Annotated in this window: 62 protein-coding genes and 1 pseudogene (2 of these 63 only partly in view); 51 read left to right on the plus strand and 12 right to left on the minus strand. The window is 68.0% G+C overall.

Annotated features, from left to right (window positions below; genetic code table 11):
- The 13 genes from rplN to map all read left to right on the plus strand — a co-directional run.
- Positions 1–348, plus strand: partial view of a 50S ribosomal protein L14 gene (gene rplN, locus ACFU5V_RS21230; RefSeq protein WP_005239639.1) — the 3' portion only. It extends 21 nt beyond the left edge of the window; the window shows 348 of its 369 coding nt (coding positions 22–369); its start codon lies off the left edge, out of view; its stop codon occupies positions 346–348.
- Positions 348–665, plus strand: a complete 318-nt coding sequence (gene rplX, locus ACFU5V_RS21235; RefSeq protein ID WP_005239640.1) for a 50S ribosomal protein L24 — start codon at positions 348–350, stop codon at positions 663–665. Before rplN ends, rplX begins: the two co-directional genes overlap by 1 nt.
- Position 666: 1 nt before the next feature.
- On the plus strand, positions 667–1,233 hold the full coding sequence (gene rplE, locus ACFU5V_RS21240) for a 50S ribosomal protein L5 (RefSeq protein WP_005239642.1): 567 nt from the start codon (positions 667–669) through the stop codon (positions 1,231–1,233).
- A 4-nt stretch (positions 1,234–1,237) separates the two neighbouring features.
- Complete coding sequence (locus ACFU5V_RS21245) at positions 1,238–1,423, plus strand: type Z 30S ribosomal protein S14 (RefSeq protein ID WP_005239644.1); 186 nt, start codon at positions 1,238–1,240, stop codon at positions 1,421–1,423.
- 152 nt (positions 1,424–1,575) lie between these two features.
- On the plus strand, positions 1,576–1,974 hold the full coding sequence (gene rpsH / locus ACFU5V_RS21250; protein WP_005239657.1) for a 30S ribosomal protein S8: 399 nt from the start codon (positions 1,576–1,578) through the stop codon (positions 1,972–1,974).
- 14 nt (positions 1,975–1,988) lie between these two features.
- Positions 1,989–2,528, plus strand: a complete 540-nt coding sequence (gene rplF, locus ACFU5V_RS21255) for a 50S ribosomal protein L6 (protein WP_276135822.1) — start codon at positions 1,989–1,991, stop codon at positions 2,526–2,528.
- 1 nt (position 2,529) lies between these two features.
- Entirely contained in the window at positions 2,530–2,937 is a 408-nt protein-coding gene (rplR, locus tag ACFU5V_RS21260) for a 50S ribosomal protein L18 (protein ID WP_015889921.1), read from the plus strand.
- Positions 2,938–2,974: 37 nt separating this feature from the next.
- Complete coding sequence (gene rpsE / locus ACFU5V_RS21265) at positions 2,975–3,631, plus strand: 30S ribosomal protein S5 (protein ID WP_005253858.1); 657 nt, start codon at positions 2,975–2,977, stop codon at positions 3,629–3,631.
- Complete coding sequence (gene rpmD / locus ACFU5V_RS21270) at positions 3,631–3,810, plus strand: 50S ribosomal protein L30 (RefSeq protein WP_005253859.1); 180 nt, start codon at positions 3,631–3,633, stop codon at positions 3,808–3,810. The genes rpsE and rpmD overlap by 1 nt, the downstream gene beginning before the upstream one ends.
- A 2-nt stretch (positions 3,811–3,812) precedes the next feature.
- The gene (gene rplO, locus ACFU5V_RS21275) at positions 3,813–4,253 is read left to right on the plus strand and encodes a 50S ribosomal protein L15 (protein WP_378442315.1); all 441 of its coding nucleotides are present in this window, start codon (positions 3,813–3,815) and stop codon (positions 4,251–4,253) included.
- 191 nt (positions 4,254–4,444) lie between these two features.
- On the plus strand, positions 4,445–5,758 hold the full coding sequence (secY, locus tag ACFU5V_RS21280; RefSeq protein ID WP_378441464.1) for a preprotein translocase subunit SecY: 1,314 nt from the start codon (positions 4,445–4,447) through the stop codon (positions 5,756–5,758).
- Entirely contained in the window at positions 5,755–6,300 is a 546-nt protein-coding gene (locus ACFU5V_RS21285; RefSeq protein ID WP_072945707.1) for an adenylate kinase, read from the plus strand. Before secY ends, ACFU5V_RS21285 begins: the two co-directional genes overlap by 4 nt.
- Positions 6,300–7,097 (plus strand): type I methionyl aminopeptidase, encoded by a 798-nt coding sequence (gene map / locus ACFU5V_RS21290; protein WP_378441461.1) that lies wholly within the window; start codon positions 6,300–6,302, stop codon positions 7,095–7,097. Before ACFU5V_RS21285 ends, map begins: the two co-directional genes overlap by 1 nt.
- Before the next feature lie 21 nt (positions 7,098–7,118).
- On the opposite strand, the gene dtd is transcribed toward map, so the two are convergent.
- On the minus strand, positions 7,119–7,556 hold the full coding sequence (gene dtd, locus ACFU5V_RS21295; RefSeq protein WP_072945822.1) for a D-aminoacyl-tRNA deacylase: 438 nt from the start codon (positions 7,554–7,556) through the stop codon (positions 7,119–7,121).
- Between the two features lie 264 nt (positions 7,557–7,820).
- Between dtd and infA the strand changes: the two genes are divergently transcribed.
- From infA to ACFU5V_RS21340, 9 genes are all read left to right on the plus strand, one after another.
- Positions 7,821–8,042, plus strand: a complete 222-nt coding sequence (infA, locus tag ACFU5V_RS21300) for a translation initiation factor IF-1 (RefSeq protein ID WP_003418601.1) — start codon at positions 7,821–7,823, stop codon at positions 8,040–8,042.
- An 87-nt stretch (positions 8,043–8,129) separates the two neighbouring features.
- Positions 8,130–8,243, plus strand: coding sequence for a 50S ribosomal protein L36 (rpmJ, locus tag ACFU5V_RS21305; protein WP_003938068.1), 114 nt, complete (start codon positions 8,130–8,132; stop codon positions 8,241–8,243).
- A gap of 221 nt (positions 8,244–8,464) precedes the next feature.
- Positions 8,465–8,839, plus strand: a complete 375-nt coding sequence (gene rpsM, locus ACFU5V_RS21310) for a 30S ribosomal protein S13 (protein ID WP_005239677.1) — start codon at positions 8,465–8,467, stop codon at positions 8,837–8,839.
- Positions 8,839–9,252, plus strand: coding sequence for a 30S ribosomal protein S11 (gene rpsK / locus ACFU5V_RS21315; RefSeq protein WP_005239680.1), 414 nt, complete (start codon positions 8,839–8,841; stop codon positions 9,250–9,252). Before rpsM ends, rpsK begins: the two co-directional genes overlap by 1 nt.
- A 22-nt stretch (positions 9,253–9,274) precedes the next feature.
- Positions 9,275–9,880 (plus strand): 30S ribosomal protein S4, encoded by a 606-nt coding sequence (rpsD, locus tag ACFU5V_RS21320; protein WP_005253863.1) that lies wholly within the window; start codon positions 9,275–9,277, stop codon positions 9,878–9,880.
- 116 nt (positions 9,881–9,996) lie between these two features.
- Positions 9,997–11,058: a DNA-directed RNA polymerase subunit alpha gene (locus tag ACFU5V_RS21325; protein WP_005239684.1), complete on the plus strand. Its 1,062-nt coding sequence runs from the start codon at positions 9,997–9,999 to the stop codon at positions 11,056–11,058.
- A 27-nt stretch (positions 11,059–11,085) separates the two neighbouring features.
- Positions 11,086–11,682, plus strand: coding sequence for a 50S ribosomal protein L17 (gene rplQ / locus ACFU5V_RS21330; protein ID WP_378435566.1), 597 nt, complete (start codon positions 11,086–11,088; stop codon positions 11,680–11,682).
- A gap of 5 nt (positions 11,683–11,687) precedes the next feature.
- Positions 11,688–12,581, plus strand: a complete 894-nt coding sequence (gene truA, locus ACFU5V_RS21335; protein ID WP_378701695.1) for a tRNA pseudouridine(38-40) synthase TruA — start codon at positions 11,688–11,690, stop codon at positions 12,579–12,581.
- A 49-nt stretch (positions 12,582–12,630) separates the two neighbouring features.
- Positions 12,631–13,197, plus strand: a complete 567-nt coding sequence (locus ACFU5V_RS21340; RefSeq protein ID WP_378435570.1) for an NADPH-dependent FMN reductase — start codon at positions 12,631–12,633, stop codon at positions 13,195–13,197.
- Here the strand turns inward: ACFU5V_RS21340 and eccE are convergent.
- Positions 13,194–14,843 carry a type VII secretion protein EccE gene (eccE, locus tag ACFU5V_RS21345; RefSeq protein ID WP_378701697.1) on the minus strand — a complete coding sequence of 550 codons (1,650 nt, stop codon included), beginning with the start codon at positions 14,841–14,843 and terminating at the stop codon, positions 13,194–13,196. The two genes, ACFU5V_RS21340 and eccE, sit on opposite strands and share 4 nt — an antisense overlap.
- Before the next feature lie 113 nt (positions 14,844–14,956).
- Here eccE and eccB point away from each other — a divergent pair, with 113 nt between their 5' ends.
- Positions 14,957–16,447 carry a type VII secretion protein EccB gene (gene eccB / locus ACFU5V_RS21350; protein WP_378701699.1) on the plus strand — a complete coding sequence of 497 codons (1,491 nt, stop codon included), beginning with the start codon at positions 14,957–14,959 and terminating at the stop codon, positions 16,445–16,447.
- A 64-nt stretch (positions 16,448–16,511) separates the two neighbouring features.
- Here eccB and mycP read toward each other — a convergent pair whose 3' ends face one another.
- Positions 16,512–17,903 carry a type VII secretion-associated serine protease mycosin gene (gene mycP, locus ACFU5V_RS21355; protein WP_378701701.1) on the minus strand — a complete coding sequence of 464 codons (1,392 nt, stop codon included), beginning with the start codon at positions 17,901–17,903 and terminating at the stop codon, positions 16,512–16,514.
- Positions 17,900–19,372, minus strand: a complete 1,473-nt coding sequence (eccD, locus tag ACFU5V_RS21360; protein ID WP_378435578.1) for a type VII secretion integral membrane protein EccD — start codon at positions 19,370–19,372, stop codon at positions 17,900–17,902. The genes mycP and eccD overlap by 4 nt, the downstream gene beginning before the upstream one ends.
- A 284-nt stretch (positions 19,373–19,656) precedes the next feature.
- Here eccD and eccCa point away from each other — a divergent pair, with 284 nt between their 5' ends.
- The 4 genes from eccCa to ACFU5V_RS21380 all read left to right on the plus strand — a co-directional run bounded on the left by eccCa (position 19,657) and on the right by ACFU5V_RS21380 (position 25,815).
- On the plus strand, positions 19,657–23,658 hold the full coding sequence (gene eccCa, locus ACFU5V_RS21365; protein WP_378435580.1) for a type VII secretion protein EccCa: 4,002 nt from the start codon (positions 19,657–19,659) through the stop codon (positions 23,656–23,658).
- A complete protein-coding gene (locus ACFU5V_RS21370; RefSeq protein WP_378701703.1) occupies positions 23,640–25,040 on the plus strand; it encodes a type VII secretion-associated protein in 1,401 nt (466 codons plus the stop codon). The genes eccCa and ACFU5V_RS21370 overlap by 19 nt, the downstream gene beginning before the upstream one ends.
- Before the next feature lie 132 nt (positions 25,041–25,172).
- The gene (locus ACFU5V_RS21375; RefSeq protein WP_378435584.1) at positions 25,173–25,490 is read left to right on the plus strand and encodes a WXG100 family type VII secretion target; all 318 of its coding nucleotides are present in this window, start codon (positions 25,173–25,175) and stop codon (positions 25,488–25,490) included.
- 43 nt (positions 25,491–25,533) lie between these two features.
- A complete protein-coding gene (locus ACFU5V_RS21380) occupies positions 25,534–25,815 on the plus strand; it encodes a WXG100 family type VII secretion target (protein WP_124394581.1) in 282 nt (93 codons plus the stop codon).
- 80 nt (positions 25,816–25,895) lie between these two features.
- Here the strand turns inward: ACFU5V_RS21380 and ACFU5V_RS21385 are convergent, their stop codons facing one another.
- Positions 25,896–26,348 (minus strand): Lrp/AsnC family transcriptional regulator, encoded by a 453-nt coding sequence (locus tag ACFU5V_RS21385; protein ID WP_378435587.1) that lies wholly within the window; start codon positions 26,346–26,348, stop codon positions 25,896–25,898.
- 81 nt (positions 26,349–26,429) lie between these two features.
- On the opposite strand from ACFU5V_RS21385, the gene ddaH reads away from it, so the two are divergent.
- The 8 genes from ddaH (at position 26,430) to ACFU5V_RS21425 (ending at position 33,949) form a co-directional block, all read left to right on the plus strand.
- On the plus strand, positions 26,430–27,335 hold the full coding sequence (gene ddaH / locus ACFU5V_RS21390; protein ID WP_378435589.1) for a dimethylargininase: 906 nt from the start codon (positions 26,430–26,432) through the stop codon (positions 27,333–27,335).
- Between the two features lie 6 nt (positions 27,336–27,341).
- On the plus strand, positions 27,342–28,568 hold the full coding sequence (gene rocD / locus ACFU5V_RS21395) for an ornithine--oxo-acid transaminase (RefSeq protein WP_378435591.1): 1,227 nt from the start codon (positions 27,342–27,344) through the stop codon (positions 28,566–28,568).
- Between the two features lie 168 nt (positions 28,569–28,736).
- Positions 28,737–29,180: a 50S ribosomal protein L13 gene (gene rplM / locus ACFU5V_RS21400; RefSeq protein WP_005239728.1), complete on the plus strand. Its 444-nt coding sequence runs from the start codon at positions 28,737–28,739 to the stop codon at positions 29,178–29,180.
- Entirely contained in the window at positions 29,177–29,713 is a 537-nt protein-coding gene (rpsI, locus tag ACFU5V_RS21405) for a 30S ribosomal protein S9 (protein WP_043825651.1), read from the plus strand. Before rplM ends, rpsI begins: the two co-directional genes overlap by 4 nt.
- 138 nt (positions 29,714–29,851) lie before the next feature.
- A complete protein-coding gene (gene glmM, locus ACFU5V_RS21410) occupies positions 29,852–31,189 on the plus strand; it encodes a phosphoglucosamine mutase (protein ID WP_378433833.1) in 1,338 nt (445 codons plus the stop codon).
- Positions 31,190–31,275: 86 nt separating this feature from the next.
- The gene (locus ACFU5V_RS21415; protein WP_378433834.1) at positions 31,276–31,584 is read left to right on the plus strand and encodes a type VII secretion target; all 309 of its coding nucleotides are present in this window, start codon (positions 31,276–31,278) and stop codon (positions 31,582–31,584) included.
- Complete coding sequence (locus tag ACFU5V_RS21420; protein ID WP_378701705.1) at positions 31,581–33,725, plus strand: hypothetical protein; 2,145 nt, start codon at positions 31,581–31,583, stop codon at positions 33,723–33,725. Before ACFU5V_RS21415 ends, ACFU5V_RS21420 begins: the two co-directional genes overlap by 4 nt.
- A gap of 38 nt (positions 33,726–33,763) precedes the next feature.
- Complete coding sequence (locus ACFU5V_RS21425; RefSeq protein WP_378433836.1) at positions 33,764–33,949, plus strand: hypothetical protein; 186 nt, start codon at positions 33,764–33,766, stop codon at positions 33,947–33,949.
- A gap of 9 nt (positions 33,950–33,958) precedes the next feature.
- On the opposite strand, the gene ACFU5V_RS21430 is transcribed toward ACFU5V_RS21425, so the two are convergent.
- A complete protein-coding gene (locus ACFU5V_RS21430) occupies positions 33,959–34,795 on the minus strand; it encodes a hypothetical protein (protein ID WP_378433837.1) in 837 nt (278 codons plus the stop codon).
- A 97-nt stretch (positions 34,796–34,892) separates the two neighbouring features.
- On the opposite strand from ACFU5V_RS21430, the gene glmS reads away from it, so the two are divergent.
- Positions 34,893–36,755: a glutamine--fructose-6-phosphate transaminase (isomerizing) gene (gene glmS, locus ACFU5V_RS21435; RefSeq protein WP_378433838.1), complete on the plus strand. Its 1,863-nt coding sequence runs from the start codon at positions 34,893–34,895 to the stop codon at positions 36,753–36,755.
- Positions 36,756–36,789: 34 nt separating this feature from the next.
- Here the strand turns inward: glmS and ACFU5V_RS21440 are convergent, their stop codons facing one another.
- On the minus strand, positions 36,790–37,164 hold the full coding sequence (locus ACFU5V_RS21440) for a cupredoxin domain-containing protein (protein ID WP_378433839.1): 375 nt from the start codon (positions 37,162–37,164) through the stop codon (positions 36,790–36,792).
- Positions 37,165–37,245: 81 nt separating this feature from the next.
- Here ACFU5V_RS21440 and ACFU5V_RS21445 point away from each other — a divergent pair, with 81 nt between their 5' ends.
- From ACFU5V_RS21445 to tsaD, 7 genes are read left to right on the plus strand one after another with little or no spacing between them, the layout of a single operon-like run.
- A complete protein-coding gene (locus tag ACFU5V_RS21445) occupies positions 37,246–38,727 on the plus strand; it encodes an NAD(P)H-hydrate dehydratase (protein WP_378433840.1) in 1,482 nt (493 codons plus the stop codon).
- Between the two features lie 17 nt (positions 38,728–38,744).
- A complete protein-coding gene (gene alr / locus ACFU5V_RS21450) occupies positions 38,745–39,950 on the plus strand; it encodes an alanine racemase (protein ID WP_378433841.1) in 1,206 nt (401 codons plus the stop codon).
- A gap of 2 nt (positions 39,951–39,952) precedes the next feature.
- Positions 39,953–41,017, plus strand: a complete 1,065-nt coding sequence (locus tag ACFU5V_RS21455; RefSeq protein WP_378433842.1) for an alpha/beta fold hydrolase — start codon at positions 39,953–39,955, stop codon at positions 41,015–41,017.
- Positions 41,007–41,495 (plus strand): tRNA (adenosine(37)-N6)-threonylcarbamoyltransferase complex ATPase subunit type 1 TsaE, encoded by a 489-nt coding sequence (gene tsaE / locus ACFU5V_RS21460; protein ID WP_378433843.1) that lies wholly within the window; start codon positions 41,007–41,009, stop codon positions 41,493–41,495. The genes ACFU5V_RS21455 and tsaE overlap by 11 nt, the downstream gene beginning before the upstream one ends.
- A gap of 49 nt (positions 41,496–41,544) precedes the next feature.
- The gene (tsaB, locus tag ACFU5V_RS21465) at positions 41,545–42,204 is read left to right on the plus strand and encodes a tRNA (adenosine(37)-N6)-threonylcarbamoyltransferase complex dimerization subunit type 1 TsaB (protein WP_378433844.1); all 660 of its coding nucleotides are present in this window, start codon (positions 41,545–41,547) and stop codon (positions 42,202–42,204) included.
- Entirely contained in the window at positions 42,201–42,680 is a 480-nt protein-coding gene (gene rimI / locus ACFU5V_RS21470) for a ribosomal protein S18-alanine N-acetyltransferase (RefSeq protein ID WP_378433845.1), read from the plus strand. Before tsaB ends, rimI begins: the two co-directional genes overlap by 4 nt.
- Positions 42,677–43,714 (plus strand): tRNA (adenosine(37)-N6)-threonylcarbamoyltransferase complex transferase subunit TsaD, encoded by a 1,038-nt coding sequence (tsaD, locus tag ACFU5V_RS21475; RefSeq protein WP_378433846.1) that lies wholly within the window; start codon positions 42,677–42,679, stop codon positions 43,712–43,714. The genes rimI and tsaD overlap by 4 nt, the downstream gene beginning before the upstream one ends.
- On the opposite strand, the gene ACFU5V_RS21480 is transcribed toward tsaD, so the two are convergent.
- Positions 43,707–45,383, minus strand: coding sequence for an Hsp70 family protein (locus ACFU5V_RS21480; RefSeq protein WP_378701707.1), 1,677 nt, complete (start codon positions 45,381–45,383; stop codon positions 43,707–43,709). The two genes, tsaD and ACFU5V_RS21480, sit on opposite strands and share 8 nt — an antisense overlap.
- Before the next feature lie 207 nt (positions 45,384–45,590).
- Here ACFU5V_RS21480 and ACFU5V_RS21485 point away from each other — a divergent pair, with 207 nt between their 5' ends.
- Entirely contained in the window at positions 45,591–46,127 is a 537-nt protein-coding gene (locus ACFU5V_RS21485) for a potassium channel family protein (protein WP_378701709.1), read from the plus strand.
- Here ACFU5V_RS21485 and ACFU5V_RS21490 read toward each other — a convergent pair.
- A complete protein-coding gene (locus ACFU5V_RS21490; RefSeq protein ID WP_378701711.1) occupies positions 46,124–47,842 on the minus strand; it encodes a TIGR03767 family metallophosphoesterase in 1,719 nt (572 codons plus the stop codon). The genes ACFU5V_RS21485 and ACFU5V_RS21490 overlap by 4 nt on opposite strands.
- Before the next feature lie 230 nt (positions 47,843–48,072).
- Here ACFU5V_RS21490 and groES point away from each other — a divergent pair, with 230 nt between their 5' ends.
- Together groES and groL are read left to right on the plus strand one after the other, a co-directional pair.
- Positions 48,073–48,372: a co-chaperone GroES gene (gene groES / locus ACFU5V_RS21495; RefSeq protein ID WP_003940763.1), complete on the plus strand. Its 300-nt coding sequence runs from the start codon at positions 48,073–48,075 to the stop codon at positions 48,370–48,372.
- 92 nt (positions 48,373–48,464) lie between these two features.
- A complete protein-coding gene (groL, locus tag ACFU5V_RS21500) occupies positions 48,465–50,078 on the plus strand; it encodes a chaperonin GroEL (protein ID WP_378433850.1) in 1,614 nt (537 codons plus the stop codon).
- Between the two features lie 109 nt (positions 50,079–50,187).
- On the opposite strand, the gene ACFU5V_RS21505 is transcribed toward groL, so the two are convergent.
- The 3 genes from ACFU5V_RS21505 to ACFU5V_RS21515 all read right to left on the minus strand — a co-directional run bounded on the left by ACFU5V_RS21505 (position 50,188) and on the right by ACFU5V_RS21515 (position 52,001).
- Positions 50,188–50,907 carry an anti-sigma factor domain-containing protein gene (locus ACFU5V_RS21505; RefSeq protein ID WP_378701713.1) on the minus strand — a complete coding sequence of 240 codons (720 nt, stop codon included), beginning with the start codon at positions 50,905–50,907 and terminating at the stop codon, positions 50,188–50,190.
- Position 50,908: 1 nt separating this feature from the next.
- Complete coding sequence (locus tag ACFU5V_RS21510; RefSeq protein ID WP_378433852.1) at positions 50,909–51,577, minus strand: sigma-70 family RNA polymerase sigma factor; 669 nt, start codon at positions 51,575–51,577, stop codon at positions 50,909–50,911.
- 130 nt (positions 51,578–51,707) lie between these two features.
- A complete protein-coding gene (locus ACFU5V_RS21515) occupies positions 51,708–52,001 on the minus strand; it encodes a WhiB family transcriptional regulator (protein ID WP_005239766.1) in 294 nt (97 codons plus the stop codon).
- A 306-nt stretch (positions 52,002–52,307) separates the two neighbouring features.
- Here ACFU5V_RS21515 and ACFU5V_RS21520 point away from each other — a divergent pair.
- The 5 genes and pseudogenes from ACFU5V_RS21520 to ACFU5V_RS21540 all read left to right on the plus strand — a co-directional run.
- Positions 52,308–52,493 (plus strand): annotated as a pseudogene (locus tag ACFU5V_RS21520) (MerR family transcriptional regulator); the annotation flags it as partial.
- 87 nt (positions 52,494–52,580) lie between these two features.
- Positions 52,581–53,261 (plus strand): transcriptional regulator, encoded by a 681-nt coding sequence (locus tag ACFU5V_RS21525; RefSeq protein WP_378701851.1) that lies wholly within the window; start codon positions 52,581–52,583, stop codon positions 53,259–53,261.
- A gap of 34 nt (positions 53,262–53,295) precedes the next feature.
- Entirely contained in the window at positions 53,296–54,129 is an 834-nt protein-coding gene (locus ACFU5V_RS21530) for a hypothetical protein (RefSeq protein ID WP_378701715.1), read from the plus strand.
- 160 nt (positions 54,130–54,289) lie between these two features.
- Positions 54,290–54,868: a sigma-70 family RNA polymerase sigma factor gene (locus ACFU5V_RS21535; RefSeq protein ID WP_005239770.1), complete on the plus strand. Its 579-nt coding sequence runs from the start codon at positions 54,290–54,292 to the stop codon at positions 54,866–54,868.
- Positions 54,852–55,263 carry the start of an anti-sigma-D factor RsdA gene (locus ACFU5V_RS21540; RefSeq protein ID WP_378701717.1) on the plus strand. 626 nt of this gene lie beyond the right edge of the window, so 412 of the gene's 1,038 nt are visible here — the first part of the coding sequence; its start codon is at positions 54,852–54,854; its stop codon lies beyond the right edge, outside the window. The genes ACFU5V_RS21535 and ACFU5V_RS21540 overlap by 17 nt, the downstream gene beginning before the upstream one ends.

Here is a 55,263-nt window from a genome sequence, read left to right on the forward strand (position 1 = left end):
CTGCGCGTCGCCGACAACACGGGTGCCAAGGAGATTCTCTGCATCCGCGTTCTCGGTGGTTCGTCTCGCCGCTACGCCGGGATCGGTGACATCATCGTCGCCACCGTCAAGGACGCCATCCCGGGTGGAAACATCAAGAAGGGCGAGGTCGTCAAGGCCGTCATCGTCCGCACCACCAAGGAACGTCGCCGTCCGGACGGGTCGTACATCAAGTTCGACGAGAACGCCGCCGTCCTCATCAAGCCGGACAACGATCCCCGTGGCACCCGCATCTTCGGCCCCGTCGGCCGTGAGCTGCGTGAGAAGAAGTTCATGAAGATCGTCTCGCTCGCCCCGGAGGTGCTGTGATGAAGGTGCACAAGGGTGACACCGTGCTGGTCATCGCCGGCAAGGACAAGGGCGCGAAGGGCAAGGTCATCCAGGCCTACCCCGCGACCAACAAGGTCCTCGTCGAAGGCGTGAACCGCATCAAGAAGCACACCGCGGTTTCCGCGAACGAGCGCGGAGCTTCCTCCGGCGGCATCGTCACGCAGGAAGCCCCGATCCACGTTTCCAACGTCGCGGTCGTCGACTCGGACGGCAACCCCACTCGCGTGGGCTACCGGACCGACGAAGAGTCCGGCAAGCGCGTTCGGATTTCCCGGAAGAACGGGAAGGACATCTGACATGACCTCCACTGAGAACAAGATCCAGCCGCGCCTGAAGACTCGCTACCGCGAGGAGATCAAGGCTGCGCTGAACACCGAGTTCGACTACGCCAACGTGATGCAGATCCCCGGCGTCGTCAAGGTCGTCGTCAACATGGGTGTCGGTGACGCCGCGCGCGACGCCAAGCTGATCAACGGTGCCGTCAACGACCTCGCTCTGATCACCGGTCAGAAGCCCGAGATCCGCAAGGCCCGCAAGTCCATCGCGCAGTTCAAGCTCCGCGAGGGAATGCCGATCGGCGCCCGCGTCACGCTGCGTGGCGACCGCATGTGGGAGTTCCTGGACCGTCTCGTGTCCGTCGCGCTTCCCCGCATCAGGGACTTCCGCGGCCTGTCGGGCAACCAGTTCGACGGCAACGGCAACTACACGTTCGGCCTGAACGAGCAGTCGATGTTCCACGAGATCGACGTGGACAAGATCGACCGCCCGCGCGGCATGGACATCACCGTGGTGACCACCGCGACCAACAACGAAGAAGGCCGTGCCCTGCTGAAGCACCTCGGCTTCCCGTTCAAGGAGAACTGAGCTAATGGCTAAGAAGGCATTGGTCAACAAGGCCAACAAGAAGCCCAAGTTCGCGGTGCGCGCCTACACCCGCTGCCAGCGCTGCGGCCGTCCGCACTCGGTGTTCCGCAAGTTCGGCCTGTGCCGAATCTGCGTCCGTGAGATGGCGCACGCCGGCGAGCTGCCCGGCGTTCACAAGAGCTCCTGGTGAGCCGGTGACGGCGTCGCCGCAACAGCGACGGCGTCACCCCCACAGACTTCCGGTTCGTAACCTCGGACCGGGAAACGTAAGACCTACTTCGCGATAGGCCTGCGCCGGCAACGGCAGAGGGAACCGTTGTGAGAAAGGTAGAGGTCAACCTCATGACCATGACCGACCCCATCGCAGACTTCTTGACGCGTCTGCGCAACGCCAACACGGCGTACCACGATGAGGTGAAGTTGCCCCACTCGAAGATCAAGGCGAACATCGCCGAGATCCTCAAGCGCGAGGGTTACATCGCCGACTACCGCACCGAAGACGCCGAGGTGGGCAAGACCCTCATCGTCGACCTGAAGTACGGCCCGAGCCGTGAGCGCAGCCTTGCCGGCGTGCGTCGCGTCTCCAAGCCCGGTCTGCGTGTGTACGCGAAGTCCACCAACCTGCCCAAGGTTCTGGGCGGCCTCGGCGTGGCGATCATTTCCACGTCCACCGGCCTGCTCACCGATCGCCAGGCGGCCAATCAAGGAGTGGGCGGGGAAGTCCTCGCCTACGTCTGGTAAGGGAGGCCACCACAATGTCGCGTATTGGAAAGATTCCCGTCACCGTCCCCGGCGGCGTCGACGTCTCGATCGACGGCCAGGACATCACGGTCAAGGGTCCCAAGGGCTCGCTGGCCCTGACGATCTCCGAGCCGATTGCCATTGCGAAGAACGACGACGGCACGCTCAGCGTGACCCGTCCGGACGACGAGCGTCGCAGCCGCGCGCTGCACGGTCTGTCTCGCACCCTGGTTCAGAACCTCATCACCGGTGTCACCGACGGTTACACCACCAAGATGGAGATTCACGGCGTCGGTTACCGCGTCGCTCTCAAGGGCAAGGACCTCGAGTTCGCACTCGGCTACAGCCACCCGGTCCCGATCGAGGCTCCGGAAGGCATCACCTTCGCGGTCGAGTCGCCCACCAAGTTCTCGGTGTCGGGCATCGACAAGCAGAAGGTCGGGCAGATCTCGGCCAACATCCGTCGTCTCCGTCGTCCGGACCCGTACAAGGGCAAGGGCGTGCGTTACGAGGGTGAGCAGATCCGCCGCAAGGTCGGAAAGACGGGTAAGTGATATGAGCCAGACTGCAAACCAGAAAGCCAAGCGGATTCCGCTCGGCAAGGATGCGTCCACGAAGCGTCGCCTGTCGAAGGTGCGTCGTCACTTCCGTCTCCGCAAGAAGGTCTCCGGCACGCCCGAGCGTCCCCGCTTGGTCGTCAACCGGTCCTCGCGCCACATCCACGTCCAGCTCGTGGACGACCTCGCCGGCCACACCCTGGCCGCGGCGTCGACCACCGAGGCCGACGTGCGTGCAGCGGACGGCGACAAGAAGGCCCTCAGTGCGAAGGTCGGTCAGCTGATCGCCGAGCGCGCGAAGGCAGCCGGTGTCGAGACCGTCGTGTTCGACCACGGTGGACACGGCTACCACGGTCGCATCGCGGCCCTTGCGGACGCAGCTCGCGAAGGCGGGTTGAAGTTCTGATGACCAAGACCGAGTACATGAACGGAAGGACAGCCTGATGCCGGGACGTCAGAGGCGTGACGGCGGAAGCGGACCCGCCGGACAGAATGGCCCCAACACGGGGGACAACCGCGGCGGCGGCGACCGTCGTGGTGGCGGTCGCGACGATCGTCGCGGCGGACAGTCGGCCGAGAAGTCGAACCACATCGAGCGCGTCGTCACGATCAACCGCGTGTCGAAGGTCGTCAAGGGTGGTCGTCGCTTCAGCTTCACCGCTCTGGTGATCGTGGGCGACGGCAACGGACTGGTCGGCGTCGGCTACGGCAAGGCCAAGGAAGTTCCTGCGGCCATCCAGAAGGGCGTCGAGGAGGCTCGCAAGAGCTTCTTCCGCGTTCCGATGATCGGCAGCACTATCACGCACCCGGTTCAGGGTGAGGCCGCAGCGGGCGTCGTCATGCTGCGTCCGGCAAGCCCCGGTACCGGTGTCATCGCCGGTGGCGCGGTGCGTGCCGTGCTGGAATGCGCCGGCATCCACGACATTCTGTCGAAGTCGCTCGGTAGCGACAACGCCATCAATGTTGTGCATGCGACCGTTGCTGCGCTCAAGGGCCTGCAGCGCCCCGAGGAAGTTGCCGCTCGCCGCGGTCTCGCCCTCGAGGACGTTGCCCCCGCCGGCATGCTGCGTGCGCGCGCACAGGCTGGGAGCGTGAAGTAATGGCCGAACTCAAGGTCACTCAGATCAAGAGCACCATCGGTACCAAGCAGAACCAGCGGAACTCGCTGCGCACCCTCGGCTTGAAGGGCATCCGTCAGACGGTTGTCCGCGAGGACAATGCCCAGAACCGCGGTCTGATCAACGTGGTGCGCCACCTCGTCACAGTTGAGGAGGTCTAACCATGACCATCAAACTGCATCACCTGCGCCCCGCGCCGGGAGCCAAGACCGAGAAGACTCGCGTCGGTCGTGGTGAAGGTTCCAAGGGTAAGACCGCAGGCCGCGGCACCAAGGGCACCAAGGCCCGCAAGAACGTGCCCGCCGCCTTCGAGGGTGGACAGATGCCGCTGCACATGCGTCTGCCCAAGCTCAAGGGTTTCACCAACCCGTTCCGCACCGAGTACCAGGTCGTCAACGTCGGCGACATCGCCCGTCTGTTCCCCGAGGGTGGACAGGTCACGGTCGAGGGCCTCGTTGCCAAGGGTGCCGTTCGCAAGAACCAGCTCGTCAAGGTTCTCGGCGACGGCGACCTGACTGTCGCCGTCCAGGTGACGGTCGACAAGTTCACCGGCTCCGCCAAGGAGAAGATCGCTGCTGCCGGTGGTACCGCCACCGAGCTGTGAGCGATCACCGCTAGCCAGTAGATGGCCGCAGTACAGCGTCGCGCTGTACTGCGGCCATTTGCGGCTGTATGGCCGGCGCTGCCGCAGGTCTCCCAACTGTGCGTTCAGTTGCCACTGTTAGAGTTCTAGAGTTCATTCACGGACAAGTCGCTTTACGGCTTCGTCTCCCCACCGTCGTGCCAGGAGGATCTTTGCTTTCCGCCTTCGTCTCGGCCCTCAGGACCCCGGACCTGAGGCGGAAGATCCTCATCGCGCTCGGTCTCGTTGCGCTGTATCGCATCGGCGCGGTGATCCCGTCGCCGGGCGTCGACTACGGCAACGTCCGCTCGTGCGTCGATCAGCTGTCGGGCGGCGACTCTGCGGGCATCTACTCGCTGATCAACCTGTTCTCAGGCGGTGCGCTGCTGCAGCTGTCGATCTTCGCGATCGGCATCATGCCGTACATCACGGCCAGCATCATCGTCCAACTGTTGACGGTCGTCATTCCGAAGTTCGAGGAACTCCGGAAGGAAGGCCAGTCCGGCCAGGCGAAGATGACGCAGTACACGCGCTATCTGTCGATCGCCCTGGCAATCCTCCAGGCCACCGGCATCGTTGCGCTTGCGTCGCGCGGCCAGTTGCTGCAGGGATGCCAGGAAGAGATCATCGCCGACAAGAGCATCTTCGGCCTCGTGATCATCGTGCTCGTCATGACCGCGGGCGCCGCCCTCGTCATGTGGTTCGGTGAGGTCATCACCGAGCGCGGCGTGGGCAACGGTATGTCGTTGCTGATCTTCTCGGGTATCGCGTCCCGCCTGCCGTCCGAGGGCAAGGCCATCCTGGACAGCCGCGGGGGACTGATCTTCGCGATCATCTGCGTCGCGGCGCTCGCCATCATCGCCGGCGTGGTCTTCGTCGAGCAGGGTCAGCGGCGCATCCCGGTGCAGTACGCCAAGCGCATGGTCGGCCGCAAGATGTACGGCGGTTCGTCGACGTACCTGCCGTTGAAGGTCAACCAGGCCGGCATCATCCCGGTCATCTTCGCGTCCTCGCTGCTGTACCTGCCGAACCTCATCGCGCAGCTCACCGGTGCCACATCGTCCACCGACCCCAGCTGGTGGCAGCGGATCATCAACGAGTACCTGGTGAATCCGAACAACCCGGTGTACATCGTCATCTACTTCGCGCTGATCGTGTTCTTCGTGTTCTTCTACGTCGCGATCACGTTCAATCCGGAAGAGCGCGCAGACGAGATGAAGAAGTTCGGCGGCTTCATCCCCGGTATCCGCCCGGGTCGCCCGACCGCGGACTACCTGAATTACGTGCTCAACCGCATCACCGTTCCCGGCTCGATCTACCTCGGCCTGATCGCGGTGCTGCCCCACTTCTTCCTGTCCGGAAGCCAGACCTCCAGCAGCATCTTCGGTGGTGCGGCCGTGCTGATTCTCGTCAGCGTCGCCCTGGACACCGTCAAGCAGATCGAAAGTCAATTGATGCAACGTAACTACGAAGGGTTCCTCAAGTGAGACTTGTCCTCCTTGGTCCTCCCGGTGCAGGCAAGGGCACCCAGGCCGCGATCCTGTCCGAGAAGCTCGGCGTCCCGCACATCTCCACGGGCGACCTGTTCCGCGCGAACATCGGCCAGGCCACCCCTCTCGGCCTCGAGGCGAAGAAGTACCTGGACGCCGGGGACCTCGTTCCCAGCGAGATCACCAACAACATGGTGAAGGCGCGCGTCGGCGAGCCGGATGCGGCCAACGGTTTCCTCCTGGACGGTTTCCCCCGGACCGTCGACCAGGCCCAGGCGCTCGAGGCGATCCTGGCCGAGCTGAACACCAAGCTCGATGCAGTGCTGTCGTTCATCGTCGACGAGGACGTCGTGGTCGAGCGGATGCTGGCCCGTGGCCGCGCCGACGACAAGGAAGACGTCATCCGCAACCGGCTCCGGGTGTACCGCGAGGAGACCGCGCCGCTGCTCGATTACTACAAGGAGCAGCTGGTGACCGTCGACGCCCTCGGTGAGGTCGACGAGGTCAATGCTCGCGCACTGGCAGCTCTGGGCAAGTAATGGGCTTCGGGCGTAAACGCAAGGTCGTTCCGTTCCGGACCGCGGGCGAGCTGGACGCGATGGCGGCCGCCGGCGCCATCGTCGGTGCGGCTCTCGTCGCGGTCCGCGACGCGGCGAAGCCGGGTGTGAGCACGCTCGAACTCGACGAGGTGGCCGAGTCGGTCATCCGCGGCGCGGGCGCCGTGCCGTCGTTCAAGGGCTACCACGGTTTCAGCGGGTCGATCTGTTCGTCCGTGAACGATCGCGTGGTGCACGGGATTCCCTCGGCAGAAGACATTCTGGCCGAGGGAGACCTCGTCTCCATCGACTGCGGCGCCATTCTCGACGGCTGGCACGGCGACTCCGCGTGGACCTTCGGTGTCGGCGACATCATCGAAGCCGACCAGCAACTCAGCGAGGCCACCCGGCTGTCGATGGAGGCGGGCATCGCCGCCATGCTGGCCGGCAACCGGCTCACCGACATCTCGCACGCCATCGAACTCGGCACCCGCGCCGCCGAGGTCGCGCACGACCGCAAGTACGGAATCGTCGACGGCTACGGCGGTCACGGCATCGGCCGCGAAATGCACATGGAGCCGTTCCTCGCCAACGAGGGAGCTCCCGGCAAGGGGCCCCAGCTGGTGGTCGGATCCGTTCTGGCGATCGAACCGATGCTGACCCTCGGCACCACGGATACCGTTGTCCTCGAAGATGATTGGACCGTCGTCACCACGGACGGCACTCGTGCCGCGCATTGGGAGCACACCGTCGCGGTCACCGAGGACGGGCCGCGCATTCTCACTCTGCGTCCGGAGTAGCGAGCGCCTGCGGGCGTGGGCCTACACGTCGATCAGCAGTGTCACCGGACCGTCGTTGACGAGACTGATCTCCATGTGTTCGCCGAACACACCCGTCTCGACGGTGGCGCCCAGCTCGCGCAGGGCGCCGGTGAACTCGTCCACCAGTGGTTCCGCCACGGGCCTCGGCGCCGCGGCGGACCAGGACGGGCGCCTGCCGCGCCGGGTGTCCGCCATCAGGGTGAACTGACTGGCGACGAGCACCGGGGCGTCGAGGTCGGCGGCGGACTGCTCGTTCTCCAGGATCCGCATGGTCCACACCTTCTTCGCGAGTAGAGCCGCCTTCGCCGCGTCGTCCGTGTGGGTGACGCCGACCAGGACGAGCAGCCCATGGCCGCCGGCCGGGGGAGTGATCCGTCCCACCTCGTCGCCGTCGACCCGGACCGACGCGGACGTCACTCGCTGTACCAGGGCGCGCACGCACACCATCCTTCGAGTCGTGACCGCTGGGGTTCGGAAGCGGAATTCTCGCCGGGCGGGCAGGTCCGCCGGGACCGCATTTGGCCTGGTGAGCAATTTGCCGTAACATGGATCAACGGTGCGCTATGCGTGCCGGTTGTCTGCGTGCCCAGTGCCGGATTCGATCCGGATTGTTCATGTTTCGGCCGGTGAAGATCCCATTGGGCGCCACGGTAACGGAAACAGATGCAATAAGCACGCCAAACCACATGGATCGCGGAGGATATGGCTAAGAAAGACGGGGCCATCGAGGTCGAGGGACGAGTAGTCGAGCCGCTGCCCAATGCGATGTTCCGCATTGAGCTCGAGAACGGCCACAAGGTTCTCGCCCACATCAGCGGAAAGATGCGTCAGCACTACATTCGCATCCTCCCGGAAGATCGCGTTGTCGTGGAGCTGTCGCCCTACGACCTGTCGCGCGGACGCATCGTTTACCGGTACAAGTAAAAGCTTCCCCGCCCGACCAGGTCGGGGAGAAGTACGTCCGCTGCGGATCTGCGTAGTGGGCTGCCACAAAACAGGAGATCAGAAGACGTGAAGGTTCAGCCGAGCGTCAAGAAGATCTGCGAAAAGTGCAAGGTGATCCGTCGTAACGGCCGGGTCATGGTGATCTGCGAGAACCTGCGCCACAAGCAGCGTCAGGGCTAGATCTCCGCTTTTCGAGGATCTGCTTGGCAACAAGCAAAGATGACCTCCCAGCACCAGCCGGTACTCACGGCTCTCGAGCAGGTACTGGTTCACCCCCGGCACGGAGGCCGGGGCCCCACTGAGTTAGTTGAAGCATTGCCGGTCGCGAGACCGCCGACGTTTGAAGAGGCACAGGGGATGGACTGGGAGCAGACCTCCGCACACCGATAGGAAATGCCGACATGGCACGTCTCGCAGGTGTCGATCTTCCCCGTGAAAAGCGGATGGAGATCGCACTTACTTACATCTACGGCATCGGCCGTACCCGCTCCAAGGAGATCCTGGACGCCACCGGCGTCAGCCCGGATCTGCGGAGCAAGGATCTCTCGGACGAGGATCTGGCCAAGCTCCGCGAGTACATCGAGGAGTCGCTGAAGGTCGAGGGTGACCTTCGCCGCGAGGTCCAGGCCGACATCCGACGCAAGATCGAGATCGGCTGCTACCAGGGCCTGCGCCACCGTCGTGGTCTGCCCGTGCGTGGTCAGCGCACCAAGACCAACGCCCGCACCCGTAAGGGTCCGAAGCGCACCATTGCAGGCAAGAAGAAGGCGAAGTAATGCCCCCCAAGTCACGTAGCACCGGTCCGAAGAAGACCCAGAAGGCGCGTCGCAGGGACAAGAAGAACGTCCCGCACGGCGCCGCTCACATCAAGAGCACGTTCAACAACACCATCGTGTCCATCACGGACCCCGCCGGAAACGTGATTTCCTGGGCGTCCTCGGGACACGTCGGCTTCAAGGGTTCGCGTAAGTCGACCCCGTTCGCCGCTCAGCTGGCCGCAGAGAACGCAGCCCGCAAGGCGCAGGAGCACGGTGTCAAGAAGGTCGACGTCTTCGTCAAGGGCCCCGGCTCCGGCCGTGAGACCGCGATCCGCTCGCTTCAGGCCGCAGGCCTCGAGGTCGGCACCATCTCCGATGTCACCCCCCAGCCGCACAACGGCTGCCGTCCGCCCAAGCGGCGTCGGGTCTAGCGGGAAGGATAGGTAGAAAAAAATGGCACGTTATACCGGACCCATCACCCGCAAGTCGCGTCGTCTGCGCGTCGACCTCGTTGGAGGCGACCAGGCGTTCGAGCGTCGTCCCTACCCGCCGGGCCAGCACGGCCGCGCGCGGATCAAGGAGAGCGAGTACCTGCTCCAGCTGCAGGAGAAGCAGAAGGCTCGCTTCACCTACGGCGTCATGGAGAAGCAGTTCCGCCTGTACTACAAGGAGGCGAACAACCGCCCCGGTAAGACCGGTGAGAACCTGCTCCGCATCCTGGAGTCGCGTCTCGACAACGTCGTGTACCGCGCCGGACTGGCTCGCACCCGCCGCCAGGCCCGTCAGCTGGTCACGCACGGTCACCTTCTCGTGAACAACAAGAAGGTCGACATCCCCAGCTACCGCGTCTCCCAGTACGACATCATCGATGTCAAGGAGAAGTCGCTGTCCACGCTTCCCTTCCAGGTTGCGCGCGAGACCCAGGGCGATCGCCCGATCCCGGGTTGGCTGCAGGTCGTCGGTGGACGCCTCCGGGTTCTGGTTCACCAGCTTCCCGAGCGTGCGCAGATCGACGTTCCTCTGCAGGAACAGCTCATCGTCGAGTACTACTCGAAGTAGGCCTGACGGCTCGTGCGCCTTTCCGGTAGTTCCGACTACCGGAAAGGCGCACGGGCACGAAGTGCCTTTCCCATCGTGGGCGTCAAATAGCGGACGCCCGTACAGGAGGAAATCCAATGCTCATTTCTCAGCGACCCACGTTGACCGAAGAGGTCATCGCTGACAACCGCTCGAAGTTCGTCATCGAGCCCCTCGAGCCAGGCTTCGGGTACACCCTCGGCAATTCGCTCCGCCGTACGCTGCTCTCGTCGATTCCCGGCGCTGCTGTCACCAGCATCCGCATCGACGGCGTTCTGCACGAGTTCACCACAGTTCCCGGTGTGAAGGAAGACGTCACCGACATCATCCTGAACCTCAAGGGTCTCGTCGTGAGCTCCGAAGAGGACGAGCCGGTCACCATGTACGTCCGCAAGCAGGGCCCCGGCGCTGTGACCGCAGGCGACATCGTGCCCCCGGCCGGCGTCACCGTGAACAACCCGGATCTGCACATCGCCACCCTGAACGACAAGGGAAAGCTGGAGATCGAGCTCGTCGTCGAGCGCGGTCGCGGCTACGTCCCCGCCGTCCAGAACAAGGCGTCCGGCGCCGAGATCGGCCGTATCCCGGTCGACTCGATCTACTCGCCGGTGCTCAAGGTCACCTACAAGGTGGAGGCCACCCGTGTCGAGCAGCGCACCGACTTCGATCGGCTCGTGCTCGATGTGGAAACCAAGAACTCCATCACCGCTCGGGACGCGCTCGCTTCTGCGGGCAAGACCCTGGTTGAGCTCTTCGGCCTGGCCCGTGAGCTGAACGTCGAAGCAGAAGGCATCGAGATCGGACCCTCGCCCGCCGAGGCCGATCACATCGCTTCGTTCGGACTGCCCATCGAGGACCTGGACCTGACGGTTCGTTCCTACAACTGCCTCAAGCGCGAGGGTGTTCACACCGTCGGTGAGCTTGTCGGCCGTACCGAGTCCGATCTGCTCGACATCCGCAACTTCGGACAGAAGTCCATCGACGAGGTGAAGGTCAAGCTGCATTCGCTCGGCCTGGCCCTCAAGGACAGCCCCGCGTCCTTCGATCCCACCACCGTTGCCGGCTACGACGCCGCTACCGGAACGTGGAGCGACACGGACGCCGGTTCCTTCGGTGATGCCGAGGGCACCGAGGACTACGCCGAGACCGAACAGCTGTAGCTCACGGTCCTTTACTAGGAGATCATCATGCCCAAGCCCAAGAAGGGTGCCCGCTTCGGCGGGTCGGCTTCGCACCAGAAGGCGATCTTCGCCAATCTGGCTACCGCGCTCTTCGAGCACGGCCGCATCACCACCACGGAGTCCAAGGCCAAGGCCCTGCGCCCGTACGCCGAGAAGCTCGTCACGCACGCCAAGGCCGGAACCCTGGCTCACCGTCGCGAGGTTCTGAAGGTCATCCGCAACAAGGATGTCGTGCACACCCTGTTCGCGGAGATCGGCCCGTTCTACGCCGATCGTGACGGCGGCTACACCCGCATCATCAAGACGGTCCCCCGCAAGGGCGACAACGCGCCGATGGCGATCATCGAGCTCGTCAAGGAGAAGACCGTCACCTCCGAGGCCGACCGCGCTCGTCGCGTGAAGGCGTCGAAGGATGCGCCGGCTGCCGCTCCCGCCGAGGAGAACGTCGTCGAGGCCGTCGAGGCCGAGGCAACCGACGCCGAGGTCGAGAACGCTGACGCCGTCGTCGAGGCCATCGAGGACGAGTCCGCCACCGCGGCCGACGCGGCTGAAGCCGAAGAGGCGAAGGATGCCTCGGCGGCCGAAGAGGCCAAGAAGGACTAGTCCACTTGGTTTCGGCACACGCTGAATCGAACGAGCCCGTCGTCCCCCCGAGGGACGGCGGGCCCGTTTCGTATGAGACCCGTCGCTTGCGCCTGGACATCGCGTACGACGGGACGGACTTCTCCGGGTGGGCCCGCCAGAACGGCCTGCGCACCGTGTGCGGGGAGATCGAGGAGAAGCTCGGCGCCGTCCTGCGCACGCCGTTGCAGCTCACGGTGGCGGGGCGCACCGACGCCGGCGTCCACGCCATCGGTCAGGTCGCACACGTCGACGTTCCGGTGGACGCCCTGCCGGACGACCCGTCCCGGCTGGTCCGCAGGCTCGCGCGGTTTCTGCCGAAGGATGTGCGGATCACGCGGATCTCCTTCGCGCCCGAACATTTCGATGCACGGTTCTCGGCGATGCGGAGGCACTACGAGTACCGCCTGACATCGGCGGTCTACGGTGCCGACCCGCTCCGAGCCAGGGACACCGTGTCGTACCCGAAGGTCCTCGACCTCGAACTGATGCGCTCGGCGTCCGCGATGCTGCTCGGACTGCACGACTTCGCGGCGTTCTGCAAACGCAGAGAAGGCGCGACCACGGTCCGCGATTTGCAGCGTTTCGACTGGGACCGCGACGGCGACGTGTTCACCGCCTTCGTCAGCGCCGACGCGTTCTGCTGGTCGATGGTGCGCAGTCTCGTCGGTGCGGTTCTCGCCGTGGGGGAGGGCAGACGCGATCTCGGCTGGATCGAGGGTCTCCTCCGGGAGAAGTCGCGGTCGAGTTCAATTCTGGTGGCCCCGGCGCACGGACTGTCCCTGGTGCGGGTCGACTACCCCGAGGACGCGGATCTGGCGGCACGCAACCAGATCACCCGGGACGTTCGATCCGTGCCCGGCGGCTGCTGCGGCGACTGATGCCTGATCGCCGACCTCCAGGATTGCCCCGGGACGAAGGAGCGTGTTCGTGATCGCAGTAGAGCCCGTCCGGATCGAGATCATCATCGGGTCGGTCAGGGTCGGCCGGATCGCTCCCGTCGTCGCCGGCTGGTTCGCCGAACGTGCGCGCGCGTACCCGGGACTGGACGTGGGGGTCATCGACCTCGCAGACACGCCGTTGCCGCAGGATCTCGGCGAGTCACCGGTGACGGACGAATTCCGCGAGCGGGTGGGCCGAGCCGACGGATTCGTGGCCGTCACCTCCGAATACAACCACGGCTACCCCGCGGCGCTGAAGACCGCGTTCGACAGTCTCAAACACGAATGGCGTTCGAAGCCCATCGGTTTCGTGTCGTACGGCGGGCTGGCCGGCGGGCTCCGCGCAACCGAACAGCTACGCCAGGTGGTGGCGGAACTGCACATGGTGTCGGTCCGGCAGAGCGTGAGCTTCCACCAGGTGCGCAAGAGATTCGACGACCAGGGGCAGACCACCGACGGCGCCGCCATCGACTCCGCCGACCGCATGCTGGCCCAACTGGTGTGGTGGGCCGAGGCGGTCCGCCTGCAGCGCGAGAGAACGCCGTATCCGGGCTAGTACTGGTAGGCGGGCGGGTAGTCTTCCACCGCACGCGGGCGTCCGATGAACGCCGTCTCCGACGAGATCGTGACCAGCATCAGTTCGATGCTCGTCCCGCCGGTCGACAGAAGAATCCGGTCGCCGAGAGCATTCGGCTGGACGATGGACAGATCCGGTTCGGCGCCGGGCCACTGACTCGGCTCCCCGTACAGGTAGATCGCCGTGACCCCGGCGCGGGGCGGCAGCGCGTCGACGCCGTCGAACACCACCGTGTTGAACCTGTTGTCGGACTGCGGGTCGTGACCCGCGACGCGCAATCGGTCCGGCGTGGCGATGGAATCGATCAACGACGACCACGCGTCGGGCCGATCGGTGTGGATGAGCACCCGGGCACCCGTCGCGACGGCACGGAACACCAATTGCTGGGCGAGGTACAGTTCGCCCGCCACATAGACCATGCCGACGCCGGGACCCGCGATGCGAGCGGTGATTCCGTGGCCGTAGTCGTCGGAGCCGATGAGCTGACCGCACCCCGCCGGGGGCAACTGCAGGCCGCGCAGATCCTCGACGGACATGTCGGTCAACGGCATCACGTCGTCGAGGTCCGCCATCGCGACGGGGAGATTGGACAGCAGCCCGTCCTTGTGCCTGCCCTGCATCGAGACGAGCCCGGGAATCGCGAGCGGATCCGGCATCGTCCGGGAGGTCACCCGGCAGGCCGCACCGACCTTCACCTGTCCTTCGTGCCCGCTGGGACGGAGTCGGATCGTCACGGTCGTACCGAGGCTCGACGGAACCCACAGCTTCGCGAGCAGATCACGCGTCAGGTACCGCGGGTCGACACCGTAGCCGGTATTGCACACTCCGGGCAACGGTGCCTGTCTCCACGTCTGAGTGACGGTCCTCGGGTCGACGCCGCGGCTGATCTGCAGCGCGGCGGAGTCGATCTCCGGAGCGGTGAGAATCCGCGCGCGGCACCCGAAATCGGCGAGGGCGCGCACGACACGGCCGGCCGCGATCGTAATCGCGCGGGAAGCGCCTTCCTCGCCACCGCCTCGTCGCGCCACCGCGGCGACGCTCTCGGTGGCGTCGAATCGCAGGGTGAGCCAGACCATCCGGGTCGCGGTCGCCGGGAGCGGACCGACCAGCCTGTCGTACACATCGGTCGCGGGTGTGCCCGCCGCGGCGCGATAGCCATGGCTGACGATGTCGATTCCGGTCAACGAGATGTCGTGCTGCACGAGGCACGCGGCGAGCGCTTCGGCGGGCAGTTCGTGCGTCATCTGAAAGCCGTCACGGGTGATCTGGGTGAGACTCCCCGCGGGAGGCAGGACCTCGACGACGGCAACCACGTTCCCCCCGTCCCAGCGGAGCCCGACGGACTGACCGGTCGGCGCCTGGAAACCGACGGTGCGGGACTCCGTCCGGCCGGGTTCGGTGCAGTACCGCCAATACGTCCGGGCCCAGGCCAGGCTCGACCAGCCGCCCACCCGGACGAGCGAGGCGACGACGAGGACGACGGCAAGTGCGACGGCGCCCCACCAGAGCAGCCCGCACAGCGAGGCCACGACCCCGCCGGTCACCCCCAGAACTTGCGCGATGACCACCTCGGTCGCCGAAAACCTAAGAGACGACGGCCGGCGCGTGACGCGTGAACGGTCCATGGTTCCTCCCCCGAATACCTGAACCCGGCAGACCCGTACCCCGTCCGCCGTGAAGACTGTCGACCGAACTGTATCGTGTCCCCCCGAGCGCGGTGCAGCACGGGGGAGGAACAATGGCTGTAACACCCACTACCCGGTGGCAGGTCAACGGGTATCGATTTCTGGTCAGACGGATGGAGCACGCCCTGGTGCGTCGCGACGTCCGAATGCTGCACGACCCCATGCGGTCGCAGTCGCGCGCACTCGCGGTGGGGGTCGTGATCGCGTCGCTCGGCCTCGCCGGGTGCGCCGCGCTGGCGCTGTTCCGTCCGCAGGACAAGATCGGCGACGCGTCGATCGTCGTCGGCAAGGATTCGGGCGCGATGTTCGTCGTCATGGGCGACACACTCCGCCCCGTTCTGAACCTCGCGTCCGCCCGGCTCATCGTCGGAAAGTCCGAGAATCCGGTGATCGTCAAGGAATCCGAACTCGATACTCGCCCGCGGGGTGCCCTCGTCGGGATCCCCGGCGCGCCGTCGGCGCTGCCGGCCGGAGATCCCGCGGCGAAGACACCGTGGACCGTGTGTGATTCGATCGCGGCAGACGGAAATCATTCCGTCACAACATCGGTCGTCATCGGTGAGACCGAGGGCCCCGACGGCGGCGGGACCCTCGCCGGCGATCAGGCCCTGCTCGCGTCGACTTCCGATGCGTCGTACCTGATCTACGGAGGCAAGCGCGCACGGGTCGACCTGGACGACCCGGCGATCACCCGCGCGCTCGGTCTCGAAGGCGCTCGGCCGCGACCGGTGAGCAAGGGGTTTGTCAACGCCATCCCCGAGGTGCCGCCACTCGCGGCTCCCGTCATTCCGGGGGCGGGGAGCAGTCCCCGGTACCCGCTGCAGGACAAGGTCGTGGGATCGGTGTTCACCGCGCTGATCGGCTCCGAGACCACCCATTACGTGGTGCTTCGCGACGGAATCCAGAAGATCAGCTCGGCCGTCGCGAACCTGATCTTCCTGTCGGACTCGCACGGCGACACGGAGATGTCGAGCGTCCCTCCGGACACCACCAATCGGATCCCCTCCGTGGAACAGATTGCGGTGGACAGTTTCCCCGAGTCGGCGCCCACGATCGTCGATGCCTCCGACAAACCCGTGAGCTGCCTGACCTGGACGCCTCTCCGTGCACCGGACGAGACCGGCGCGAGTGGTCCGGCGGCCGGACTGTCGCTGGTCGCGGGTCGTTCCCTCCCGATTCCCGGCGACGCCCGCGCGGTCGAACTGGCCCAGGCGGACGGCGCGGGCGACAACGCCGACACAGTTTATGTACAACCGGGAACCAGCGGTTTCGTGCAGTCCACCGGCATCGAGCCCACGAGCACGCGACGTGACAGCTGGTTCTTCGTCGCGGACACGGGAGTTCGGTTCGGCATCCCGGACAAGGGCGCAGACAAGGACTCGGCCAAGGCGTTGGGGCTCGACGGCGCCCAGCCTCTCGCGCCCTGGCAGATACTCGGCCTCCTGGCGCAGGGCCCCTCGCTCGGAAAGTCGTCGGCACTCGTCGCACACGACGGTGTCGCACCGGACCTCGACCCCGCTGCTGTCGCGTCAGGATCCAAGTAGAAGTTCCCGGGGAGGGGCACGGACTCGCTCAGGCGTCCGCACCCTCCCCGCGGAGCAGATCGGATCAGTGCCGGTCGGCCGACGAGCGGAACCGGCGGCGGAGCGGGAACGACGCCAGGACGCCGAGCACGAGCAGCGCACCCAGCGTTCCGGTGGCCGCCACAGCGACATCGCGTGGCCGATGGTCCGGGGGAGCAGCGGCCGGAAGCGCCTCGACCGCGACGGAACTCGACTGATCGACGGTCGCATCCTCGAGCGGCACGTCGGCGGTGACTGCCGCCAGCGGGTCGATGATCCCGTGCCCGACCGACGGATTCCACCCCTCTGCCGGGGCATGGGCCGTGGCCTCGATACGGGCCACGACCTGTTGTGCGGACAGTTGCGGGAACCGCGACCGGACCAGGGCGACTGTCGCCGAGACGTACGGGGCGGCGAAACTCGTTCCCTGCACCGGCTCCGCGTTGCCCTCGGGGCCGTATACCGTATTCGTCAGGTCACCGGTGGTCGGGTGCAGTGACGTCAAACCGGTTCCCGGCGCTGCGACGTCGACCCACGGACCGGCCAGGCTGAAGTCGCTCGCCGACCCGTTCGCGTCGACGGAGCCGACGGTGAGCACATAGTCGTCGTACCACGCGGGACTGGCAATCGTGCTCACGGAGTCCGACAGATCGGCGCCGGGCCGAAGGGGGTCGGCCGGTGGATTCTGAATCTTGCAGTCTCCGGAGCCGAAGTTGCCTGCCGCCGCGACCACCACGGCGTTCCGCACCGTGACGGCGTATTTCACGGCGGCCCCCACGTACGGGTCGCCGCTGCCGATCCCCTCCGCAGCGGTCTTGCACGCCACCTCGGAGATGTTGATGACGGTCGCACCCTGGTCGGCCGCACGCCGGATCGCCGTTGCCATCGTCACAACGTTTCCGTATCCGCCGACCGAGTTGCCCGCGTTGTCGACCTCGTCGGCCTGGCCGACGGGGCTGTACGCATTGCTCGACTGCCGGATCGACAGGATCCGCGAATCCGGTGCGCCACCGGAGAAACCGGATCCGGGTACCTGCGAGGCACCGATCAACCCGGCGACGAGTGTGCCGTGCGCGTCGCAGTCGACCGTCCCGGTCTCGGTCCCCACGAGGTCGCCGCCGTCCATGAGTCCGGGGAGTCGGGGGTGCCGCGAGACGCCGGTGTCGATCACCGCGACGATCTGACCTGCGCCCCTCGTGATCGGCCAGACCGACTGGAAGTCGAGATCGCGCTGTGCCACCGGGACGTCGGGGCCGTCCGGCACGCGCACAGCATCTTTGCAATTGCGGCGCAGCTCGGCCTTCTGGCGGTCCGCCGGTGGAACAAGCCCGACGTCCACGGGAGCTGGCACCACGGCCGAGGCGCCGCCCTGGCCGACGGCGGCGGTGACCGCCACGATCGCGGTGGCCAGCACGGCGCGGGTGAGTGGGCGCCTCACAGCCCACGCATCAGAGCGTAGAGACCGGTCACCCAGCACACCAGCGGGACGATCGACGCGATCACCGCCAGATCGACGAGCTCGGCCACCCGCCGCATCACGGGCGAGAACGTCCGGCGGGGTGCGAGGATCCCCAGGACCAGCCCGCCGACGGCGAACAGGATCGCGACGGCGAACGATGCGATCGCGAAGTCGGGTACCGCGACAGCCGCGGCGGTGAGCAGCAGAACCAGGATCGTCACCCCGCCCGCGATCAGCGGAACGGCCTGCTCGGCGCTGCTGTACGTGCGTCCCCGGAACATCAGGACGGTGGCGGTGGCGACGGCGAGAGAGAGCCCGGGCCAGTAGATTCCGTCGTGCACGCCCGGGTGCGCCGCGACGAGTGCGCCGGTCACGGCGAGTGCCGTCATCGCGCCGACCAGGCCCGTGAGGTACTTGCGGGCACGTGCCGCTCGCTGTGCGAGGGAGTCGAACGAGGGCATCGTCACCTCGTCGTCCGGGTCGTCCTCGGACGGATCGACGGACGTGCCCGGCGCCGGGACCGGGGGCAGCGGAAGCTTCGCCAGCAGTATCGACACCCGGGCGGAGAAGGCGAGTCCGATCAGCGCCGCCGCCACGACGCCCGCGCCGACAGCGGCGGTCGGGTTGCCGAACAGTGTGGCCACCAGGGCAGCGACCGATCCGAACAGGGAGGTCACCGACAGCGCCGTGAACAGTCGCAGTCCGACACCGCCCAGCCGCAACGCCAGAACGGCGGTGGTGCCGGCCAGCGCGAGCCCGAGGAGCAGGTGCGCAGCGCCGAGATCGCCGGGCACGAACAGCATCCCCGCGGCGAACGAGAGGGGAACGGCGCACCCACTGAGGATCACGGAACTGGGCGCGTCGCCGTAGACGCGGCCGGTGACCGCGCCGGCGATCAGGAACAGCAGGGCCGTCGCGACGGCACAACCCGCCCCCAGGAATCCCTCCGTCCCCGCCCCGGACCACAACAGTGCGAACGAACCGACCACGCTGCCGAGCACGGCGGCGACGGAACCCGCCACCCGCGCGGAACCACGGGTCCACTCGCGGTCGCCCTCGGCGTCGGCGATCGCCACGTTGTACATGATGTCGTCGAACAGCGGCGGAGGTGCGCTGGTGTGGACACTCTGGAGAACGAGGAGATCGCCGTCGCGGATTCCGTGCTCGTGCAACGTCAACGTGGTCGACAGCGGCGAGTGCCCGATCTTGGCGAGAACCCACTCGCTCGGTTCGTACTGTTCGAGGGAGTCGTCGAAATCGTTGGTGCCGCGATGGGTGCGGATGGTGTCGACGATCCCCGGAACGAGAATGGCGAGCGGCACACCGAACGGAACGGCCATATCGACCTGCGAATGCGTCGACAGGACGGTGATGCGGCACAGATCGGCCGCGGCACCGGGACGGGTGGACGACGCGGATCCCCGCGATTCGTCATGGGTGACGGACACTGCGATTTCCCCCAACTCTTCCGACGCACAACCCCATCTGCGCCGTTACGACACCGATCGACGACCGGTCACGGATCGTCGTCCGATTTGATCACGGTGACCTTACGACAGTGCGGGCGGCGCATCCAGTGTCCATCAGGGCGCGGACCTCCTATATGCCCGGTCGTCCTTCATGGGTTAGTGTCTGACTTCGCGGATCGAGCCCAGGGGGGCGGACCCGGAGTTTCGGGATCGGATCGGCTGCACGGATTTTTCGGGGCGGTTGTAGTCATGGGGGGCGAGTAGTGAGCACTATTCGGTTCGTGCGCAAAGCACGACGGGAAGTACCACGCATTCCGGGCGGCGAAGTGAGTCTGCAGGCTCCGCCCGAGATTCCACGTCTGGTTCCCGGAAACCTTCTGACCAAGCTCCTTCCCGTGGTCATGGTCGTCGCCATGGTCGGGATGATGGCCCTGATGTTCTCTTCGGGCATGGCCCGCAACCCTATGTCGATGCTCTTTCCCGTCATGATGATGGTGTCGATGCTCGGCATGCTGGCAGGCGGCGGTCGTGGCGGCCCGAAAGCGGCGGAAGCCAACGAGGACCGCAAGGACTACCTGCGCTACCTCGATCAGCTGCGGCGCGACGTCAACGAGACCGGTGAGCAGCAGCGAAAAGCGCTCGACTGGAGTCACCCCGAACCCGGTCTGCTCTGGACCCTCGCAGGGACGGCGCGCATGTGGGAACGCCGCACCACCGACCCCGACTACTGCCACGTGCGCGTCGGACGGGGAAGCCAGCGCCTCGCCACCCGCCTGATCGCGCCGGAGACCGGACCTGTCGAGGATCTGGAACCGGTTGCAGCGGTGTCGCTTCGCCGCTTCGTCCGCGCGCACTCCGTCGTCCAGGATCTGCCCACCGCGGTGTCGCTGCGCGGCTTCGCGGCCATCTCCGTGGAGGGCGACCGCGGTACCGCACGGTCCCTGGTGCGGTCGATGCTCATGCAGTTGTGCGCATTCCACGGCCCGGACAATCTCCTGGTCGCCGTCGTGTGCGGTCCCGACACGGAGCACGAGTGGGACTGGGCGAAGTGGCTGCCGCACGCGCAGCATCCGGACTCGTCCGACGGTGTCGGTTCGTCCCGCATGATCTACGGCTCGATCCTCGAGCTCGAATCTGCGCTCGGTCCGCAGCTGTCGATGCGGAACCGGTTTTCGCGCAACGCGCCCGCCACGCCCGGTGTTCCGCAGTTCGTCATCGTCGTCGACGGCGGGATCCTCGAGGGCGAATCGGGGATGATCACCGACGGCGGCGTCGACTCGGTCTCCGTTCTCGACATCAGCGGCTTCTGCTCGCGACTGACGGCCACACGTGGCCTCCAACTCGTCGCACAGGACGGGTCACTCGGCGCCCGCAGCGGAGCCGGAGTGGAGATGTTCGCGACCGCGGACCTCGTCAGCGCTCACCAGGCGGAAACACTGGCCCGGCGGCTCGCGCCGTACCGGACCGCGTCGCAGACGGCGGTGGACGCCGGCGACGACGATCAGCCGGTGCAGACGTGGAGCCAGATGCTGGGGATCGGCGACGTCGGCCGTCTCAACCCGGATCACGCGTGGCTGCCCCGCCAGGGCCGCGACCGGCTGCGGGTCCCGATCGGCGTCGGAGTGGACGGTCACCCGGTCGAGATCGACCTCAAGGAATCGGCCGAGAACGGGATGGGGCCCCACGGACTGTGCATCGGAGCCACCGGTTCCGGTAAGTCGGAGTTCCTGCGGACGTTGGTGCTCGGCCTGATCTCGACGCATTCCCCCGACGCGCTGAACCTCGTCCTCGTCGACTTCAAGGGCGGCGCCACATTCCTCGGCCTCGAGGAAGCGCCACACGTCGCCGCGGTGATCACCAACCTCGCCGAGGAACTCGCGATGGTCGACCGGATGCGTGACGCACTCGCCGGTGAGATGAACCGACGCCAGGAACTGCTGCGCTCCTCCGGGAACTTCGCCAACGTCACCGAATACGAGAAGGCCCGCCAGGCCGGCGCCGACCTCGACCCGCTGCCCGCACTGTTCATCGTCGTCGACGAATTCTCCGAACTGCTCAGTCAGCAGCCCGAGTTCGCGGACCTCTTCGTCGCCATCGGCAGGCTCGGTCGCTCGTTGCACATTCACCTGCTCCTGGCGAGTCAGCGACTCGAGGAAGGCAAACTGCGAGGCCTCGACAGCCACCTGTCGTACCGGATCGGCCTCAAGACGTTCTCGGCGAACGAATCGCGCACCGTGCTCGGTGTGCCGGACGCCTACCACCTGCCCGCGACCCCGGGCGCCGGATACCTCAAGTGCGATTCCGCGGAGATCGTCCGCTTCCAGGCCTCGTACGTGTCCGGCATCTACGAGGGCGGACGCGTCGACAACGCGCGGCGGCCGGGTGAGGCGGCGGTCGATCTGCGGCCCAAGATCTTCACGGCAGCACCCGTTGCAGTCGACGTCGTCGAGATCCACGACGAACCACAGTCACTCCACCTGACCGAGGAGGCCGCGGACACCCGCACCACCATCGACGTCGTGGTCGAACGGATCAAGGACCGCGGACCTCGCGCCCACGAGGTGTGGCTGCGGCCCCTCGACGCCGCGCCCACCCTCGACCAGATGCTGCCGAGGTCGGTTCTCACCGAACCGGTTCCCGCACTGAGCTCGCTGCGTGCACCGATCGGGATCATCGACAGGCCCTACGACCAGCGGCGCGACCCACTCGTCGTGGATCTGTCCGGGTCCACCGGCAACATGGCCGTGGTGGGTGGACCGCAGTCGGGCAAGTCCACCGCGATCCGCACGCTCGTCACGTCGCTGGCCGCCACCCATTCGGCGGAGCAGGTGCAGTTCTACTGCCTCGACTTCGGTGGCGGCACGCTCGCCGGACTGTCGGGACTGCCGCACGTCGGTTCGGTCGCCAACCGCCTCGACGTGGACCGGGTGCGGCGCACCATCGCCGAGATGAACACGATCGTGCGGCAACGCGAGGAGCGGTTCCGCGAACTCGGGGTCGAGTCGATGGCGGAGTTCCGGCGACTGCGTTCCTCCGACCCCGGTACCGGCGGCGCCGCTGCAGGGATCGCGCAGGACCCGTTCGGTGACGTCTTCCTGGTGATCGACGGGTTCGGCAGCATCCGTCAGGATTTCGAGGCTCTCGAACAGCAGATCACCAACCTCGCGTCCCAGGGGTTGTCGTACGGCGTGCACGTGGTTCTCACGGCGTCACGGTGGGGCGAGGTCCGGCCCGCGCTCAAGGATCAGCTCGGCACGCGCATCGAGCTGCGTCTCGGTGATCCCTCGGACTCGGACCTCGGTCGCAAGACCGCCGCACTCGTTCCCGAAGGCAGGCCCGGACGCGGCATGACCCGCGACAGCCTGCATCTGCTGGTCGGGTTGCCGAGGTTCGACGGAAGTTCGGATCCGACCGACCTGGCAACCGGCGTGGCGCACGCGGTGTCCGCTGTCGCCGCCGCGACCCACGGCAGGCCCGCTCCGGCGGTGCGAATGCTGCCAGCGCAGATCGCCCGCGAAGACCTGCTCCACGCGGCCGGGGGGTGGCCGGCCTACCTCGATCCCGCGCAGGCATGTCTGCAGATTCCGATCGGCCTGGACGAGGCCGAGTTGGCCCCGATGTTCCTGAACTTCGCCGAGCAGCCACACTTCCTGGTGTTCGGCGACACCGAATGCGGTAAGACGACGCTCCTGCGGAACATCTGCGAGGGCATCATGGCGTCGAACACGAGCAAGCAGGCGAAGATCATTCTCGGCGACTACCGGCGCACGATGCTCGGTGTCGTCGAAACGGCGCACCTCGCCTCCTACGCACCGTCCGAGGACGTGCTGGGGACGAACATGAGGGATCTCGCGTTCCTGCTGAAGGAGCGCATGCCCGGTCCCGGTTTCAGCCGCCAGCAGCAGCGCGACCGATCCTGGTGGTCGGGGCCCGAGATCTTCGTCGTCATCGACGACTACGACCTCGTCGTGACCTCGAGCGGCAACCCCGTCGCCGCGATCCTCGAATTCCTGCCACACGCCCGCGACATCGGATTCCACCTGATCATCGCGCGACGCTCCGGCGGTGCGGCGCGGGCGATGTACGAGCCGGTCATCGCCCGTCTGCGCGATCTGCAATCCACGGGCCTCGTGATGAGCGGCAACCGGGAGGAGGGCAACCTCATCGGCACCGTCCGTCCGAGTGCGATGCCTCCCGGGCGCGGAACGCTCGTCAACCGCGCGGGTACCGGCCTGATCCAACTCGCGTGGATGCCCCCGCTGTGATGCCGGCGGTCGCGATTCACCTCACTGAATCCGGCATGTGGTCCTGCGTCCAGGGCGCGACGAGGGCAGTACACGAGACGACACCGCTCTGCGTCGTCGACGACGAGTACGTCGACGTCGACGGTGGTCTTCTCGCGGTGTCCGACGCACTCACCGCGGTGTTCCGGTCTGTGATCGGCGGTGTGGGGGAGGCGTCGCCGATCGCGACGGCGGTACTGTCCCACCCGACGGAGTGGGGTTCCGCGCGGCGGAATGTGCTCGCCGCCGCGGGTTCACGGATTGCCGCAGACACGGTGCTGGTTCCGGTCGCCGTCGCGGCGGCCGAGGGTACGGCTTCACCCGGGGGCCGATGGCTGGTGCTCGAAGGCCGGACGACGGGCGCCACGGCCAGTTACGTGGTCGGTGAGGTCGGCGGATACCGGGTCGTCGCCTGCGAGCACGATCCGTCGCTCTGCGCCGACGAAGGAATCGACCAGTGGGCTGCGGCGATCGTGGAACTCGGCGCGCGGGCCCGCGGTGATCGCGTTGTCGATGGAATCCTCCTGACGGGGGCCGGAGAATCACAGGAGCGCGCAGCGATGCGGGACGCCGTGATCGCGGTCGCGTCCGCGAACACGGTCCGGATCGTCACCGGAGAAGAGATTGCCCGGGCACTCGCCGCCGGCGTGGTCGACACCGACGAGGCGCCGACGACGATGGCTGTGCCGCAGGCCAACTGGCTCGAGCCGGCACTGCAGGGATCGGATCGCGGGGGCCGGCGCAACGTGCGGCCCACGGTCCTCGCGGTGGCCGCGGTGCTGGCAGTGGTCTTCGGCGCCGTTCTCGTCTTCACAGTTCGCGACCCCGGCGCCGGCGCCGGCACGGTCCACGCACTCGATGCGAGCGCGGCACCGGCGGACCCGGCCACGACGCTTACACGGTCCGCGGCGCCCACCACCACCACCGACGCGGGTCTCGAGGTGGGCAGCATTCGCGTGACGCTGCCGAGCGGATGGAGGGAGCGGGCGCCCGCCGCGTCGAACTCCTCCGTGCCCCGCCTGGAACTGGTGCCGGCAGGTGGGGCCGACAGGCGAATCATCATCACGCAGAATGCGGTTCGAGAAGGTTCCGGATACGACGAGGTGGCGGCGACGCTCGCGTCGAAGATCGCGCAGCGTGGCCGGCCCGAACTGTTCGGCGCACTCGAGCGCGATGTCGTGTTCGGGGGTCGACCGGGCATCGCGTACAGCGAATTCCCCGACGAGAGCTCCGCGGTGCGATGGCACGTCCTTGTCGAGCGCGATCTCCAGGTGAGCGTCGGCTGCCAATTCCTGGCCGAGGAGTGGGAGTCGATCGAGCGCGTGTGCGAAGACGTCGTGCGGTCGCTGGTGATCGTCCGGTGACCCCGTCGTCTTCGCCGGAAAATCTTCCACAGAGGTGGAACCGATTGGGCGGATGACGCGTCCAATCTTGTGTAGGGGTGAATTCGGGCAGTCCAGTGGGGGCCGCCGCACCGAGAGCAGAAGGAGTCACACATGGCGGGAGTTGTTACCGATGTCGGCCAGATGGAGGTCGCGGCCAATCACGTGCAGACGGTGAACAGCCAGCTGCAGGGCACGATCAACAGCCTCAAGGGCCGTTGCGAGGAGTCGTCTTCGGCGTGGCAGGGTGGCGCGCAGGCGGCGTTCATGAACCTGATGGCACGGTACGGAGATGCCTCGCGCCGTATGCAGGAGTCGCTGGACGAGATCGCGGTGAAGATCCGCGAGAACGGCAAGGGTTACGACGCCGCCGAGCAGGCCAACCAGGATGCGATCCATTCGGCCGGAGCCTCGGGATCGCTCGACATCTAGCGCCGGCACCGAGAACAGTCACGAAGCTCGAGGGGAGCACCGAATGTTGAAGTACGGATTTGCCGAGTTGCAGGCGCTGGCGGCCGACATCAAGTCGAACGAAGCGAAGCTGCGCGAGACGCACGACGAGCTCAAGGGCTACGTCAACGGCCTCGTGGCGCAGTGGGAGAGCGGTGCGCGGGACAACTACCAGGCGGTGCAGGCCAAGTGGGACAGCTCTCACGAGGATCTGCTCCAGGTCCTGCAGACGATCTCGAAGGTCGTCCAGGACGGCGCCATCGACATGCAGACCGCGGAAGACCGGAACGCCACGGCCTGGCTCTGATCTTCGCGTGACACACCGGGGTGCCCCAGCAATCCACGGTTGCTGGGGCGCTGCGGTCTGCGCGGTAGGCGACGACGGCGTCAGTCGCCGGTCGGTATCAGGCGGCTGAGGACGACGCTGCTCTTGGTCTGGAGGACGGCAGGCTCCGACCGCAGGTTCTCCAGCGTTCGTTCGAGGTGTGCGGTGTCGGTGGTCCGGACGCGGAGGAGGGCATTGGCGTCGCCGGTGACGGTGTACGCCTCCTGAACTTCGGTGTGGCGGGACACGATCCGCGCGATCTCGACGGCTGACGTGCGACCGCTGCAGTACAACTCGACGAACACCTCGACGCCCGGGCCGAGGGCGCGGGGATCGAGTGCGGCATGGAATCCGGTGATCACTCCGGACTCGACCAGTCGATCGACCCGGCGCTTCACGGCGGGGGCGGACAGTCCGACCTCGGCGCCGATGGTGGCGAAGCTGGACCGTGCATTGCGCTCCAGTCGCGCAACGATCCGCCGATCGAGCCCGTCCAGACGCAACGAATCATCCATGTGATGGAACGCTAGCGCATTGATCAGGCCTTTTGGTGGGTGGATACTGATGTCACCGACACCGATCGAGGGGGAGTGGAGATGGCGCCCACCGCTGGTATCGAGTCCGAGAACCCGTACGAAGAGCCGGCGGTCGCGCCGGGCGGCGCCGTCCGCCACGCCCACCCGCGGACGTACCTCATGTGCCCGCCCACGTATTTCGACGTCGTCTACGCCATCAACGACTGGATGCGCCCCGGCGAGCCCGTGGACCGGGATCGTGCGATGTCGCAGTGGTCCGCACTCGCGGACACCTACCGGCGGCTCGGCCACGAGGTACTGACGGTCGACCCCGTGGAGGGGCTCCCGGACATGGTGTTCGTCACCGACAGCGGACTCGTCGTCGACGGCGTCGCTCTCGGCGCGAGATACCGGACCGCGGAGCGCCGCGCCGAGGCCGAACACGTGTTCCGGTGGTTTCGGGACAACGGGCTGATCAGGCCCACCCTGCCGCGGTACGTCAACGAGGGGGAGGGCGACTTCCTCGTCGTCGGCGACGTGATCCTGGCCGGAACGGGATTCCGGTCCGACCCACGGTCGCACGCCGAGGCGTCGGCACACCTCGGTCGTCCGGTGATCACGCTGAACCTGGTGAATCCCCGCTACTACCACCTCAACACCGCGCTGGGTGTACTCGACGACAGCACCATCGCGTACCTGCCCGCCGCGTTCTCGCCGGACAGTCGCGCAGTGCTCGAGCGGATGTTCCCCGATGCGGTGATCGCCGCCGAGACGGACACCGACTGGCTCGGACTCAACCTGGTCAGCGACGGCGCCAATGTGGTGTTGCCCGTGCAGGCTTCGCACCTCGCCGACGAGTTGTCGGACCGCGGGTACGAACCCGTTCCGGTCGACTATTCCGAATTCCTCAAGTCCGGTGGCGGAATCAAGTGCAGCACTTTGGAGCTCCGCGGCTTCCGCGGGATCCGGGACGAAAGTCAGGGGTGACCAGCAATGTCGGATGGTGTCGTTTCCGTGTCGGATGCCACGCGTGAGCAGCTGAGCAGGGCCGAGGAGCACAGCGCCCACAACTACTCGCCGCTGCCCGTCGTGATCGAATCGGGTGCCGGCGCGTGGGTGAAGGGAATCGACGGCGTCGACTACCTGGACGTGCTCGCCGGATACTCGGCGCTCAACTTCGGCCACGCACACCCCGCGCTCGTCCGGGTGGCGCGCGAACAACTCGGCCGGCTCACGCTGACCAGCCGCGCCTTCCAGCACGACCGTTTCGCTACCTTCTGCGCGGACCTGAGCCGGCTGTGCCGGAAGGACGCGGTGCTGCCGATGAACACGGGCGCCGAGGCCGTCGAGACCGCGCTGAAACTTGCCCGTAAGTGGGGGTACGACGTCAAGGGTGTGCCGGCGGGGCGCGCCGACGTGATCACGTGCGCCGGGAACTTCCACGGCCGCACCATCTCGATCGTCGGGTTCTCGTCCGATCCGGACGCGTACACCGGGTTCGGCCCGTACCCGGCGGGGTTCGCGTCCGTCGAATACGGGAACGCGGACGCGCTCGAGGACGCGATCACCGAGAACACGGTGGCCGTGCTCCTCGAACCGATCCAGGGCGAGGCCGGAGTCCTGGTGCCGCCCCCGGGCTATCTCGCGGCGGTCCGGGACATCTGCACCCGGCGCGGAATCCTGATGATCGCCGACGAGATCCAGAGCGGGCTCGGGCGGACCGGCGACACGTTCGCGTGCGACCACGAGAACGTGACCCCCGACGTGTACGTGCTGGGCAAGGCGCTCGGCGGCGGCCTGATGCCGGTCTCCGCCGTCGTCGCCGACTGGCCGGTGATGGCGGTGATCGGCCCCGGGCAGCACGGCAGCACGTTCGGGGGCAACCCGCTCGCCTGCGCGGTAGGCAGTGCGGTGGTGGACCTGCTCGAGACCGGCGAATATCAGGAGCGAAGCCGTGAACTCGGCGGCTACCTGCACGGCATGCTGTCGCAACTGCCTCCGGAACACGTGTCGGAGGTGCGCGGGCGCGGTCTGTGGGCCGGTGTGCAGCTGGCCGACGGCATGCCGGCCGCCCGGACGATCTGTGAGCGACTCCTGGCGCGCCGGGTTCTCGCGAAGGACGCGCACGAGGGCACGATCCGCATCGCCCCGCCGCTGGTGATCGAGCGCGACGAACTGACGTGGGCGGTCGAACAGCTCGCCGATGCGCTCGCCGAGTGAGTTTTGACCCCGGTACGCCCTGACCGGTATTGTTCTCCGTTGGCGTGCCGTGCGCCGCTGTGTCTCCGTGTCGCAGTGGCTGGCGGTTCTCGGGTCTCAACTGGCCGCCGGGAATCGCTCGACGATACGCAATGGCCAGCAGCGGATTGAACAAGACGAGGAAGTTCTGTGTCTACGTACACCCCGAAGGCCGGAGATGTGACCCGCACGTGGCACGTCATCGACGCCACTGACGTGGTGCTCGGCCGCCTTGCCGTCCAGGCAGCCAACTTGCTGCGCGGCAAGCACAAGCCCACCTTTGCACCGCACGTTGACGGCGGCGACTTCGTCGTCATCATCAACGCCGAGAAGGTCGCGATCAGCGGCAACAAGCGCGAGGGCAAGTTCCTCTACCACCACTCCGGACACCCCGGTGGTCTGAAGTCCCGCTCCGTCGGTGAGGTTCTCGACAAGAACCCCGACCGCCTCGTGGAGAAGGCCATCGTCGGCATGCTCCCCAAGAACAAGCTGGGTCGCGCCATCAGCAGCAAGCTGAAGGTCTACGCGGGCCCGAACCACCCCCACGCCGCGCAGCAGCCGGTGCCATTCGAGATCAAGCAGGTGGCCCAGTGACGGCGCCGGAGGAGCAGAACGTGTCCAACCCCGAAGAGATCACCGAGGTTGTCGAGGTCGCGGCGGACGAGTACGTGTCCGTCGAGGAGCCCGAGGTCGCCGAGGACATCGAGGCCGCTGCTGCGCCGCAGGCCCCGATCGTGATCGATCGCCCCATCCAGACCGTCGGTCGTCGTAAGGAAGCGGTTGTCCGCGTCCGTCTGACCCCCGGTTCGGGCGACTTCAAGCTCAACGGCCGCACCATCGAGGACTACTTCCCGAACAAGGTGCACCAGCAGCTGATCAAGGCTCCGCTGGTCACCGTCGAGCGTGCCGAGTCCTTCGACATCGTGGCGCTGCTGCACGGTGGCGGACCGTCCGGACAGGCCGGCGCACTGCGTCTCGCCATCGCCCGCGCGCTCATCGAGGTCACCCCCGAGGACCGCCCGGCTCTCAAGAGCGCCGGCTTCCTCACGCGTGACGCCCGCGCCGTCGAGCGCAAGAAGTACGGCCTGAAGAAGGCCCGCAAGGCATCTCAGTACTCGAAGCGCTGATGTGTCGCCGAAGCCGCCCTTCGGGGTCGGCTTCGGCACCTGTTCTTCCCGAGAGCAGGCGTCCATCGTTACCGGACGCCTGCTCTCGTGCTTTATCCGAGATGTATTGGGTTTTCCTAGGTGCGAGGGGTCTGGTCTATGGGTCGATTGTTCGGGACGGATGGGGTTCGCGGTCTCGCGAATACCGAGCTGACCGCCGAGTTGGCGTTGCAGGTGGCCTCCGCCGCCGCAACGGTGCTGGCGTCGCCGGGTTCGGGCGGACGCAAGACGGCCGTGGTCGGCCGTGACCCGAGAGCCAGCGGCGAAATGCTCGAGGCGGCGGTCGTCGCGGGCCTGACGTCCGCCGGTGTCGACGTCCTGAACGTCGGGGTGCTGCCGACGCCCGCGGTGGCGTTCCTGACCGCGGAACTGGACGCGGCACTCGGTGTCATGATCTCCGCCTCGCACAATCCGATGCCAGACAACGGCATCAAGATCTTCGCGGCAGGCGGACACAAACTCGACGACGAGGTGGAAGACCGGATCGAGGCCGTCGCCACCGGCACCGCGACACGGCGGGCGCCGACCGGGGCCGGGATCGGACGAGTCCGCACGGTGCCCGACGCCGCGGACCGGTACCTGCAGCATCTGACGACCGCGCTCCCGAACAGCCTCGACGGACTGACCGTGGTGGTCGACTGCGCGCACGGCGCGGCCTCGGACGTCGCCCCCGCCGCCTACCGGGCCGCCGGCGCCACTGTCATCGCGATCAACGCCGAACCCGACGGGCTCAACATCAACGAGAACTGCGGATCGACGCACCTCGAGGACCTGCAGAAGGCCGTCGTCCGGCACGGCGCCGACCTGGGGCTCGCACACGACGGGGATGCCGATCGATGTCTCGCCGTCGACGCAGGCGGTTCCCTCGTCGACGGTGACGCCATCATGACCGTGCTCGCCCTCGCGATGCGCGATGCGGGCGAACTGGCGGACGACACCCTCGTCGCGACCGTCATGAGCAATCTCGGCCTGCACATCGCCATGCGTGAGGCCGGAATCTCGCTGGTCACCACGGCGGTCGGGGATCGGTATGTCCTCGAGGGACTCCGATCCGGCGGCTTCAGCCTGGGCGGCGAACAGTCCGGGCACGTCGTGTTCCCCGCCTTCGGCACCACCGGCGACGGAGTGCTGACGGGGCTGCGGCTGATGGGCCGGATGGCGGAAACCGGGCAGCCGATCGCGGAACTGGCGTCGGCGATGACGACGCTCCCGCAGGTCCTGATCAACGTCAAGGTCGCCGACAAGCGGGCCGTCGCCGCGTCGCCGGCCGTCCTCGACGCGGTGCTGGCCGCGGAGCGCAGCCTGGGCGAGAACGGCCGGGTGCTCCTGCGGCCGTCCGGCACCGAGCAAGTCGTGCGGGTGATGGTCGAGGCTTCCGATCTGGAAGTTGCTCGTAAACTCGCCGACGAGCTGGCGGGTACCGTCGCCTCCGTGTGAACGGACACAGCGCACCGATCGGCCGAGGGAACCGATCGGTGCGCTGTCGCGTCTAATGCAGTAGGTCGCGAAGAGAGGGTGGGGCAATGGGCGAGGGACTCGAGGTGGACGTCGCGGCGGTGACGGACGCGGGCACGAGGCTGCTGCGGTCGGCGGAGGTTCTGAGACAACAGGCCGCCGAGACTGCCCGGCTGCAATTCGCCGGGCCACAGGCGGGTCGCGACTACGCCGCGAAGGGTGACGCGGTGCGGGATGCCCTCGACGTCGTCGGGGTCGCGCTCGAGCAGTGGGCCGCGGACGCGGAATCGTTCGGTCACGCGTTCCGGGCCGCCGCGGCGCGCTACTCCGGAACGGACGCGAACGTGGCGGCCGACGTGAACGGGGTGCAGTGGTGACCACGGATCCCGGAACGCTGATCGAAGACCCGAACCTGAGCCGCGAGTTCAAGGAGCAACTTCTTCAGGCGTGGGCTGCGTCCCGCGAAGCAGACGAGTCGTCGTGGCAGCCGTACTTCGACGAGTACGGACTCGCCAGACGCGACCGGACGCCGTCCGCCGACCAGCGGTACGCGGCACTGCTCGAGCACGGCAGCGACGCCCGGGCCGCCAACGCATCCCGCGTCGCGCTGGGCGAGCACCTGCGCCAGGAATCACTCAACGATCCCGAGGACATGCTCGATCTCGGTGCTCGCGGGCTCGAATTCTTCGAGTTGTTCCTGCCCTCTGCGAGAAGGCTGGGGTACGAATCCCTCGAACTCACCGACTACTACGCGCTGTTCGACGCCGAGCGGGGGATGCGCCTGCACACGCTCGCCCGCGACGTCGACACCGTCGGACGCAGCATCGTCACGGCCCGCACGGAACTCGACGACAACGAGAAATGCGTCACCGCGGTGCGAACCGGGTGGAGCGGAATCGCGGCCGCGGCGGCGACCGACGCCGCCGACCGCCGGAACGTTCAGGTCGCCGCCACGGTCGACCGGCTCGGCGACCTCGCCGAGGTGTTGTTCGAAGCGAACCTCACCCTGAGCGCCGCCGTGACGAACAAGGCGTACAAGGTGGTGTCGCTGCACCAGCCGACGGTCGGGGGGTACAGCGCCGCGCAGATCGACGTCCTCGCGCAGATCTACGCCGAGGGCAAGGACGGCGACAATTCCGTCGCGAAGGACTGCATGGAGGACGCGTCCTACTGGTTCCCCGAACTCGCCGACGACGACTACCGGCACGTGAACGCCCTGTACAAGGACGGGGGAGCCGGTGCGCTCCGCCGCCTCGACCGCGACGACGTGGTGCGGCGGGCCGCCGGAATCGCCAAGGACTGGCTCGACGCGAACTTCCGGCGCGTGTACGAGGAGAAGCAGCAGGAGTTCACCGCGGCCTGCGCCGACTGTGCCGAAGCGGTGCACGCCGCCTACGATGCCGTCGTCGCCGAGGCGCGGTCGATCGAGGTGCAGCCCGGGTTCCGACCCGAGGACACCCCCGAACCGGCTCCCGCGCCGAGTGCACCCGAGGTCCAGAACGCCGGCACCGCCCCGGCCGCGGCACCGGGACCTGCTCCCGCACCTGTTGCGCCGACGGCATCCACCGCGGCACCCGCGAACGACGGCCCCGCGTATCTCCCACCTCGATCCGGTGGCGGCGGCGCGACCACCGGTCCGGCGGCTGCCGCACCTCCGATCGCCGCCGCATCGCCGGCTGCCACGGCGCCCGTGACGACTGCCCCGATCACCCCGATCATCCCGATCGCGCCGGTCCCGCCCGTGATGCCCGGGCTTCCGGGGTCGCTCGTGCCGGCGCCGGGCGCCGTCCCGGGTACGGGAAACGTCCCCGGCCTGGGTGACCTCCTCGGTCGGGGCCTCGCGGGAGGGCTGGCGGATCTCGGTTCGCTCCTGCGCCCGTTGATCGAGGACGCCCTCTCGGGCCTCACCGGCAGGGCCGACGAGGACGGCAAGCCGGACGACCTCCGTGAAGACTTCGACAATCCGGGTGCGGACGACGGCGAGCCGGGTCACGGCACGTCGAGCGGCACGAGTCTCGAACTGGACCTCGACGGACAATCGTGGACGCTCGCCGTCGACGCGGACGGTCAGGGGATTCATCTCGAGATGAGCGACGGACAGGGCGGGACAGCCAGATTCGAGGTCGAGATCGGTCCGGACGGCCTGCCGCAGATCCTCGCCGACAACGCTGCGGCCGACGGAGACCCCGAGGGTGCCGACTGCGCACCCCCCGAGCCCGACCCGGAATCGCGGGTCGACGCCGGAGCCGAGGGCGTGCCGGCGACGACGGCTGAAGACGGGCCGCCGCCGGGCGGAGATGCCGGGGACGCCGCGCCGAGCCACGAGGACGCACCGGGGCCGGTGCCTGCCGGGGACGCCGCGGCCGTCGCGCCACCACAGGTGGTGGCATTGCAGGAGGCGCCGGCGCCCGACGCACCGGCCCCGCCGCAGGAACCGCGGTCTGCACCCGAACTCGCGACCGGTCCCGTCGCCGGACTCGACAGCGGCGCCGAGCTGGCCGAGGCCGGTCCACTGTGAGCCACCGAGCCGCCCAGTTACGGGCACAACGGGCACAGATGCGCGCCGACCTGGAACTGTTCCGGGAGCGGATCGACGAAGCCAGAGCCAGAGACGAGGCAGCCGCAGCGAACCGCGGCCGTGCCGAGCCCGCGGCCGCAGTGTCGCCAGAGTTGCCGCCACCGCGCCCGGGAGCGGACGACGATGACGACGAGTTCTATCGTCCCCGCAGCTGGCTGGTGTGACCGACGGGCTCAGATGTGCGGGAGCGCGCCCTGGAACCCGGCCTTGGTGTGCACCTCGTGCGGATCGACGAGGGTGGTGTGGGGAAGTTCGGCGTCCGCCTTCGCGAACACGTCGTACTTCTTGTCCTCGGTGAGGTGGTAGAGGAGGAAGCCGGTCAGCAGTGCGCGGGTGATCTGCTGGGTCTTGCGTTCCGAGCCGCCGATGCCGAGCGCGCCCAGGAGGCGGCGACCTTCGGTGAGCCCGGACTCGGAGGCGCCGTTGACGGCGCGCAGAACGTGCTCACCACCCCACGCCTCGGCCAGTGCCTTGGCGTTGCTGTTCATGGTGTCGATGTCGGCACCGGCCACGACGAGCCCCGGCGCTGTGATCTTGGACGCATACTTCTCGGCCTTCGGCGCGGTCGGCGCCGGGAACAGGGCTGCGACCGCCGCCACGTCCCGCTGGGCTGCGGCGAGGACAGCCGCCCCGGCACCCATCCCGTGGCCTGCGAAAGCGACGCGGTCGGGCCGCACGCTGATCTGTCCCGGACCGAGACGCACACCCACACAGATGTCGAGGCTGGCCCGCAGGTCGGTGGCGAGGCCCAGGTGAGAGGGCACGGGACCGCGTTCGCTGTTGGGGGCGGCCACGACGATTCCCCACGACGCCAGATGTTCGAGCGTCTTCCGGTAGTGGTCGGCACCTGCCATCCAGCTGTGCGCGAACGCGACGGCGGGCAGGTTGAAGCCTGATTCGGGCGTGTATACGACGCCCGGCTGTCCGGCGAGGGCGAGGTCGCCGCGCAGCACGCGGTGCGGTCCTCGCTTGGACAGTTCACGGGCCAGGGTCTTCGGTTTCGGCGCCACGGGGAGAACGTTATCCGATTCGTGGGCCGGCGAGAGAGCCGATGCGGCCCACACTCCGACTTCGCGGCGTCGGCCGGTCCAAGTACCCTGATGAACCATGTGCGGAATCGTGGGATACGTCGGCCACCGGCAGGCTCTGACTGTTGTAGTGGAGGCTTTGCGGCGAATGGAATACCGCGGATACGACTCTGCCGGTATCGCCGTGCTCGACGGGCAGGGCGGGATGGCGGTCGAGCGGAAGGCGGGGCGTCTCGCGAATCTGGAGGCCGAACTCGACGAGGTCGGGGCGGAGCACTTCACCGGGAGCACCGGGATCGGGCACACCCGGTGGGCCACGCACGGCAGGCCCACCGATCGCAACGCGCACCCGCACCGCGACGCGGGCAACACGGTCGCCGTCGTCCACAACGGCATCATCGAGAACTTCGCACCGCTGCGGGCCGAACTCGAGCACGACGGAATCGACTTCGCCAGCGACACCGACACCGAGGTCGCGGTGCACCTCGTCGCGCGGGCCTACGCCTCGGGTGAGACGGCAGGCGACTTCGTCGCGAGCGCACTGAGCGTGCTGCGCCGGCTGGAGGGCGCGTTCACCCTCGTCTTCACGCACTCCGACCACCCGGACACCATCGTCGCGGCGCGTCGCTCGACGCCGCTGGTCATCGGTGTCGGCGAGGGCGAGACGTTCCTCGGCTCCGATGTCGCGGCCTTCATCGAGCACACCCGCGACGCGGTCGAGCTGGGGCAGGACCAGGTCGTGGTGATCACCGCGGACGGGTATTCGATTCTGAACTTCGACGGATCCGAGGCGCAGGGCCGCCCGTTCCGCATCGACTGGGATCTCGCCGCCGCCGAGAAGGGCGGCCACGACTACTTCATGCTGAAGGAGATCGAGGAGCAGCCGGGCGCGGTCGCGGACACCCTGCTCGGTCATTTCGCGGACGGAAAGATCGTCCTCGACGAGCAGCGACTGTCGGATCAGGAACTGCGCGACGTCGACAAGGTCTTCGTCGTCGCCTGCGGCAGCGCCTACCACTCGGGGCTGCTCGCGAAGTACGCCATCGAGCACTGGACACGGTTGCCCGTCGAGGTCGAGCTGGCCAGCGAGTTCCGCTACCGCGACCCGGTCCTGGACCGGTCGACGCTGGTCGTCGCCATCTCGCAGTCCGGTGAGACGGCCGACACCCTCGAGGCGGTGCGCCACGCCAAGGACCAGAAGGCGCGGGTGCTTGCGGTGTGCAACACGAACGGCGCCCAGATTCCCCGCGAGGCCGACGCCGTCCTCTACACCCGGGCAGGTCCGGAGATCGGTGTCGCGTCGACGAAGGCGTTCCTCGCGCAGGTCACGGCGAACTACTTGGTCGGTCTGGCCCTCGCGCAGGCGCGCGGCACCAAGTACCCGGACGAGGTGGCACGCGAGTACGCCGATCTCGAGGCGATGCCGGATCTGGTGAGCCGGGTACTCGAGACGGTGGAGCCGGTGCGGGCACTGGCGCGGGAGCTGGCGTCGTCGTCGACGGTGCTGTTCCTGGGCCGCCACGTGGGCTATCCCGTGGCGCTCGAGGGTGCGCTCAAGCTCAAGGAGCTGGCGTACATGCACGCCGAGGGCTTCGCGGCCGGCGAACTCAAGCACGGGCCGATCGCGTTGATCGAGGACGGGTTGCCGGTGATCGTGGTGATGCCGTCGCCGAAGGGGCGCGCGGTGCTGCACTCGAAGCTGCTCAGCAACATCCGGGAGATCCAGGCCCGCGGTGCGCGGACCGTCGTGATCGCGGAGGAAGGCGACGAGGCCGTGCGGCCGTTCGCCGACCACCTGATCGAGATCCCGTCGGCGCCGACGCTGCTGCAGCCGCTGCTGTCGACGGTGCCGTTGCAGGTCTTCGCCGCGGAGGTCGCGCAGACACGGGGATACGACGTCGACAAGCCGCGTAACCTCGCCAAGTCCGTCACTGTCGAATAGCCGCGACGAGAGGGGGCGCGGCCGGGCCGCGCCCCTACGAAGTGACGACGACGGTGCCCGTCATGTCCGGGTGCAGCGAACACGTGTACTCGTAGGTGCCCGGTTCGGTGAACGTGTACGTGAACGCGCCGGTCTGCATCAGCCGGCTCCGCAGCACGCTCTTCGCGGCCCCGACACCCACCACGTCGTGGGTGACTCCCCGGTCGTCGAAATTCCAGGTGACAGTGTCTCCGGCCCGGACGGTGATCGTCGAGGGCGCATACGCCATGTTCGCGACCTGCACGACGGGTCCGGTCGGCGCCTGGGGTGCCTCCTCGGCGGGCGAGCTGCACCCGGATACGACGGCCGTCATCGAAATGCTCGCGGCCAGAGCCACTCCGGCGATCCGCGACCTTCCACATACACGCATGACGTCGAGCGTAGTCTGACCCGGTACCGACCCTTCACTGCACAGCGGCCGGCCGTGAGGCCGGCTCGACGAGGAGTTCCCATGCGGGGCTACTACACCGCGGACGAGGTTCGAGCCGCGGAGGCGCCGTTGCTGGCGTCCCTTCCCGACGGCGTATTGATGCGGCGCGCCGCACACGGACTGGCCACGGTGGTGGCGGCGGAACTGCGGGCGCGGACCGGGGGTGTCGCCGGCCGCACGATCACGGTGCTGGTGGGGTCCGGCGACAACGGCGGGGACGCGCTGTGGGCGGGGTCGATGCTGCGCAAGCGCGGTGTCGCCGCTACCGCGGTCCTGCTGAAACCGGAGAAGGCGCACGCGGCCGGGCTGGCGGCGTTCACCGCGGCCGGTGGTCGGGTGGCCGCCCCGTCCGACGACCTGGGCCTGCCCGATCTGGTGATCGACGGGATCGTCGGGATCTCCGGCAGGGGGCCGTTGCGGCCCGATGCCGCTGCGCTGATCGGCCGGATCGAGGCGCCGATCGTGTCGGCGGACCTGCCGAGTGGGGTGGACCCGGACACGGGCGCCGTCGACGGGCCCGCCGTGCGCGCCGCGGTCACCGTGGCGTTCGGCGCCCTCAAACCGGTTCACGCGCTGGGCGCGGCGCAGTGTGGCCGAGTCGAGCTGGTCGACATCGGACTGTCGCTCGGCGATGCCGACATCACCGCTCTGGACGCCGCGGACGTGGGCGCGGCGTGGCCGGTGCCGGGAGCCGAGGACGACAAGTACTCGCAGGGCGTGGTGGGGGTCGTCGCGGGCAGCGACGGTTACCCGGGAGCCGGGGTCCTGTGCACGGGAGCGGCGGTCACGGCCACGTCGGGGCTCGTCCGCTATGCCGGGCCGTGCACGGCCGAGGTGCTCGCGCACACGCCGGAGGTGATCGCGACCACCGATCTCGCGAAGGCCGGACGCGTCCAGTCGTGGGTGGTCGGGCCGGGCATGGGCACCGACGACGCCGCCCGCCGGACGTTGCGGACGGTGCTCGACGCGGATGTGCCCGTACTGGTCGATGCGGACGGACTGACCCTGCTCGCCGAGGACCCGGACCTGGTGCGCTCGCGGACGGCAGCGACGCTGCTGACACCGCACGCCGGGGAGTTCGCCCGGCTGACGGGGACGGGACCGGGACCGGACCGGGTGGCGTCGGTGCGCGCGCTCGCCGCCGACTGGAACACGCACGTGCTGCTCAAGGGGCGGGCCACGGTGATCGCCGAGCCCGGCGGCCGGGTGTTCGTCAACGAGGCGGGTGGTTCGTGGTCCGCCACGGCGGGGGCAGGCGACGTGCTCGCCGGGATCATCGGCGCACTCGTGGCCGCCGGTCTCGCGCCGGACCGGGCCGCCGCGGTGGGTGCGCGCGCTCACTCGCTGGCCGCGAACCTGGCGGCCCGAGGCGGCGGCGCCGACCTCTCGGCGGGGCGTGGAACAGCACCGATCTCCGCAGGAACGTTGCTCGGGCACCTCAGGGAGTCGATCAGAGTTCTCCGTGCGGGGGTGTCACCCGAGGAAATGCCGGCGACCGCGTGAATGGCAGGATCGAACATATGACGCTTGCTGAAGCAGTACCGGCCGACGACCACGGACACAGCGAACCCGCAGCGCCCGCGCAGGCGGCGCCGGCACCGCAGGCCGAGGCAGTGGTGGATCTGGACGCGATCGCGCACAACGTCCGGATCCTGCGCGACAGCGCTCGGGGCGCGGCGATGATGGCCGTCGTGAAGGCGGACGGCTACAACCACGGCGCGGTAGCCGTGGCCCGCGCGGCGCTGGCTGCGGGAGCGTCGGAACTGGGTGTGACGACGGTGTCGGAGGCCTTGACGCTGCGTCGTGCCGGGATCGACGCACCCGTCCTCGCGTGGCTGCACACCGTCGACGCCGATTTCGCCCCCGCGATCGCGTCCGGCGTCGAACTCGGCGTCTCCTCGCCCCGCCACCTCGCCTCGGTGGTGGCCGCGGCGCGGACCGTCGGCACCACGGCGATCGTCACTCTGAAGGTCGACACCGGCTTGAACCGCAACGGGGTGGCGCCCGACGAACTGGAGCACGTCCTCGTCGACCTGGCCCGCGCGCAGGCCGAGGGCGCGGTGCGGCTGCGCGGCATCTTCTCTCATCTGGCCCATGCCGACGAGCCGCACCACGCCTGGATCGATTCCCAGCGGGATCGACTGGTCACTGCGATCGCGGACGCCAAGCGTCATGGACTGGTCCCCGAAGTGGTGCACCTGTCCAATTCCGCGGCCACCCTGACCCGCCCCGACCTGCGGTTTGACATGGTTCGCCCGGGAATCGCGATATACGGGTTGTCGCCCGTTCCCGAACTCGGTCAGTTCGGGTTGCGCCCGGCGATGACACTGCGATCGAGGGTGGCCCTGGTGAAGAAGGTGGCGGCAGGTGAAGGCGTGTCCTACGGGCACCAGTGGGTGGCCCCGAGGGACACGACGGTGGCGTTGCTGCCCTTCGGGTACGCGGACGGGCTCCCGCGTTCGCTGAGCGGCCGATTCGAGGTCCAGTTGGGTGCGGCGCGCCGTCCGGGGATCGGACGTGTCTGCATGGACCAGGTGGTCGTGGATCTCGGACCGGACGGCGGGGGAGTCCGGGAGGGGGACACCGCGGTGTTCTTCGGCAACGGGGACCTCGGCGAACCGATCGCACAGGAGTGGGCAGACAAGCTCGACACCATCCACTACGAGGTGGTGACGGGGGTGCGCGGACGCACGGTGCGCAGCTACGTCGGTGGGACGGGCACGTAGGCATGGGTGTGTCGAAGCGGTTGGGACTTGTCGGCGGTGTGCTCAGCGCGCTGGCGCTCGGCTCGGTGGCCGGAGTCAACGCCGTGCGCAGCGCGACCCGGCCCGGCCGCGAGATCTACGGTGACGAGGACTTCACCCTGATGTCACGGGACCGGCGCAGCGTGGTGGTCGCCGAGGACGGCGTTGCGCTCGCGGTCCGTGAGGTGGGTCCGGAGAACGCCCCGGTGACGGCGGTGTTCGTGCACGGGTACTGCCTGGACATGACGTCGTGGCACTTCCAGCGCCGTCAGCTCGCCGAGCGGTGGGGCGACGACGTGCGGATGGTGTTCTACGACCAACGCGGGCACGGCGATTCGGGTGTGCCGTCCGCGGCGAGCTGCACGATCGCGCAGTTGGGCGCCGATCTCGCGACCGTCGTCGAGGCGAAGGCCCCCACCGGACCGATTGTGCTGGTGGGGCATTCGATGGGTGGGATGACGGTGCTCGCGTTCGCCGGGCAGCGGCCCGAGCTGGTGGCGGAGCGGGTGATCGGTGCCGGTCTGGTGGCTACGGCCGCGGCCGGGCTCAGCGAGACCGGATTGACGCGGAACCTGCAGAACCCGGTCATCGACGGCTTCCGGCTCGCTGTCCGGACCTCGCCCGAACTCGTCCAGCACGCGCGCGGCGCGGCCCGCGTGCTGATCACCCCCATCCTGCGGGCGGCGTCATACGGCACGGACGTGAGTCCGCGGCTGCACAAGTTCTCCGACTCCATGCTGGACCGGACGTCGGTGGTCACCATCGTGAACTTTCTGCGCACGCTCGAATTGCACGACGAGTCCGCGTCCCTCGAGGCGCTCGAACACACCCCGTCCGTCGTGGTGTGCGGCGACAGTGACATGACGATCCCCTTCGGCAGTTCCCGGAAACTGGCGGCGGACCTACCGGAGTCCGAACTGGTTCGGGTGCGCGGCGCCGGTCACCTGGTGCAGCTCGAGTTCCCGGCCGTGGTGTCGGACGCGGTCGACCGGCTGTTGCAGCGCGGCCTGGCCACATTCCGATCGGGTGAGCAGTCCGATGTCGGCTGAGGAAGGAGTACTGCCCGTGAGCGGGACCGTGGTGCTGGCGACGGCGGAGGACACGGAGGAATTCGGGCGGAACCTCGCCCGGGGACTCGTCGCCGGTGACCTCGTGGTGCTCGACGGACCCCTCGGTGCGGGGAAGACCGCACTGACGAAGGGAATCGGGGCCGGCCTCGGCGTCCAGGGTCGAGTGACTTCGCCCACATTCGTGATCGCGCGGGAGCACCGGGCGGGCATCCGTCCCGGTGGGGGTGCCCCGGTCGGGATGGTGCACGTGGACGCGTACCGACTGGGCGGGAGCGGACCGCACGCACTGGACGAACTCGACGCACTCGACCTCGACACCGACCTGGCCGCAGCCGTTGTCGTCGTCGAATGGGGTGAGGGCGTCGTCGAGCACTTGGCCGATCGTCACCTACGGGTACGCCTGCGCCGCGAACCGGAGTCGGATGTCCGCACGGCCCACTGGGAGTGGATTTCCTGACGGGTCGGGTGTCGGGAGCGGTTCTGACGTGCGAGTACCCTCAGTTACCGTGCTTGTTCTCGCCATCGACACGTCCACGCCTGCCGTGACCGCCGGAGTCGTCCGGATTTCGGCCGATTCCGCATCGGTCGAGGCGGTCGATACGCTCGCGGTGCGGGTGACGGTCAATCCGCGCGCGCACGCGGAAGTGCTCACCCCGCACATCCTCGAGTGCCTCGCCGAGGCGGGACACGTCCCCGCGGACCTCGACGCGGTGGTCGTCGGGGCCGGACCGGGCCCGTTCACGGGACTGCGCGTGGGGATGGCCACCGCCGCAGCGTTCGCCGACGCCCTCGGAATCCCGGTTCACGGGGTGTGCAGCCTCGACGCGATCGCCGCGCAGGTGGACGGTGACCGGAATCTGCTCGTCGTCACGGACGCGCGCAGGCGCGAGGTGTACTGGGCTCGCTATTCGGCGGGAATTCGGGTGGAGGGTCCCGCGGTGGTGAAGCCGCGTGAGCTCGAGCCCATGCCGTCCGAGGTGGTGGCGGGATCGCCGTCACACGTCGACTTCTTCGATCTGCCGGTCGAACCGGTGGAAACACCCTCGCCGGCAGGACTGGCCGCGGTGGCCGCGGAGGCGTTGTTCGGCGCTGCGGCCCCGGCGGCGCTCGTCCCGCTCTATCTGCGACGCCCGGACGCCGTGGAACTGGCGGACCGGAAGAAATGACGTTCCGCATCGAACCGATGACGGCCGCCGACGCCGAACGGTGCGCGGAGCTCGAGACTCTCCTCTTCGCCGGCGACGGGCCCTGGAGCGCGCACGCGTTCAGGGCGGAACTCGCCGCCCCGCACGTCCACTACGCCGTCGCTCGGGACGACACCGGCCACGTCGTCGGGTACGCCGGAATCGCCCTGCTGGGCAACGGTTCGCACCCCGAGTCCGAGATCCACACGATCGGAACCGACCCGGCGTGGCAGCGGCGGGGGATCGGCGGGGCCCTCCTCGACGAACTGCTGCGCGTGGCCGGCACCCGGGGCGGCCCCGTGTTTCTCGAAGTGCGCACCGACAACGACGCGGCGATCGCCCTGTACCGACGTGAAGGATTCGAGATCGTGGGAACCCGTAAGAAGTACTACCAACCGAGCGGTGCGGACGCATTCACGATGCGTCGCCCCGGAGCGGGTGAGGAGCCGGTGCAATGATCGTCATGGGGATCGAAAGCTCTTGTGACGAAACCGGAGTCGGCATCGTCCGGTGGAACGGCGACGGAACCTGCGAGCTTCTCGCGGACGAGGTCGCATCCAGCGTCGACCAGCACGCACGTTACGGCGGGGTGGTCCCGGAGGTCGCGTCCCGCGCGCACCTCGAGGCGATCGTCCCGACGATGCGGCGGGCCCTCGCCGCCGCCGGGATCGTCAAGCCCGACGCGCTCGCCGTCACCATCGGCCCCGGTCTGGCCGGAGCCCTGCTCGTCGGTGTCGCCGCCGCGAAAGCCTATGCGGCGGCATGGGACGTCCCGTTCTACGCGGTGAACCACCTCGGTGGGCACGTCTCGGTGGACACCCTCGAGCACGGACCGATGCCGCCGTGCGTGGCGCTGCTCGTGTCCGGTGGGCACACCCACCTCCTGCACGTCGAGGACCTGGCGAAGCCCATCGTCGAACTGGGCACCACCGTGGACGACGCGGCCGGCGAGGCGTTCGACAAGGTGGCCCGACTCCTCGGACTCGGATTCCCCGGCGGCCCCGCCCTCGACGCCGCGGCACAGGACGGCGACCGGAACGCGATTCCGTTTCCGCGCGGCATGACCGGACCCCGGGACGCACGGCACGACTTTTCGTTCTCCGGACTGAAGACGGCCGTCGCGCGGTACGTGGAATCGAAGGAACGGGCCGACGAGGCGTACTCGGTGCCCGACATCGCCGCGAGCTTCCAGGAAGCCGTGGCCGACGTACTGACGATGAAAGCGGTACGCGCCGCTCGCGACGTCGGCGTGGACACTCTGGTGCTCGGTGGCGGCGCGACGGCCAACTCGCGTATCCGCGCGCTCGCCGAGGAACGCTGCGCCGAAGCCGGTCTGACCCTGCGAGTGCCGAAACCCCGCCTGTGCACCGACAACGGAGTGATGATCGCCTCGCTCGGCGCGCATCTGATCGCCGGCGGCGCCGCGCCCTCCCTGCTCACCGTGGCCAGCGACCCCGGACTGTCGGTGGCCACCAGTCAGGTGTTCAGCTGACCGGAATCGTGATGGTCTGCGTGGCCGGGGGAGTCAGCGCCTCACCGGGCTGAGTTCCGCTCGGCTGCGCCCCGGCGGGAGCGCTGGGAGCAACCGTGCCCGGCGCCGGAATCATCGGGAAGATCCCTTCGGGTGCGGCCGGCGCGGACTCCGCCGGCGCAGCGGGTGCCGCCGGCGCAGCGGGTGCCGCAGGCGCAGCGGGTGCCGCAGGAGCGGTGGATTCGGCGGGCGCAGTGGGTCCCCCGACAGGCGGCGGTGCCACTTCGGGACCGCCGGGTACGGGCGCGACGGGGCTCGGTTCGTTCGGCGTCGACTCCCCGGGAACCTGCGGCCACAGCGGTGGAATCGCGGGCCACTCGATGTGCGGCCACGCGGGCTGTGGCGGCTCCGTTCCGGGCAGTGTCGGACGTGCGGGGCCGGTGGGGGTCGGCAGGGGGGTGGTGGTGCGCGGGGGTGTCGTCTCCGTCGTCGAATCGGGCGTGTGCGCAGGAATCTGGTCGGTGTGCGGTTCGGACGTGGGCGGTGCAACCTGATTCGGGTAGTACTCCGACGTCGGCGTCGGGTCGTACGACGGAATCCGCGTGGCGGGAGGCTCGTCGGTCGTCGTGGTTGCAACCTGCTCCGTGGTCTGGAACATGTCGGTCCCCGCAGGGGAGACGTTGGGATCGGGTGCGGGCGCGAGTTCCTTCACGCCGTAACCGAGAACGAGGCCGCCGACCACGAGCGCGCCGACGAGAGCCCCCGACACCTTCGCGGCCGAACCGGGGCGGTTCGATTCGGTGGCCGGGTAGTCGCGGATGGCCGAGGACACGGCGAGCAGCGCCGCACCCTTCGCAGTCGCCGTGTCGGGTTCGGGCACCTCGATGACCCGCGCGGTGAAGGACGCGGTCACGGCCGCGGCGATCGCGGGAATGTTCGCGCCGCCGCCGACCAGGGCGAGTGCCTCGGGTCGGCGCGGAGAGTCGGCGATCGTGGCACGGATGAACTCCACCGCGACCCGGACGGTCGGTGCGGCGATCTCGTCGAACCCGGTGCGGCTGATCTCGATCGGGCGGATGCCCGGGAGGTCGATGTCGACGTGCGCCTGCGGCTCCGACGACAACTGCTCCTTGGCGACACGGCACCGCGCCGAGAGAAGATCCCGGTCCAGGTGCCGCAGGGGATGCGGAGTCGCGAGACTGCCGACGACGTGGTGGAAGATCAGGTCGTCGATTCCGGTGCCGCTCACGTGGCTGGTGCGGTCGGCGTGCAGGACGGTGCCGTCCACCTGATCGACGACGGCGACGGACAGCCCGGACTCACCGAAGTCGACGATCGCGACGGTGGCGTGCTGAGCGACCTCACCTGTGTGTCGCAGGAAGGTGAGGGTGGCCGCTGTCTCGGGCACGAGGTGCACGCGATGGCGCTGCCTGCTGACGGCGCTGCGGATCGAGTGGGCCTGTTCCTGCGTCCGGTACGCGACGGCGAACGCGTCGGGCGTGGTGGGATCGGCCGGAACCTGGGTGGTCATCAGCGAGATCGACGAGCGGACCAGATCGCCGAGGTCGGTGTGGGCCTGATCGGCGGACAGGTAACGGAACTCGACGTTCTGCGCGCCGTTGGAGGCGGTGGTGACGAGCGCGGAACTCACACCTGCCGCGCCGGTCGACATCCCCAGGGACATACCCATCACACACACCCCCTCACGTTTTCGACGCGTGACCTGCTGTCTCTGCCGGAACGCCCTGTTCAGCGGGGATTCCTTGCCCGTTGAATCGGCGACTGTTATCTGAACGTTACAGAAAACAAACGGATTTCGCTCCCGGCTTCCGGCCCCCGAGGACGAAGATTGCGCTCGATATCCGGTCTCACCTGCACAGTTGTCCAAAGGAATCTCATGCGACGCGCCAGCGATTTTCGCAACCTCACGAGACGCGAGCGCCGACGGCTTGTGCTGCGCGCATTCGTGCGCCCGCTGGGCACCGTCGTCCTGTGCGCGGTGGTCTACTTCGCCCTGCCGTGGACCTCGATCGGGAACATGTCCGCCCTGCTCTTCCTGGCGGGAGGCCTGCTGGTCGTCGGCTCGGCGGCGGTCTGGCAGATCCGCCGGATCTTCCGCTCCGACGTGCCTGCGCTCCAGGCCATCGAGGCACTCGCCCTGATCCTGCCGCTCTATCTGCTCGGGTTCGCGGCAGGATATTGCCTGATGTCCGAAAGCGATCCGGGTTACTTCACGGAACCCCTCACGCGCATGGGTGCGCTGTACTTCTCGCTCACCGTGTTCTCCACCGTCGGGTTCGGCGACATCGCCGCGACGACCGATGCGTCGCGAGCCGTCGTGAGTGTGCAGATCATCGGAAATCTGATCCTGCTCGGCGTCGGCATCCGCGCGGTCGTCGCGGCCGTCGACTGGGCCCGCAAGCGCCGGAACTAGCGACCCGACACCAGCACCAGTTCGACGTTCCGGTCGGCAGTCCCGCCGCCCAGGTCGGGGTCGGCGTGAATGTCGTTGAACGACAACTCCCGGTACAGCGACGCCAGTCCGAGCGGTGAGAGGTCGGTGTGGTCCACGGCGTACGGGCTGTCGGCCTCGAACAGCGTCGTGAGCAGCGACACGGTTCCGTCGACGTTGTCGACCACCTCGATGATCCGCCCGTGCTGCGGGAAGTCGATGTGCGAGGCCGTGTTGATCTCCCAGAACGACTGCTCCGGAGTCGATCCGGGCCACGGGGTGATCCGGTTCTCGTGGGTGTGTCCGTTCACCCAGGCGAGGACGTTCGGGAAACGGTGCAGCAGGTCCACCAGTCGCGAGCCCCGGATCCGGGGTTCCGCCGGGGCGGCGGGGTCGGGGACGACGTTGTCCATGCTGCCGCTGGTGTGGTGGCTGAACAGGATGAACCAGGTGTCGCTGCGTGCCTGCGAGACGGGGTTTCCTGCCGTGTCGTAGTACCGGCTGCTGCCTGCCGTCAGGGTGTCCTCGATCCACCGGAACTGCGCCGCGCCGAGCGAGCCGTCGACGAATCCCGCCCGGTTGGTGGAATCCATGCTGATTCCGACGACACCGGGTGCGATCTCGAACGAGTAGTAGCCGATTCCGGTCTCGGCGGCGTCGGGTGCGAAGCCGTGACCGGCCGGTCCGGGACCGGTGTTGGCCGGGTCCAGGTGTGCGGCGATGAACTGGCGGGGAGTGAACGGTGCCCGAGCCGGGTCGGGCGTGACGACCCGGGGTGGTGTGGTGAACGCGGACAGCACGCCCGGAATGGCGCCGGGGTCGAACTTGGTGGCGATGTCGACCGCCTTCGCCTGCTCCGGCGACCCGGGGACCTCGAACTTCAGGGAACCGGTGTACATGGCTTCGAGCGGGGGGATGCCGCTGGGGACGGTGCCCTCCACCGAGTCGTCGTGGTTGCCGAAGACGCAGTACCAGGGGGTGTTCAGGCCGGGGCTCGTGACGGGGGCGATGGCCGCGCCGAGCAGCCCGGGGATCTCGGGAAACCCGGCCTTCTTGTACATGTCCTGGATGGAGGACTCGGGGTTCCAGTACAGGTCCGCCCCGGAGTTCTGTACGCCTTCGTAGCGGTCGGGGGCGCCCGTGTTGGGGACGATGGTGCCGCCGTTGAGCGCGGTGAGGAACCAGTCGAGTTCGGCGAACTCCTTGTTGTCGGTGTTGTCGCCGGTGCTCACGACCGCATCGAACGGGCGCTGGGTGTGCGGGCCGGACGCGAGCGCGTTGACGCGGGCGACCAGGGCGACGAGACCCTGCGCGGTGAGGGTCTCGTGCGGGCGGAACGCGGAACCGGTGAAGGGGTGGACGTATTCGAAGCGCATCGGGGACTGGGCGTCGACCAGGTGGACGTCGGTGAGCTGGACGAGGGAGGCGAGTGCGGTGCGCCGGTCCTCGCGCCCGCTGCGGGCCTCGGCGAGTTCGGTGCGGACGATCGTCGGCCACCCCGGTCCGGCGCCCAGCCTGCGGTAGCCGGAGCTTCCGAGGGGGACGGCCACCGCTTCGAGGGTGGTGCCGGCCGCGGAGGTCGGGAGCGGGGCCGCGCCCGCGTACTGTAACCCCCACGGACGTGCTCCGAACCCCACCGTGCCGATCGCCCCGAGCCCGGCAAACGTCAGGAATTTACGCCTATTGATGTCAGACACCAGAGGAACCTTAGGTGACGACCCCTGAGACAGGACGATATTCGGCGCGGCGCGAACTGCCACCCCCTTCTCCTTGAGGGTTGGCACTCTCACGTATAGAGTGCCAAGTGGCGCCGATCGAGCTCCGGCACCCGCGACGACGGGGCTGTGTGAAGTGCCGTAAACGGAACACTCAAACAGGAGTCCGGAGAAGTCTCCGGATCCGCATACCCCAAAGTGGAGGGCTCATCGTGGCGAGCGTCAACATCAAGCCGCTCGAGGACAAGATCCTCGTCCAGGCCAACGAGGCTGAGACGACGACTGCCTCCGGCCTGGTCATTCCCGACACGGCCAAGGAAAAGCCCCAGGAGGGCACCGTCGTCGCAGTCGGCGAAGGCCGCGTCAACGAGCAGGGCAACCGCATCCCGGTCGACGTCAAGGAGGGTGACACGGTCATCTACTCCAAGTACGGCGGAACCGAGATCAAGTACGCCGGCCAGGAGTACCTGATCCTGTCGGCACGCGACGTGCTGGCTGTCGTCTCCAAGTAAGCCATACGTGATCCGCCCCGGAGTCCCCACAGGATCCCGGGGCGGAGTGCGTTCACGCGCGTAACCCTGAGATCCAGGAGAAGACAGAACACATGTCCAAGCAGATTGAGTTCAACGAGATCGCACGCCGGTCTCTCGAGCGTGGAGTCGACAAGCTTGCCGACGCGGTCAAGGTGACCTTGGGTCCGCGTGGCCGCCACGTAGTGCTGGCGAAGGCCTTCGGCGGCCCGACCGTCACCAACGACGGCGTCAGCATCGCCCGGGAAATCGAGCTCGAGGACCCGTTCGAGAACCTCGGTGCGCAGCTCGTCAAGAGCGTCGCCACCAAGACCAACGACGTCGCAGGCGACGGCACCACCACCGCGACCGTGCTGGCTCAGGCCATCGTGCGGGGCGGTCTGAAGAACATCGCTGCGGGTGCGAACCCGATGGCACTCGGCATCGGCATCAACGCCGCCGCCGACAAGGTCGTCGAGGCACTGCTCGCCGTCGCGAAGCCGGTCGAGGGCAAGAACTCCATCGCCCAGGTCGCGACCGTCTCCTCGCGTGACGAGGAGATCGGCGAGATGGTCGGCGAGGCGCTCACCCGCGTCGGCACCGACGGCGTCGTGACGGTGGAGGAATCCTCGACCCTGGCGACCGAGCTCGTCATCACCGAGGGCGTCCAGTTCGACAAGGGCTACCTGTCGCCGTACTTCGTCACGGACCTCGACGCACAGAAGGCCGTGTACGAGGACGCACTCGTGCTGCTGTACCGCGAGAAGATCACGTCCCTGCCCGATTTCCTGCCGCTGCTCGAGAAGGTTGCCGAGAGCGGCAAGCCCCTCCTCATCATCGCGGAGGACGTCGAGGGTGAGGTTCTCTCGACGCTCGTGGTCAACTCCATCCGGAAGACCATCAAGGCCGTCGCCGTGAAGGCGCCGTTCTTCGGTGACCGCCGGAAGGCGTTCCTCGACGACCTCGCCGTCGTCACCGGTGGCACGGTCATCAACTCCGACGTCGGTCTCACGCTGAAGGACGCCGGACTGGACCTGCTCGGCAGCGCCCGCCGCGTCGTGGTCAGCAAGGACGAGACCACGATCGTCGACGGCGCCGGAACCGACGACGACATCAAGGGTCGCGTCGCGCAGCTGCGCCGCGAGATCGAGAACACCGACTCCGACTGGGATCGCGAGAAGCTCGAAGAGCGTCTGGCGAAGCTGGCCGGTGGCGTCGCCGTCATCCGCGTCGGCGCGGCCACGGAGACCGACCTCAAGGAGCGCAAGTTCCGTGTCGAGGACGCCGTCAACGCGGCGAAGGCTGCAGTCGCCGAGGGCATCGTCCCCGGTGGCGGTTCCGCCCTCGTCCAGGCGAGCACCGAACTGGCCGACAACCTCGGTCTGACCGGTGACGAGGCCACCGGCGTCAAGGTGGTGCGCGAAGCCCTGCAGGCGCCGCTGTTCTGGATCGCAAGCAACGCCGGTCTCGACGGGTCCGTCGTCACCAGCAAGGTTGCCGAGCAGCCCAAGGGGCACGGTTTCAACGCCGCGACCCTCACCTACGGCGACCTGCTCGCCGACGGTGTCGTCGACCCCGTCAAGGTCACCCGCTCCGCGGTCGTCAACGCGGCCTCGGTCGCGCGGATGATCCTCACCACGGAGAGCGCCGTGGTCGACAAGCCGGAAGAAGAGGACGAGCAGCAGACCGGTCACGGGCACAGCCACTAGGCTTCGCCGTCGCGGCCGATCGGGCTCCGATCGTTCGAACGAGAAACCCCCGTGCGGATCACCGCGCGGGGGTTTCTCTGTGTCTTCTCTGTGTCCGACGGCTGCCGGATCAGCTCAGTTGCAGCACCGCGAACGGTTCCGACGTCGGCTGCGGTGACCCTCCGGGCGGCTCGACGGTGACGGCCAGCTTCGACATCGACCCCACGTCGTCGAGGACGAGGGTCGTGGTCGGCTGCATGTCGCCGGCCGACACGGTTCCGGCGGGCACCGGGGCGGCCCCGGATTCGGGCATCAACCACAGCTGGTACACGGTGTCCGCGCTGGGTGGGGCGACACCGTCCATCACGAACACGACGGCGTCCTGCGACTTCGAGTAGTTGGCGGTAGCGGACCCGCCTGCCGCGATCGGACTCGTCGACGAGTGCATGTCGGTGGCGTCGAGTACCTGCTCCGCCATGGTGGGCGCCGGGCCTTCCGTGAGCTGCCGGACGATCACCGTTCCGCCGGCGAGCACCCCGACGGCCGCGGCGGCGGCGACGGCGATCTGCCAGCGCCGCCTGCGGGAGCGGCGCTCGGCGAGCGAGGCCGGCGCGGGCACGGGACGCCGGATCGCGTCGAGGACCCGGGTTCGCACCCGTGGTGGCGGTTCCACGGCGCCCACCGCGCTCACCACCGCGAACGCTTCGCGGATCCGCCTCACCTCGTCGGTGAACGTGGAACGGGTGTCCTCGTCCGTGCCCGCGAGATCGGCGTCGAGTTCGCGACGCTCGCTGTCGTCGAGCGCGTCGAGTGCATACGGGTAGGCCATGCCCACGAGTTCGGAGTTCATGTCACAGACCCCCCAGGCAGCCGCGAAGACGCGTCAGTCCGTCACGGATGCGTGTCTTCACCGTCGACAGGGCAACCCCCAGCTGGGAGGCGACCTCCCGGTAGGTGCGGCCGTCGTAGTACGCCATCGCAACGGACTCGCGCTGCATGTCCGTGAGCGAGTCGAGGCAGGCGAGCACCGACTGATGCTCGAGCCGGCGGGTCACCTCCTCGGTGACATGGTCGAACGGCCCCGCGATGTTGGTGGTCTCGTAGAGGGACTCGCGGTCGGTGCCTGCCTGCTCCGAGCGCACGCGGTCGACGGCCCGGCGGTGCGCGAGGGTCATCAGCCACGACAGCACCGAACCTCGTGCCGGGTCGAAATTCGACGCGGTGCGCCAGGCCTGGAGGAAGACTTCCTGCGTCGTCTCCTCCGCATATCCGGGGTCGCGCAGCACGCGGAGGACCATGCCGTGGACTCGGGCGCTCGTGCGGTCGTAGAGTTCGGCGAACGCGTCGGCGTCCTCGTTCGCCACGCGGGCCATGATGTCGTGGAGTTCCGCGGATTCGGTGGCGCGGGCGCTGTGTGCCCCGGCCGCGTCCGCCGAGCACACGTCTTCTGCCGGGGTAGTGCCCTCGTGGTTCGTCACCAGCGCTCGTCTCGCTTCATCGAGAACCACGGTAGCGTGCATGTCCGCTCATCTCCTCCAGCCGGTAGGCATTCGGAGACCGAGTCGCCGTGGATGGGTGGCGACGGGATCGAAGTGACGCGGGGAACCCCCGCACGGCGGCGAGGGTTCCCCGGTGAGTGTGGTGGAGCGGTCAAACGGCAATCCGGCCGCGTCTGTGCCGGGCGTGCATCTCGCGTTCCGTTTCGGACATTCCACCCCAGATCCCGTACGGCTCGGACACGCTCAGCGCGTGGTTGCGGCACTGGGCGAGGACCGGGCAGCGCCGGCACATTTCCTTCGCACGGGTTTCCCGCTGTGCGCGGGCACGGCCGCGCTCCCCGTCGGGATGGAAGAACATCGAGGAGTCGACTCCGCGGCACAGTCCGTGCATCTGCCAATCCCAGATATCGGCGTTCGGGCCGGGAAGGTGGTTGGGTGCAGGCATGTGGACTCCTTAGCTGCAAGCTCGCCTCGGGCGGCGGGCGGACCGTGGGCTCTACGTTCAAGCCGCTGAATCATTCACGTTGCTCACCGTAGAGTCGGTTCGGAAATCGCGTCAATAGTTGTTCACAGTGGTGATTTACATATCCCACAAGCTGAAAGTTAACCTGGAAAATATTTACTTTCCCGCGGTTCCATGTTTCCGTTTCGGGTTGAAAGACCTGGGGGCACGGGTAACGATGTGCGGGTGCCCCAGCCCGCGGAGCCTGAAACGCAGACCCCCTCCGGATCTCCGGACGAGGGTCCCACGATGTCGGTATCTGCGCTGGCCAGAAGGCTTGGGGTGGCACCGTCGACGCTTCGCACGTGGGACCGCCGCTACGGCATCGGCCCGTCCGTTCACCCGCAGGGAAGTCACCGGCGGTACACCGCGCGCGACGTCGCCCGGCTCGAATGCATGCAACAGGCTCTGGACGGTGGTGCAAACTCCGCGGAGGCTGCGAGATATGCGATTAACGCAATGGCTACATATTCGTCAGAAATCGGCCGTCGGCCGGGTGGCGAAAATCTGGATGACAACTCGGTGAACGGGACGAAAACAGGCTCGTCGAACCTTTTGCCGTCCTTTTCCGGCCTCGCCGACGCCGAGGCAGCCGTTCGCAATTTGTCGGGAGCGTTGCTGGCGCGGGACGTCGTGACCATCCGCCGGATCGTCGTGCGGGCCGTCGCGGAGCGGGGATTCAGCTCCATGTGGACGAGAGTGGTGACTCCGGTGCTCGAGTGGGCGGACGAGGGCAGGAACGCCGACGCCGCCGCGGCGAGCGTCCGCGTCTTCGCCGAATGCGTCGCGGGAATTCTGTCCACGATGACGCTGGATGCGCCGATCGGCGGCGGTGGCCGGGTCCTGCTCGTGCAGGTGCCCGCGGACACGCCGGATGCGGTTCCCGCCGACCCGTACGGTCTCGAATTCCGTGCCCTGGGCGCCGCCCTCGCCACCGCCTCGGTGGACACGCGGATCGCGCTGCCGCTGTGCCGGTCGGCGTTGCTCGCCGCCGTGACCAACGCCGAACCGGACGTGATCGTCCTCTGGTTGCCCGCCGCCGCATGCGACGTCGCGTCCCTGCTGCGGGCTATCCGCCGCAGGCGCACCGGGCTGACGATGCTCGCGGGCGGTCCCGGGTGCCGGACACAGCCGCTACCGCGGACGATCACGGTGCTGGGTGCGCTGGATGCGGCCGTGGCCGCCGTCGCTGCGGTCACCTGACCGGTGCGGAGCCGGGCGATGCGATGATCTCGGCGTGCCCGACTCCTCTCCCCGTTCCGACGTCACGAATCCACTGTTCCGCGCGGCGTTCGGCGCCGATCCGGGTGCAGGCCCCCTGCCGGAGTCGGACGTTCCCTTCGAACGCTGGATGCGGGCGGTGGCGTGGGGCGCCCGGGGGTACTACAGCCGGTCCCGCGCCGAACTGGACGCCCTGACGCGCGGCGGGGTTGCGGAACCCGCGATCGTGTCGCTCGCCTGGAGCACGCAGGCATCGTTGCTGAGGCAACTCGGCTGGCACGCCGAGGCGTCCGGATTCGACGGCCGGGCCCTGGCGGTCGTCGGGACGGGGCCCGGAGCGGCAGACGGTGTTCTCGCCGTGGAGGGGCGGTGCGACGCGTTGACGGGACTGGCCGCCGACGCACTGGGGTGCGGCCGGCTCGCACTGGGCAGGCGGCTGCTCGACCGGTGCTCCGAGTACCTGGACGGCCATCCCCCCGGCGAACTGTGGCGGCAGCACGTCCGCAGGCACTGGGTGAGCGCGGAGCTGTTTCTCGCGGACGGGGACTTCACCGCGGCGCGCCGCCACGCCGAGAGCGCCGCAGAAATTTCCGAGACCGCCGGATCGGTGCGGCACCACGTCAAATCGGATCTGCTGCGGAGTGCGTCGATGACGGGGGAGTCCGATTCCGGTCCGGCGGCGCGGCTCGCCGCGGATGTGCTCGACCGGTGCGATCGGCACGGCCTGATACCCCTGAAGTGGGCGGCTGCGATGTTGCTGAGTGGTGTGACGTCCGACTCACGTGCGGAGGCGGTGGTCGAGGAGTGCGACGCCCTCATCAGGGCGCGAGGTGGGCGCTTCCGGATCTGACTCCGCTGGTCGGGCCCCGTGGGGCCGGGTTGTTCACGAATCGGTGCGAATCCGGGCGAATACCGTTCGGTCCGCACCGTTACTCTTGGAGTGTTCCGCTGAGAGCGGGAGCACACCCATCGGGGGAGGTGCCACTGTAACGCCAGGATATTCAGCAACGATGACTAATACGAGCGAGGAGTTGGACTCCGCCGTCGCCGCTGCAACGCAGGGTGACCGGGCCGCTTTAGCTCTGGTCCTGGAAAACATTCGGCCCCTGGTTGTGCGTTACTGCAGAGCCAGGGTCGGTGCTGCGGAGAGGGGACAACTCTCCGCGGACGACGTGGCACAAGAAGTGTGCCTCGCCGTGATGACGGCCCTACCTCGCTACGAGGATCAGGGCCGGCCGTTCATGGCATTCGTCTACGGGATCGCCGCGCACAAGGTCGCTGACGCGCATCGGAACTCCGCACGTAACAAGTCGGAGCCCGTCGCCGAAGTACCTGATGTCGTAGCCAACGACGACGGACCCGAACAACGGGCGCTGGACTCGGAAGCGAGCAGGCAGATGAACGAACTGCTGAGCACGCTGCCGGAGAAGCACCGGGAGATCTTGATCCTCCGGCTCGTGGTCGGTATGTCAGCGGAGGAGACGGCCGCGGCCGTGGGTAGTACCGCGGGAGCTGTCCGCGTGGCTCAACACCGAGCCATCGCGAAACTGAAAAAAGAAGTGACGAGGGCAGGTGAGAGGTTTGGCTAGGGGCATCAAGCGCAACGGCAATCCCGATGCCGATCTCCCAGGAGACGACGCACCGGTGGACGTCGCGGCTGTGCGCCGCGACGATGCGCTCATCGACGCGATCGCCGGTGGCGGTCCCGTCGCAACGGATTCGCCGGAGCAATACGAGCTCGCGCTTCTGCTGACCAATTGGCGTGCCGACATCGTGTCGACGCCGATGCCGGCCGGGCCGCTGCTGGACGATGTGATCGCGGCGATCGACGCCTCGGACAACGCGCGTTCCGCACGCGGCGCCGCCCGCGGCAAGCTCCGGCTGTTGCGGCCCATCGCAGGCGCTGCCGCCGCGATCGCGGTCGTCATGGGCGGTGCCACCATCTTCTCGTACGACGCCGAACCCGGCGATCCGCTGTGGAGCG

This window comes from Rhodococcus sp. NPDC057529, assembly GCF_042802055.1.
Taxonomy (GTDB): Bacteria; Actinomycetota; Actinomycetes; order Mycobacteriales; family Mycobacteriaceae; genus Rhodococcus_F.

Bases quoted from the DNA above. Each gene is read 5' to 3' on its own strand.
- rplR (WP_015889921.1), top strand. From the start codon at position 2,530: ATGAGCCAGACTGCAAACCAGAAAGCCAAGCGGATTCCGCTCGGCAAG.
- rplX (WP_005239640.1), top strand. From the start codon at position 348: ATGAAGGTGCACAAGGGTGACACCGTGCTGGTCATCGCCGGCAAGGAC.
- ACFU5V_RS21515 (WP_005239766.1), bottom strand. From the start codon at position 52,001: ATGCCTGCACCCAACCACCTTCCCGGCCCGAACGCCGATATCTGGGAT.
- ACFU5V_RS21485 (WP_378701709.1), top strand. From the start codon at position 45,591: ATGCGACGCGCCAGCGATTTTCGCAACCTCACGAGACGCGAGCGCCGA.
- rpsH (WP_005239657.1), top strand. From the start codon at position 1,576: ATGACCATGACCGACCCCATCGCAGACTTCTTGACGCGTCTGCGCAAC.
- eccB (WP_378701699.1), top strand. From the start codon at position 14,957: ATGGCTGTAACACCCACTACCCGGTGGCAGGTCAACGGGTATCGATTT.
- rimI (WP_378433845.1), top strand. From the start codon at position 42,201: ATGACGTTCCGCATCGAACCGATGACGGCCGCCGACGCCGAACGGTGC.
- ACFU5V_RS21380 (WP_124394581.1), top strand. From the start codon at position 25,534: ATGTTGAAGTACGGATTTGCCGAGTTGCAGGCGCTGGCGGCCGACATC.
- tsaD (WP_378433846.1), top strand. From the start codon at position 42,677: ATGATCGTCATGGGGATCGAAAGCTCTTGTGACGAAACCGGAGTCGGC.
- infA (WP_003418601.1), top strand. From the start codon at position 7,821: ATGGCTAAGAAAGACGGGGCCATCGAGGTCGAGGGACGAGTAGTCGAG.
- ACFU5V_RS21385 (WP_378435587.1), bottom strand. From the start codon at position 26,348: ATGGATGATTCGTTGCGTCTGGACGGGCTCGATCGGCGGATCGTTGCG.
- rocD (WP_378435591.1), top strand. From the start codon at position 27,342: ATGTCGGATGGTGTCGTTTCCGTGTCGGATGCCACGCGTGAGCAGCTG.
- eccE (WP_378701697.1), bottom strand. From the start codon at position 14,843: ATGGACCGTTCACGCGTCACGCGCCGGCCGTCGTCTCTTAGGTTTTCG.
- glmM (WP_378433833.1), top strand. From the start codon at position 29,852: ATGGGTCGATTGTTCGGGACGGATGGGGTTCGCGGTCTCGCGAATACC.
- rpsD (WP_005253863.1), top strand. From the start codon at position 9,275: ATGGCACGTTATACCGGACCCATCACCCGCAAGTCGCGTCGTCTGCGC.
- ACFU5V_RS21245 (WP_005239644.1), top strand. From the start codon at position 1,238: ATGGCTAAGAAGGCATTGGTCAACAAGGCCAACAAGAAGCCCAAGTTC.
- rpsM (WP_005239677.1), top strand. From the start codon at position 8,465: ATGGCACGTCTCGCAGGTGTCGATCTTCCCCGTGAAAAGCGGATGGAG.
- ACFU5V_RS21505 (WP_378701713.1), bottom strand. From the start codon at position 50,907: ATGAACTCCGAACTCGTGGGCATGGCCTACCCGTATGCACTCGACGCG.
- ACFU5V_RS21445 (WP_378433840.1), top strand. From the start codon at position 37,246: ATGCGGGGCTACTACACCGCGGACGAGGTTCGAGCCGCGGAGGCGCCG.
- rplF (WP_276135822.1), top strand. From the start codon at position 1,989: ATGTCGCGTATTGGAAAGATTCCCGTCACCGTCCCCGGCGGCGTCGAC.
- ddaH (WP_378435589.1), top strand. From the start codon at position 26,430: ATGGCGCCCACCGCTGGTATCGAGTCCGAGAACCCGTACGAAGAGCCG.
- ACFU5V_RS21325 (WP_005239684.1), top strand. From the start codon at position 9,997: ATGCTCATTTCTCAGCGACCCACGTTGACCGAAGAGGTCATCGCTGAC.
- ACFU5V_RS21415 (WP_378433834.1), top strand. From the start codon at position 31,276: ATGGGCGAGGGACTCGAGGTGGACGTCGCGGCGGTGACGGACGCGGGC.
- ACFU5V_RS21480 (WP_378701707.1), bottom strand. From the start codon at position 45,383: ATGGGTATGTCCCTGGGGATGTCGACCGGCGCGGCAGGTGTGAGTTCC.
- rplQ (WP_378435566.1), top strand. From the start codon at position 11,086: ATGCCCAAGCCCAAGAAGGGTGCCCGCTTCGGCGGGTCGGCTTCGCAC.
- rpsK (WP_005239680.1), top strand. From the start codon at position 8,839: ATGCCCCCCAAGTCACGTAGCACCGGTCCGAAGAAGACCCAGAAGGCG.
- rplO (WP_378442315.1), top strand. From the start codon at position 3,813: ATGACCATCAAACTGCATCACCTGCGCCCCGCGCCGGGAGCCAAGACC.
- ACFU5V_RS21510 (WP_378433852.1), bottom strand. From the start codon at position 51,577: ATGCACGCTACCGTGGTTCTCGATGAAGCGAGACGAGCGCTGGTGACG.
- rplE (WP_005239642.1), top strand. From the start codon at position 667: ATGACCTCCACTGAGAACAAGATCCAGCCGCGCCTGAAGACTCGCTAC.
- ACFU5V_RS21440 (WP_378433839.1), bottom strand. From the start codon at position 37,164: ATGCGTGTATGTGGAAGGTCGCGGATCGCCGGAGTGGCTCTGGCCGCG.
- ACFU5V_RS21425 (WP_378433836.1), top strand. From the start codon at position 33,764: ATGCGCGCCGACCTGGAACTGTTCCGGGAGCGGATCGACGAAGCCAGA.
- ACFU5V_RS21375 (WP_378435584.1), top strand. From the start codon at position 25,173: ATGGCGGGAGTTGTTACCGATGTCGGCCAGATGGAGGTCGCGGCCAAT.
- tsaE (WP_378433843.1), top strand. From the start codon at position 41,007: ATGTCGGCTGAGGAAGGAGTACTGCCCGTGAGCGGGACCGTGGTGCTG.
- ACFU5V_RS21455 (WP_378433842.1), top strand. From the start codon at position 39,953: ATGGGTGTGTCGAAGCGGTTGGGACTTGTCGGCGGTGTGCTCAGCGCG.
- rpmD (WP_005253859.1), top strand. From the start codon at position 3,631: ATGGCCGAACTCAAGGTCACTCAGATCAAGAGCACCATCGGTACCAAG.
- alr (WP_378433841.1), top strand. From the start codon at position 38,745: ATGACGCTTGCTGAAGCAGTACCGGCCGACGACCACGGACACAGCGAA.
- glmS (WP_378433838.1), top strand. From the start codon at position 34,893: ATGTGCGGAATCGTGGGATACGTCGGCCACCGGCAGGCTCTGACTGTT.
- ACFU5V_RS21535 (WP_005239770.1), top strand. From the start codon at position 54,290: ATGACTAATACGAGCGAGGAGTTGGACTCCGCCGTCGCCGCTGCAACG.
- rpsE (WP_005253858.1), top strand. From the start codon at position 2,975: ATGCCGGGACGTCAGAGGCGTGACGGCGGAAGCGGACCCGCCGGACAG.
- groL (WP_378433850.1), top strand. From the start codon at position 48,465: ATGTCCAAGCAGATTGAGTTCAACGAGATCGCACGCCGGTCTCTCGAG.
- map (WP_378441461.1), top strand. From the start codon at position 6,300: ATGGGCTTCGGGCGTAAACGCAAGGTCGTTCCGTTCCGGACCGCGGGC.